The sequence below is a fragment of the Actinoplanes sp. NPDC051513 genome (assembly GCF_044454685.1).
GTDB lineage: Bacteria > Actinomycetota > Actinomycetes > Mycobacteriales > Micromonosporaceae > Actinoplanes.
In genome coordinates this window covers 879207-935270 of the sequence record NZ_JBITDW010000002.1, presented here as the reverse complement: position 1 = coordinate 935270, position 56064 = coordinate 879207, and the positions used below count along the sequence as shown (strand labels likewise).

General features: G+C 71.7%; 50 protein-coding genes (2 of these 50 running past the window's edge). 23 read left to right on the top strand and 27 right to left on the bottom strand.

Annotation, left to right across the window (positions count from 1 at the left end; all coding sequences use genetic code 11):
* A protein-coding gene (locus ACIA5D_RS09630) for a benzoate/H(+) symporter BenE family transporter (protein ID WP_396029423.1) crosses the window boundary here: on the top strand, window positions 1-356 show its 3' end. The gene continues 991 nt to the left of window position 1, outside the view; only the last 356 of its 1347 coding nucleotides appear in the window; its start codon lies off the left edge, out of view; it ends in the stop codon at window positions 354-356.
* 18 nt (window positions 357-374) lie between these two features.
* Here the strand turns inward: ACIA5D_RS09630 and ACIA5D_RS09625 are convergent, their stop codons facing one another.
* Genes ACIA5D_RS09625 through ACIA5D_RS09615 form a run of 3 tightly spaced genes read right to left on the bottom strand, consistent with a single transcriptional unit; the run spans window position 375 to window position 3059 of the window.
* Window positions 375-773 carry a MazG nucleotide pyrophosphohydrolase domain-containing protein gene (locus ACIA5D_RS09625; RefSeq protein ID WP_396029422.1) on the bottom strand — a complete coding sequence of 133 codons (399 nt, stop codon included), beginning with the start codon at window positions 771-773 and terminating at the stop codon, window positions 375-377.
* Window positions 774-830: 57 nt separating this feature from the next.
* The gene (locus tag ACIA5D_RS09620; protein WP_396029421.1) at window positions 831-2729 is read right to left on the bottom strand and encodes a DUF6596 domain-containing protein; all 1899 of its coding nucleotides are present in this window, start codon (window positions 2727-2729) and stop codon (window positions 831-833) included.
* Window positions 2730-2738: 9 nt separating this feature from the next.
* Entirely contained in the window at window positions 2739-3059 is a 321-nt protein-coding gene (locus ACIA5D_RS09615; protein ID WP_396029420.1) for a YciI family protein, read from the bottom strand.
* 143 nt (window positions 3060-3202) lie between these two features.
* On the opposite strand from ACIA5D_RS09615, the gene ACIA5D_RS09610 reads away from it, so the two are divergent.
* Window positions 3203-3844: a DUF998 domain-containing protein gene (locus ACIA5D_RS09610; protein ID WP_396029419.1), complete on the top strand. Its 642-nt coding sequence runs from the start codon at window positions 3203-3205 to the stop codon at window positions 3842-3844.
* Window positions 3845-4253: 409 nt separating this feature from the next.
* On the opposite strand, the gene ACIA5D_RS09605 is transcribed toward ACIA5D_RS09610, so the two are convergent.
* Window positions 4254-6791: a putative bifunctional diguanylate cyclase/phosphodiesterase gene (locus tag ACIA5D_RS09605; RefSeq protein WP_396029418.1), complete on the bottom strand. Its 2538-nt coding sequence runs from the start codon at window positions 6789-6791 to the stop codon at window positions 4254-4256.
* A 574-nt stretch (window positions 6792-7365) separates the two neighbouring features.
* Between ACIA5D_RS09605 and ACIA5D_RS09600 the strand changes: the two genes are divergently transcribed.
* The 5 genes from ACIA5D_RS09600 (at window position 7366) to ACIA5D_RS09580 (ending at window position 13028) form a co-directional block, all read left to right on the top strand.
* A complete protein-coding gene (locus ACIA5D_RS09600) occupies window positions 7366-8544 on the top strand; it encodes a dipeptidase (protein ID WP_396029417.1) in 1179 nt (392 codons plus the stop codon).
* Between the two features lie 96 nt (window positions 8545-8640).
* Window positions 8641-9540: an ABC transporter ATP-binding protein gene (locus ACIA5D_RS09595; protein WP_396029416.1), complete on the top strand. Its 900-nt coding sequence runs from the start codon at window positions 8641-8643 to the stop codon at window positions 9538-9540.
* On the top strand, window positions 9537-10271 hold the full coding sequence (locus ACIA5D_RS09590) for an ABC transporter permease (protein ID WP_396029415.1): 735 nt from the start codon (window positions 9537-9539) through the stop codon (window positions 10269-10271). The genes ACIA5D_RS09595 and ACIA5D_RS09590 overlap by 4 nt, the downstream gene beginning before the upstream one ends.
* A gap of 170 nt (window positions 10272-10441) precedes the next feature.
* Window positions 10442-10708 (top strand): hypothetical protein, encoded by a 267-nt coding sequence (locus ACIA5D_RS09585; protein WP_396029414.1) that lies wholly within the window; start codon window positions 10442-10444, stop codon window positions 10706-10708.
* 130 nt (window positions 10709-10838) lie between these two features.
* Window positions 10839-13028: a peptidase M6 immune inhibitor A gene (locus tag ACIA5D_RS09580; RefSeq protein ID WP_396029413.1), complete on the top strand. Its 2190-nt coding sequence runs from the start codon at window positions 10839-10841 to the stop codon at window positions 13026-13028.
* On the opposite strand, the gene ACIA5D_RS09575 is transcribed toward ACIA5D_RS09580, so the two are convergent.
* A complete protein-coding gene (locus ACIA5D_RS09575; RefSeq protein WP_396029412.1) occupies window positions 13012-13821 on the bottom strand; it encodes a cyclase family protein in 810 nt (269 codons plus the stop codon). The genes ACIA5D_RS09580 and ACIA5D_RS09575 overlap by 17 nt on opposite strands.
* Before the next feature lie 95 nt (window positions 13822-13916).
* Between ACIA5D_RS09575 and ACIA5D_RS09570 the strand changes: the two genes are divergently transcribed.
* Together ACIA5D_RS09570 and ACIA5D_RS09565 are read left to right on the top strand one after the other, a co-directional pair.
* Window positions 13917-14486 (top strand): MerR family transcriptional regulator, encoded by a 570-nt coding sequence (locus ACIA5D_RS09570; RefSeq protein WP_396029411.1) that lies wholly within the window; start codon window positions 13917-13919, stop codon window positions 14484-14486.
* Entirely contained in the window at window positions 14483-16879 is a 2397-nt protein-coding gene (locus tag ACIA5D_RS09565; RefSeq protein ID WP_396029410.1) for a VIT domain-containing protein, read from the top strand. Before ACIA5D_RS09570 ends, ACIA5D_RS09565 begins: the two co-directional genes overlap by 4 nt.
* Before the next feature lie 53 nt (window positions 16880-16932).
* On the opposite strand, the gene ACIA5D_RS09560 is transcribed toward ACIA5D_RS09565, so the two are convergent.
* Window positions 16933-18687, bottom strand: coding sequence for an alpha/beta hydrolase (locus ACIA5D_RS09560; RefSeq protein WP_396029409.1), 1755 nt, complete (start codon window positions 18685-18687; stop codon window positions 16933-16935).
* 288 nt (window positions 18688-18975) lie between these two features.
* Here ACIA5D_RS09560 and ACIA5D_RS09555 point away from each other — a divergent pair, with 288 nt between their 5' ends.
* Entirely contained in the window at window positions 18976-19905 is a 930-nt protein-coding gene (locus ACIA5D_RS09555; protein WP_396029408.1) for a ricin-type beta-trefoil lectin domain protein, read from the top strand.
* Here the strand turns inward: ACIA5D_RS09555 and ACIA5D_RS09550 are convergent.
* The gene (locus ACIA5D_RS09550) at window positions 19902-21572 is read right to left on the bottom strand and encodes an FAD-binding dehydrogenase (RefSeq protein ID WP_396029407.1); all 1671 of its coding nucleotides are present in this window, start codon (window positions 21570-21572) and stop codon (window positions 19902-19904) included. The two genes, ACIA5D_RS09555 and ACIA5D_RS09550, sit on opposite strands and share 4 nt — an antisense overlap.
* A 49-nt stretch (window positions 21573-21621) precedes the next feature.
* Between ACIA5D_RS09550 and ACIA5D_RS09545 the strand changes: the two genes are divergently transcribed.
* Complete coding sequence (locus tag ACIA5D_RS09545; protein WP_396029406.1) at window positions 21622-22218, top strand: TetR/AcrR family transcriptional regulator; 597 nt, start codon at window positions 21622-21624, stop codon at window positions 22216-22218.
* Here ACIA5D_RS09545 and ACIA5D_RS09540 read toward each other — a convergent pair.
* From ACIA5D_RS09540 to ACIA5D_RS09500, 9 genes are all read right to left on the bottom strand, one after another.
* Complete coding sequence (locus ACIA5D_RS09540; protein WP_396029405.1) at window positions 22215-22409, bottom strand: hypothetical protein; 195 nt, start codon at window positions 22407-22409, stop codon at window positions 22215-22217. The genes ACIA5D_RS09545 and ACIA5D_RS09540 overlap by 4 nt on opposite strands.
* A 39-nt stretch (window positions 22410-22448) precedes the next feature.
* A complete protein-coding gene (locus ACIA5D_RS09535; protein ID WP_396029404.1) occupies window positions 22449-23228 on the bottom strand; it encodes a nucleotidyltransferase domain-containing protein in 780 nt (259 codons plus the stop codon).
* The gene (locus ACIA5D_RS09530) at window positions 23225-23686 is read right to left on the bottom strand and encodes a MarR family winged helix-turn-helix transcriptional regulator (RefSeq protein ID WP_396029403.1); all 462 of its coding nucleotides are present in this window, start codon (window positions 23684-23686) and stop codon (window positions 23225-23227) included. The genes ACIA5D_RS09535 and ACIA5D_RS09530 overlap by 4 nt, the downstream gene beginning before the upstream one ends.
* 145 nt (window positions 23687-23831) lie before the next feature.
* Complete coding sequence (locus ACIA5D_RS09525; RefSeq protein ID WP_396029402.1) at window positions 23832-26012, bottom strand: ricin-type beta-trefoil lectin domain protein; 2181 nt, start codon at window positions 26010-26012, stop codon at window positions 23832-23834.
* Between the two features lie 15 nt (window positions 26013-26027).
* Window positions 26028-27203 carry an alginate lyase family protein gene (locus tag ACIA5D_RS09520; RefSeq protein WP_396029401.1) on the bottom strand — a complete coding sequence of 392 codons (1176 nt, stop codon included), beginning with the start codon at window positions 27201-27203 and terminating at the stop codon, window positions 26028-26030.
* A 246-nt stretch (window positions 27204-27449) separates the two neighbouring features.
* A complete protein-coding gene (locus ACIA5D_RS09515) occupies window positions 27450-30032 on the bottom strand; it encodes a molybdopterin-dependent oxidoreductase (RefSeq protein WP_396029400.1) in 2583 nt (860 codons plus the stop codon).
* Complete coding sequence (locus tag ACIA5D_RS09510) at window positions 30029-30811, bottom strand: FAD binding domain-containing protein (protein WP_396029399.1); 783 nt, start codon at window positions 30809-30811, stop codon at window positions 30029-30031. Before ACIA5D_RS09510 ends, ACIA5D_RS09515 begins: the two co-directional genes overlap by 4 nt.
* A 25-nt stretch (window positions 30812-30836) precedes the next feature.
* Window positions 30837-32276: a hypothetical protein gene (locus ACIA5D_RS09505; RefSeq protein ID WP_396029398.1), complete on the bottom strand. Its 1440-nt coding sequence runs from the start codon at window positions 32274-32276 to the stop codon at window positions 30837-30839.
* Window positions 32277-32335: 59 nt separating this feature from the next.
* Window positions 32336-33553, bottom strand: a complete 1218-nt coding sequence (locus tag ACIA5D_RS09500; RefSeq protein ID WP_396029397.1) for an SGNH/GDSL hydrolase family protein — start codon at window positions 33551-33553, stop codon at window positions 32336-32338.
* 134 nt (window positions 33554-33687) lie between these two features.
* Here ACIA5D_RS09500 and ACIA5D_RS09495 point away from each other — a divergent pair, with 134 nt between their 5' ends.
* A complete protein-coding gene (locus ACIA5D_RS09495; protein WP_396029396.1) occupies window positions 33688-34644 on the top strand; it encodes a DUF4037 domain-containing protein in 957 nt (318 codons plus the stop codon).
* 179 nt (window positions 34645-34823) lie between these two features.
* On the opposite strand, the gene ACIA5D_RS09490 is transcribed toward ACIA5D_RS09495, so the two are convergent.
* The 3 genes from ACIA5D_RS09490 to ACIA5D_RS09480 form a co-directional block, all read right to left on the bottom strand.
* Window positions 34824-35495 (bottom strand): lysophospholipid acyltransferase family protein, encoded by a 672-nt coding sequence (locus ACIA5D_RS09490; protein WP_396029395.1) that lies wholly within the window; start codon window positions 35493-35495, stop codon window positions 34824-34826.
* A 4-nt stretch (window positions 35496-35499) separates the two neighbouring features.
* The gene (locus tag ACIA5D_RS09485) at window positions 35500-36060 is read right to left on the bottom strand and encodes a TetR/AcrR family transcriptional regulator (RefSeq protein WP_396029394.1); all 561 of its coding nucleotides are present in this window, start codon (window positions 36058-36060) and stop codon (window positions 35500-35502) included.
* A 417-nt stretch (window positions 36061-36477) separates the two neighbouring features.
* Window positions 36478-36855, bottom strand: a complete 378-nt coding sequence (locus ACIA5D_RS09480; protein ID WP_396029393.1) for a VOC family protein — start codon at window positions 36853-36855, stop codon at window positions 36478-36480.
* Window positions 36856-36890: 35 nt separating this feature from the next.
* On the opposite strand from ACIA5D_RS09480, the gene ACIA5D_RS09475 reads away from it, so the two are divergent.
* Window positions 36891-37421 carry a hypothetical protein gene (locus tag ACIA5D_RS09475; RefSeq protein ID WP_396029392.1) on the top strand — a complete coding sequence of 177 codons (531 nt, stop codon included), beginning with the start codon at window positions 36891-36893 and terminating at the stop codon, window positions 37419-37421.
* A 163-nt stretch (window positions 37422-37584) separates the two neighbouring features.
* Here ACIA5D_RS09475 and ACIA5D_RS09470 read toward each other — a convergent pair whose 3' ends face one another.
* Together ACIA5D_RS09470 and ACIA5D_RS09465 are read right to left on the bottom strand one after the other, a co-directional pair.
* Entirely contained in the window at window positions 37585-39504 is a 1920-nt protein-coding gene (locus ACIA5D_RS09470; RefSeq protein WP_396029391.1) for an ATP-binding protein, read from the bottom strand.
* 86 nt (window positions 39505-39590) lie between these two features.
* A complete protein-coding gene (locus ACIA5D_RS09465) occupies window positions 39591-41678 on the bottom strand; it encodes a transglycosylase domain-containing protein (protein WP_396029390.1) in 2088 nt (695 codons plus the stop codon).
* Between the two features lie 394 nt (window positions 41679-42072).
* Between ACIA5D_RS09465 and ACIA5D_RS09460 the strand changes: the two genes are divergently transcribed.
* Entirely contained in the window at window positions 42073-42699 is a 627-nt protein-coding gene (locus ACIA5D_RS09460) for a DUF6230 family protein (RefSeq protein ID WP_396029389.1), read from the top strand.
* An 88-nt stretch (window positions 42700-42787) separates the two neighbouring features.
* Entirely contained in the window at window positions 42788-44383 is a 1596-nt protein-coding gene (locus tag ACIA5D_RS09455; RefSeq protein ID WP_396029388.1) for a DUF6114 domain-containing protein, read from the top strand.
* Between the two features lies 1 nt (window position 44384).
* On the opposite strand, the gene ACIA5D_RS09450 is transcribed toward ACIA5D_RS09455, so the two are convergent.
* The 3 genes from ACIA5D_RS09450 to ACIA5D_RS09440 form a co-directional block, all read right to left on the bottom strand.
* Window positions 44385-44771, bottom strand: coding sequence for a DUF1992 domain-containing protein (locus tag ACIA5D_RS09450; RefSeq protein ID WP_396029387.1), 387 nt, complete (start codon window positions 44769-44771; stop codon window positions 44385-44387).
* Window positions 44772-44777: 6 nt separating this feature from the next.
* Entirely contained in the window at window positions 44778-45344 is a 567-nt protein-coding gene (locus ACIA5D_RS09445; RefSeq protein WP_396029386.1) for a TetR/AcrR family transcriptional regulator, read from the bottom strand.
* Between the two features lie 152 nt (window positions 45345-45496).
* Entirely contained in the window at window positions 45497-46270 is a 774-nt protein-coding gene (locus tag ACIA5D_RS09440; protein ID WP_396029385.1) for an isocitrate lyase/phosphoenolpyruvate mutase family protein, read from the bottom strand.
* 97 nt (window positions 46271-46367) lie between these two features.
* Between ACIA5D_RS09440 and ACIA5D_RS09435 the strand changes: the two genes are divergently transcribed.
* From ACIA5D_RS09435 to ACIA5D_RS09410, 6 genes are all read left to right on the top strand, one after another.
* Complete coding sequence (locus ACIA5D_RS09435) at window positions 46368-46637, top strand: DUF2277 domain-containing protein (protein ID WP_396029384.1); 270 nt, start codon at window positions 46368-46370, stop codon at window positions 46635-46637.
* Between the two features lie 468 nt (window positions 46638-47105).
* A complete protein-coding gene (locus tag ACIA5D_RS09430; protein ID WP_396029383.1) occupies window positions 47106-47261 on the top strand; it encodes a hypothetical protein in 156 nt (51 codons plus the stop codon).
* Window positions 47262-47266: 5 nt separating this feature from the next.
* Window positions 47267-48247 (top strand): polysaccharide deacetylase family protein, encoded by a 981-nt coding sequence (locus ACIA5D_RS09425; protein WP_396029382.1) that lies wholly within the window; start codon window positions 47267-47269, stop codon window positions 48245-48247.
* Between the two features lie 187 nt (window positions 48248-48434).
* Window positions 48435-50000 (top strand): family 43 glycosylhydrolase, encoded by a 1566-nt coding sequence (locus ACIA5D_RS09420; protein ID WP_396029507.1) that lies wholly within the window; start codon window positions 48435-48437, stop codon window positions 49998-50000.
* Window positions 50001-50065: 65 nt separating this feature from the next.
* The gene (locus tag ACIA5D_RS09415) at window positions 50066-50626 is read left to right on the top strand and encodes a hypothetical protein (protein WP_396029381.1); all 561 of its coding nucleotides are present in this window, start codon (window positions 50066-50068) and stop codon (window positions 50624-50626) included.
* 122 nt (window positions 50627-50748) lie between these two features.
* Window positions 50749-51930 (top strand): hypothetical protein, encoded by a 1182-nt coding sequence (locus ACIA5D_RS09410; protein ID WP_396029380.1) that lies wholly within the window; start codon window positions 50749-50751, stop codon window positions 51928-51930.
* Window positions 51931-51949: 19 nt separating this feature from the next.
* On the opposite strand, the gene ACIA5D_RS09405 is transcribed toward ACIA5D_RS09410, so the two are convergent.
* The 3 genes from ACIA5D_RS09405 to ACIA5D_RS09395 are packed head-to-tail and all read right to left on the bottom strand — an operon-like array spanning window position 51950 to window position 54743.
* On the bottom strand, window positions 51950-52696 hold the full coding sequence (locus tag ACIA5D_RS09405) for a YcnI family protein (protein WP_396029379.1): 747 nt from the start codon (window positions 52694-52696) through the stop codon (window positions 51950-51952).
* Between the two features lie 45 nt (window positions 52697-52741).
* Window positions 52742-54082: an ATP-binding protein gene (locus tag ACIA5D_RS09400; protein ID WP_396029378.1), complete on the bottom strand. Its 1341-nt coding sequence runs from the start codon at window positions 54080-54082 to the stop codon at window positions 52742-52744.
* Window position 54083: 1 nt separating this feature from the next.
* Window positions 54084-54743 (bottom strand): response regulator transcription factor, encoded by a 660-nt coding sequence (locus tag ACIA5D_RS09395; protein ID WP_396029377.1) that lies wholly within the window; start codon window positions 54741-54743, stop codon window positions 54084-54086.
* Between the two features lie 103 nt (window positions 54744-54846).
* On the opposite strand from ACIA5D_RS09395, the gene ACIA5D_RS09390 reads away from it, so the two are divergent.
* Window positions 54847-55968, top strand: coding sequence for an outer membrane lipoprotein carrier protein LolA (locus tag ACIA5D_RS09390; protein WP_396029376.1), 1122 nt, complete (start codon window positions 54847-54849; stop codon window positions 55966-55968).
* Between the two features lie 91 nt (window positions 55969-56059).
* Window positions 56060-56064, top strand: partial view of a tryptophan synthase subunit beta gene (trpB, locus tag ACIA5D_RS09385; RefSeq protein WP_396029375.1) — the start only. 1150 nt of this gene lie beyond the right edge of the window; only the first 5 of its 1155 coding nucleotides appear in the window; the start codon lies at window positions 56060-56062; its stop codon lies beyond the right edge, outside the window.

Below are 56064 nucleotides of genomic sequence, written 5' to 3'. Positions count from 1 at the left end.
TCGGCCTGCTGGGCGCGATCGGCTCGTCGCTGACCTCGGCCCTGAGCGACACCCGCTGGCGCGAGGCGGCGGTGGTCACATTCCTGGCCACGGCCTCGGGCGTGAAGCTGCTGGGCGTGGGGTCGGCCTTCTGGGGGCTGATCGCGGGCCTGCTGACGGCCGTGGCAACGGGCGCGATCAGCCGTCGCGCACACGCCGCCGACGCTCCGACCGACGCCCCGCCCCCGGCCGAAGCCCCGACGTCGGCCGAAGCCCGGACGTCGGCCGAATCGCCCGCCCTCGCCGGAACCCCGGCGGCCGCGGAAACCCCAGCCGCTGCCGAGGCCGCAGCCGACGCCAGGCGCACCGGGCCGTGACGCCGCGGCCGCGGGACATCACTCGCTGAACAGGGCGGCCAGGTCGGGCGGGCGAAAGTTGGGGCCCTTCTGTACCTTGCCGTCACGAACCACCGGCCGGCCGTCGTCGCCGAGCTTGCTCATGTTGGCCCGGTGGACCTCGGCGATCACGGCGTCCAGGTCGATGCCATGGGTGACGGCAGTTCCGTAGGCGACGTAGACGACATCGGCCAGCTCACGCGCCAGCTCGGCCAGGCGCTGCGGCGACGGGTCCAGCTGGGCGGCGGCGGAAGCCTCGGCCACCTCGCCCACCTCCTCGTCGAGGAGACGCTGCCGCACCGCGGCCAGCTCGGGCGGGATCGGGGTGGGCCGGTCGGGGTGCTCGAGGCCGAACACCTCGTGGAACTCACGGACCATCCGCCACGGGGACTCGCTCACGCCCGGCACCCTACCGACGCTCCACAACGACGCCGCCGACGCGCGCCGTGAGCTCAGTCACCGCCCGCGCAGGGAACGCAACGTGTGACCCGTGGCCTGCTTGAACAGATACTCGGCGCGCTCGTACGACAAGCGGGCCCGCCCTGTGTGCGGGCACCGGTCCGCGGTCGCGGACGGCGACGGCCGCCGATCGGTGCGGAACAACGGGCCCGCGGCGCGGCCGGCCACCAGCTCGGGCAGCAGTTTCGCGGCCCCGGAGCGCCACGACACCCAACGGCCGCCGACCCGCGCGCGGCGATCCTCCAGGTCGAGGTCCTCGACGTTGAGCGCCAGCACCGAGGTCACCGCCGCCCCCGACTCGTGCAGCAGAAGCCAGAGGGTCCGCTCGCGTACCGAGTGACGCGGCTCGGAAAGCAGCGCCGCCAAAGTATCGGGCGAAATGAGCCGCCTGGGCGCGACAGTTTCGGGCCGGCGGGTCAGCGCGGCGGCCAGGGCCGGCCGGGACGACCAGGTCGCAAAGGACCGCAGCGTGGCGCGGTGCCGGTTCCAGGTCTTGCCGGCGGCGGCGCCCCACGCCGTCGTGCAGACCTCGGCCACCCGTTCGGGCGTCAGCTCGTCGAGAGGAAAGCTGTCGCCCAGCGCCCGGCTCAGCCGGCCGAATGTCTGCCGATAGGACCGCAGCGTCGCCGCGTCGAGGTCGTCCCTCGCAAGAAACCCCGACACGGCCTCGCCGAAAGTTTCCCGGAGCGGCGAAACCTGGCCCATCTCGGCCGCCCGGCGGCGGAGAAACTCCCGCTCGGGCTCGTTGCGGGTCAGGGTCAGTGCCCGCTCGAACTCCCGGCGCGCCTCGGCCCGGCGCGACAACCGGGCGAGCAGGTCGCCCCGCACCGACGGCAGCAGGTGATAGTCCCGCAGCGACGGATCGGTCAGCAGCGCGTCGGCCTCGGCCAGGCCCGCCGCCGGCCCCCGCGCCATGCCGATCGCGACGGCCCGGTTGAGGCGCACCACCGGGCTGGGCAGCAGGCGGGCCAGGGCGTCGTACAGCGTGGCGATGCGCGGCCAGTCCGTGTCGGCCGCCGACGGCGCCTGCGCGTGGCAGACGGCGATCGCGGCCTGCAGCACATAGGGGCCCGGCGGCGCCCCTAGCGCCCGGGCCCGCAGCATCGCAGCGAAACCACGCTTGATGAGCAGCTGGTCCCAGCGACCACGGTTCTGCTCGTGCAGCAGGATCAGCTCGCCGGAAGGACCGATGCGGGCCGCCGACCGGGACGCCTGCAGCTCCATCAGCGCCACCAGGCCGTGCGCCTCGGCCTCGGCGGGCGCCAGCTCGGCGAGCATCCGGCCCAGGCGCAACGCCTCGCGGCACAGATCCGCCCGGATCAGGTCCTGCCCGGCGGTCGCCGAGTAGCCCTCGTTGAAGACCAGGTAGAGGACCTCCAGCACCGAGTCGAGCCGCCCCGGGGACGCGTGCGACGCGAAATCCACGCCCTCGTCGGCCAGGGTCTGTTTCGCGGCCGCAATCCGCCGCACCACCTGCGGCTCGTCCAGCAGAAACGCGCGGGCGATCTCGGCGGCGGACAGGCCGGCAACCAGGCGCAGGGTCAGCGCGACGCGCGCTTCGCGCGTCAGGGCGGGGTGACAGCAGACGAAAATCAGGCGCAGGACGTCATCCTGCGGTTCCGGGCTTTCCGCGTACGGGACATCGCTCTCGATCGCCGAGTTTCGCTGCTCCCGGCGAATGTGGTCGATGGCCCGGCGCCTGGCGACCGTGGTCAGCCAGGCGCCGGGGTTGTCGGGAACGCCCGCCGACGGCCAATGCTCGAGGGCGGCGACGAGGGCGTCCTGGGCCAGTTCCTCGGCCAGCCCGACGTCGTGCACGAGCCGGGCCAACCCGCCGACGATCTTCGCGGACTCCAGCTTCCAGACCGCGTCGATCGTGCGGTGGACGTCGGGCATGGTCGGCGGCTAGCCGAAGACCTGCTGGATGGTGCCCTCCCCATCGCCGACGATCTTGCGGAAGCGGCGCGCGAGCTCGATCGCCTCCTCCTTCGAGCCGACCTCGATCAGCGCGAAGCCGGCCGCGGCCTCCTTGGCCTCGGCGAACGGGCCGTCGGTGACGGTGATCTCGCCACCCACCGAGCGCACGGTGATGCCGCCGGGCTCGAGGCCGCCGGTGGCCAGCAGCACGCCGGCCGCGGTGAGCTCCTCGATGAACGCCCCCATCTCGGTGAACAGTTTCTGGTCGGGCGGGGTGGACGACGGCTTCGAGATCATCAGGTAACGCATCGCTCTGCTCCTCAGGTGAGGTCGGTGTGTCGCGGACACCCCTTCGTCGGCTCAGCCTAGCGACAGGGAATGGTCGCCGTTCCCTGTCGTATCGGCGAGCCGACGTCAGGACAGACACGAAACCTTTCCAGGAGGAACCCACCATGACCGCAGTTGCTTCTTTCGCCGCCGTTCCCGCCTCCACCACCCGCACCCGTTCCCTGCTCCTCGCCGGGGCGGTCGCCGCGCCGCTGTGGGCGGCAGTCTCGCTCGTCCAGGCGTTCACGCGGAACGGCTTCGACATCACGCGGCATCCGCTGAGCATGCTGAGCACCGGCTCGCTCGGCTGGCTGCAGATCGCCAACTTCCTGATCGCGGGGGCCTTGATGGTCGCCGGGGCAGCCGGCCTGCGCGAGGTGGTCGACAGCCGCTGGGCGCCGCGGCTGCTGGCGGTCAGCGGGCTCGGGATGGTCGCCGCGGGCGTGTTCACGATGGACCCCGCGGACGGCTTCCCGGCCGGCACGCCCGCGGGGCCGGGGGTGCTGTCATGGCACAGTTTCGCGCATTTCGCGAGCGGGACGATCGCCTTCGGCACGCTGATCGCCGGCTGCTACGTGCTGGCCCGCTGCTTCGCCCGCTCCGGCGACCGCCGACGCGCCCTGGCCTCGGCCGCGGCGGGGACAGCGCTGCTGCTCGGCAACGGGTGGGCGATGTCGGGCGGCCGGGCCGGCTCACTGACCCTCGCCGTCGGCGCGATCAGCGCGATGCTGTGGGTCTCGGCGGTGTGCGCGCAACGACGGCGCTGACCGAAGCGGCCCTCGGCCTGACGGCCGCGACAAGGCCTGACGGCCGCAAAGGCCTGACGGCCGCAAAGGCCCGACGGCCGCAAAGGCCCGACGGCCGCAAAGGCCCGACGGCCGCAAAGGCCCGACGGCCGCAAAGGCCCGACGGCCATGAAGGCGCGACGACCATGAAGGCGCGACGACCACCGCGGGACCTGTTCACCGCCGAGCAACTCTCTACCCCGTGCCGGGAAACCGGTGCGGGGTGGCGCGCATCGGCCCGAACAGCCCGGCGGCCGCGCGAGGAGGGTGACCCCGCAGCCGGCGCGGCGCCGCGGCGGGGACTTTGCTGACCTCGTACGAAAAATGCCTGGTAAGAACCGAAAGTTTCCCGCCAGCGTCACGTCGTGTTGTGCATCCTAGGATGCTAGGTTCATGCCGGAACGGGGAACGGCAGGCCGCGATCCAGAAGTTTCGTGGCGTCGCCCGCCGGGAGCGGCCGCGAAAGCAGATACCCCTGCGCGAAATCGCAGCCCATCTCCTGCAGGATCGCGAGCTGAGTTTCGTTCTCGATGCCCTCGGCGACCGTGTGCATGCCGAACCGCTGTCCCAGCCGGACGATCGTCCGCACGAGAGCCTCGTCCTCGCTCTCGCCGCCGAGCCGGTCCACGAACGACCGATCGATCTTGAGGACGTCCATCGGGAAGCGGCGCAGGTAGGCGAGCGACGAATAGCCCGTGCCGAAGTCGTCCATCGCGAGCAGGACGCCCAGCGCCTTGAGGCTCACGATGCGTGCAAGGTTTTCGTCGGTGTCGGTGAGCAGAACACTCTCCGTCATCTCCAGGCACAACTGCCCCGGCGGCATCCCGGTCTCGGCGAGCACCGACGCGACCATCTCCGCGACGTCGCCGTCCTCGAACTGACGCACCGAGAGGTTGACCGCCATCTTCAGCGGGCGGCCCCAGGCGACGGCCTGCCGGCACGCCTCGGTGAGCACCCACCGGCCCAGCGGGACGATGAGCCCGGTGGCCTCGGCGACGCCGATGAAATCGAGCGGCGGCACCATCCCGCGGGTCGGGTGCTGCCAGCGGACCAGCGCCTCGAAGCCGAATATCTCGCCGGTGCGCAGGTCGACCTTGGGCTGGTAATGCAGCACGAGCTCGTCGCGCTCCAGTGCCAGACGCAGGTCGGCGGCCAGCTCCAGCCGGCGCGTCAACGCGTCGTGCATGCTCGGGTCGTACGCCCGGTAACCGGCCCCGCCCGCGTCCTTGGCCCGGTACATGGCCAGGTCCGCGTCACGCTGAAGCTGCTCGATGTCGCTGGCGTCGGAGGCCGACGCGATGCCGATCGAGGCGCTCACGTACAGCTCGCGGTCGTCGACCAGGATCGGCTCGGCGAGCGCGGCGAGGATCTCCATGGCGGTCAGCTCGGCGTCGTCGCGCGCGTTGTCCGCCTCGACGATCACCGCGAACTCGTCGCCGCCGAGCCGCGCCACCACGCGCGGGGCGGGCAGCAACTTTCGCAGCCGCTCGGCAACATGGACGAGCAAGTGGTCGCCGGCGTCGTGGCCGAGACTGTCGTTGATCTCCTTGAAGCCGTCGAGATCGAGGAAAAGTATCGCGATCCGGGAGCAAGCGTTCCGCTCGGCCGCCTCGGCCAGCCGCTCGCGGAAGCCGGCCCGGCTGGCCAGCCCGGTCAGCCCGTCGTAGTAGGCCTCGTGGCGCAGACGGTTCTGCAGCTCCTGGGCCTCGCTGATGTCGCGGGTGTTGAAGACCAGGCCCCGCACGTACGGGTCGTCCAGCAGGTTCGTGATGGTCATCTCGGCGAGCCGGGCCTGCCCGTCCGCGTGCCACAGCATGATCTCGAAAGTTGTCGTTGCGCCCGGGGTGCTCTTGACCTCGTCGATCGCGGCCGCGACCCGCGCGCCCACCTTCCGGCCGGCCAGTTCGCAGAAACGTTTCCCGATCAGGTACGACGCCGGGTAGCCGAAAACTCGCTCGACCGACTCGGACTGGTAGCGCACGGTCGAGTCGGCCTCGAGGATCGCCATCGAGTCGGTGCTCTGCTCGACGAGGGCCCGGAAGCGCAGCTCCCGCGCGTGCAGGTCGGCGGCGCGCTCGGTGACGCGTTCCTCCATGCGCCGCGCGAGCCGCCGGCTCTCCAGCATCAGCAGCGCCTGCCGCACGATGATCAGACCGATGCAGATCGACCGGGTCCAGTTGCCCACGATGCTCGGCGCCCCGCCCATGGCGAGCCGCACGGTCCCGACGATCAAACCCACGACCACGACGGCGTACGGCAGGAGCATCGTCATCGACCGCCGCTCGTCGCGCTCCGTCTCGTCGTCCGCTCCGGCATGCCCGAGGACGGCGGCCACCCCGAGCAGCGCGAAACCGGTGAGCAACCCGGCCGTGCTGAGCCACTCGTACCCGCCGTGGCCGAGGCTGTCGGCGACGGCCACGATGAGCAGGGCGCTGCTGGTCAGGGTGAGGGAACGCAGGTCGGGCACGCCGCGGCGGAGCCGCGAAAGCCCGGCGAGGGCGAAGGTGCCGAGGACGACATCGCCGATCGCGTACGCCTCGTGGGCCCGGCCGTGCAACAGGTGATAGCTGAGCGCGACCAGGGAGGACCCGATCATCAGCGTGTCGACGATGCCGCGGACCTTCTCGAGGGCCGTCCGGTCCGGGATCGGCGCGAGGAACATCGCCGACACCAGCGGGATCATGACGAGGTAGCCCGGACTCACGACGCCGGGCAGCCCGCCGGCGAGCACGCCGAGGCCGAGGCCGGCCCAGGCGATCCGCATCCGGCCGCGTCGCCGCCCGGCCCGAACCAGGCAGGCCGCGGCCGCGCAGACGGCGGTCACGGTGGTGGCGGCGGCGGTGATCGCCGGGGTGGCCGTGTACGCCAGCGCGCCGGCCAGCACGACCACGAGCAGGATTGCCGCGGGAAGCGGGCGCCTGACGGTCATCCGACTCCCTCCCCGCCGCCCGTGATTCCGGGCGCGTGCCCCCGACATGTGCCGTCGGGTCACAGAATCGGGTCGGGCGTGGGCCATCTGAGGAGTTCGGGAGCTCGGCGGCATCGGCGCCGGCTCAACCGGGCGTGGCTGCGGTGAAACAGTGCGGGGCGGCCCGGATTTCCGGTGCCGCCCCGCGTGAGTTCATTTCTTCTTCTTGTTCTTCTTGTTCTTCTTGTCCTTCTTCGACTTCTTAGCCATGGTGGGCCTCCCTTCGACGCCGTCGGCCTCGCGGCCGGCTTCGCGCGGCAACGGGATTCCGCATCGCGCGGGCCGCCGGATGTGGGCAGCGGCCGACCGTTAACATTACGGAAACAGCGGCCGTCGTGGGCGCGTCTGAAAATGAACAACCGGTCGCGTCACGCGCGTCAAACTTGTGGGAGTGCCCACGAAAGCGATGCCAACGATCTGGTGCAGAGAAGCGTGCGCACGGGAATCCGCATGCCTCGCACGCTATCGATCCCCGCCACCCCCTGATCGGCCGAACCAGTTGCGCGACAGCGGTCCGGCGGGGTAGCCAGTCCTCATGATGCCGATCATCGACGGGCACAACGACCTGCCCATGCAGCTGCGCGGCCGCTTCGGTTACCGGGTCGGTGGCCTCGACGAGCCCCGCCCCGAACTGCAGACCGACATCCCCCGGCTGCGCGCCGGCCGGGTGGGCGGCCAGTTCTGGTCGGTCTACGTCCCGTCCGCCCTCAGCGAGCCCGAGGCGGTCGTGGCGACGATGGAGCAGGTCGACGCCGTCTACCGGATGGCCGCGGCCTACCCCGACCACCTGGCCATCGCCTGCACCGCCGACGACGTCGAGCGCGTCATCGGCGAGGGCCGGATCGCCTCCCTGATCGGCATCGAGGGCGGCCACAGCATCGCCACCTCGCTCGGCGTGCTGCGCGCGTTCGCCCGCCTCGGCGTCCGCTACATGACCCTCACCCACAACCACAACACCTCCTGGGCCGACTCGGCCGCCGCCGAGCCCGCGGTCCAGGGGCTGAACGACGACGGCCGCGCCGTGGTCCGCGAGATGCAGCGCATCGGCGTGCTCGTCGACCTCTCCCACGTCGCGGTCGTCACCATGCACGCCGCGCTGGACACGGCTTTCGCGCCCGTCATCTTCAGCCACTCCGGTTCCCGTGCCGTCAACGACCATCCCCGCAACGTCCCGGACGACGTGCTGACCCGCCTGCGGGACAACGGCGGCGTCGTCCAGCTGACCTTCGTCGCCCCCTTCGTCTCGGCGGAGGCCCGCGCCTGGGGGCGGGCCGCCGACGCCGAATGGCAGCGGCTCGGCCTGCCCGGCCCGTCGGCCGACTGGCCGCGCGCCCCGCGTCCCGCGGAGGACCCCGCCACGATCCCGCCGAGCCTGGACGCGGATCCCTTGGCGGAGCCCGCTTTCCGCGCCTGGGTGGCGGCCAACCCGCGGCCGGTCGTGACGGTCGCCCAGGTCGCCGACCACGTCGGCCACGCCCGCGATGTGGCCGGCGTCGACCACGTCGGCCTCGGCGGCGACTTCGACGGCACGACCGAGCTGCCCGAGGGGCTGTCCGACGTCTCGGGATATCCCCGCTTGCTCACCGAGCTCTCCTCCCGCGGCTGGTCGGATGCCGACCTCGACAAACTGGCCGGCCGCAACATTCTGCGGGTGCTGCGGGAGGCCGAGCGCCTCGCGCAGGAACCACTCTGGCCCACCACCCCCGCGCGCTGACACCGACCAAAGTCGACGGTTCCATCGACCTTCGCCGGGCCGGCGTCGACCTCTGGCCGTCGCGGCGCGCCGGCCCGCCCCGGCACGCTGAGCGGCATGATCAGGGTTGAGCACCTCACGAAGAGGTACGGGAGTCACCCCGCCGTCGACGACGTGTCGTTCACCTGCGAACCCGGCACCGTGACCGGCTTCCTCGGGCCCAACGGGGCCGGCAAGTCCACCACCATGCGCATGATCTGCGGCCTCACCCCGCCCACCTCCGGCGCCGCGACCGTCTGCGACGTCCCCTACCGCCGGCTCGGCAACCCGGGCCGGCGCATCGGCGTCCTGCTCGACGCCTCGGCGCAGCACGGCGGCCGCACCGGCCGCGAGGTGCTCGCCCTCGCCGCGCTCACGATGGGCGTCGACCGGGGCCACGCCGACCGGGCGCTGCACAGCGTCGGCCTCAACCCGACCGCCGCCCGCCGCCGGGTGAAACGGTATTCGCTCGGCATGCGCCAGCGCCTCGGCCTGGCCCACGCCCTGCTCGGCGACCCCACGGTGCTGGTCCTCGACGAGCCGGCCAACGGCCTCGACCCCGAGGGCATCTTCTGGATGCGCGGGCTGCTGCGCGATTTCGCCGACCGCGGCGGCACCGTGCTGCTCTCCTCCCATCTGCTGCGCGAGGTCGAGGCGGTGGCCGACCACCTCGTCGTGATCGGCGGCGGCCGGGTCGTCGCGCAGGGCGGCCGCGACGAGCTGCTCGCCTCGGCCGGCACCCTCGTCCGGGCCGTCGATCCGATCGCGCTCACGGCCGCGCTCGAGAGCGCCGGGCTCACCGGCACGCCGACCACGGACGGCGGTGTCGTCGTCCGGGCCGGCGCCGAGGCGATCGGCCTGGCCGCGGCCGAGTCCGGCGTGGCGCTGGTCGAGCTGCGACCGGCCGGCTCCGGCGGGCTGGAACAGGTCTTCCTCGAACTGACCGCCGGCGAGTCGGTGCGGGAGGCGGTCCGATGAGCGTCCCGCTCCCCCGCCTCACGCTCGTCGAGCTGCGCAAGCTCGCCGACACCAGGGCCGGTCTCTGGCTGCTGGTCCTCATCGGACTCGGCGTGGTCGCCACCGCGGCGATCCTTCTGGGCTGGGCGCCCGACGAGGAACTCACCTTCGCCGGCTTCTTCGCGTTCGGCCTGGTGCCCTCCGCGGTCCTGCTGCCGGTGCTCGGCATCCTCTCGATGACCGGCGAGTGGTCGCAGCGCACCGCGCTGACCACCTTCGCGCTGGTCCCGTCGCGCCTGCGGGTGATCGCGGCGAAACTGGCGGCCGGCGTGCTGATCGCGCTCGCCACGACCGCGGTGACCCTGCTGTTCAGCGCCGCGGCCAACCTGCTCGGCACGGCGCTGGGCGGCGACGGCGCTTGGCGCGTCGACGGCTCGCTGATCTGGCAGGGCGCGCTGACCGAGGTGCTGTTCCTGCTGATGGGCATGGCCTTCGGAGCGCTGCTGCTCAACTCGCCGCTGGCGATCGTCGCGTTCTTCGCGCTGCCCACGATCTGGGGAATCCTGCGCGAGACGATCAAGGCGCTGCAACGGGTCTCGGGCTGGCTCGACCTCGGCGTGACGTCCGGCCCGCTGTCCGAGCCGTCGATGACCTCCGGCGAGTACGCGCGCCTCGCCGTCTCCTGCCTGGTGTGGGTGGCGCTGCCACTGGTCCTCGGCTCGTGGCGCATCCTGCGCCGCGAGGTCGCCTGACAACCGGCGCGGCCCGAGTGGCCCGGTTCCCCAGGTCACGCGGGCCGCGCATAGCCGGGCGCCGCCGACCACCCGGGCCACCCGGGCCGGGCGTAGCCTGGTTGCGCCGATCACCCGGGGCGGCAGGCCGGCCCGGTTTGCCGACTACTCGACAGGGGTACGCGCCGGACATGCCCATCGGAGCTCAGCCACCGGGCCGTCGCGGGACGGTCGGCGAGCCGTACAGCGCACTGAACCTGCGGCTGATCCTGGCCGCGTTCGGCTTCGTCGTCTGCACCCTGCTGGCGATCTGGCTGTTCCACGCCGGCTGGACCGTGCCCGGCTGGCTGCTGCTCGCCTGGGCCGCCGTCGCGGTCGTCGACATGATCGTGGTGCAGCTGCGGCGCCGGGCCCGCCGCCGAGCCGAGGGCGACGGCCACCACTCCCTGTTCGAATGAGCCGCAGGGCATCGCCGCGCTCGTCGAGATCTGCGCGGTCAGGGCCTGCGGTCGCGCCTCGTCGCACGACCCAGTTCGAATAGCGCGTGTTGGCTTTCCCCTGGTCGCGTGGCGGGTAGCGTCCATTTTCATGGATCGTGTCCGTTTAGCAGCTTTTGCGGTGGCCGCCGTGGTCACGTCGCTTTTGCCAGCCCCGGCCTCGGCCGCACCGAGCGTCCCGCCGGCGCAGCCGGGGCCCGGCTCGCGGCCGGCCCTCGACTCGCAGCGGGCGCCCGGCTCGCGGCCGGCCACCGGCTCGCGGCCGGCCCCCACTTCCGACGTCCGCGAGCTCGACCGGACGCGATTCACCCTGAACGGCAAGCCGCTGCCCGAGCATCCCCGCTACCGCAAGCGGCCCGAGTCGCGCGCCGCCGCGGCCGGAACGCCGGCTGTCGGCACCGAGCGGGAATGGATGGGGCTCGACGACGTCGCCGGGAAGTACTACCCGAAGAAGTACAAGCTGCGCGCCGTCGGCCGGCACATCGAGGTGTGGGTCGCCGATGACCTGGCGTTCCCCGCGGACGACTGCCGCAAGAACTCCATCGACGTGAGCGACGCGCGGATCGCCGACCTGATCCGCGAGTTCGATGGCACGATCTATCCGCGGGAGACCGCCACCTTCAGCACCCCGCCCGACCGCGACGGCTCGAACCCCGCCATCGAGGGCGACTTCACCGGCGACGGCAACAAGACCGTCACCCTGGTCGACAACATCCGCGACGACAACTACTCCACGTTCCCCAAGGCGGTCACGTACGTCGCCGGGTTCTTCTCGGCGCAGCTCAACGAGATGTTCGACCGCAACGTCATGACCATCGACGCGTACGACTGGAAGCACCGGCTGGGCGCGGATCCCGCCGACGACCCCACCGACGACCTGTGCACCAGCCGGCCGGCCCGGCCGCGGCTGTACGAGGCGACCTTCGCGCACGAGTGGCAGCACCTGCTGGAGTACTACGCCGATGCCGCCGAGGCGCCGTGGGTCAACGAGGGGCTGTCCGACTTCGCCCAGACCCTGGTCGGCTACGTCGACGGGAAGGCGACCGTCCACGACCGCGGCAACGACAGCCATCTGGTCTGCTATCAGGGGTTCGGCAACGTCAAGACGACGTTCAACGCGAACCCGCGCGAGTGCGGGGGCCCGCAGAACTCGCTGAACCTGTGGGACGAGGGCGCGCCGAGCGAGGTGCTCGCCGACTACGGCATCGCGTACTCGCTCATGCTCTACCTGCGGGACCGGTTCGGCCTGGGCGCGATCACGATGCTGCACCGCGACAGCGTGCGGCAGGGCCTGGCGGGAGTGCAGGCGGCGCTGCCCACCGGGACGACCCTCGACGACGTGCTGCACGACTTCCAGACGATGACGCTCGTCGACAAGATCGTCGGCGAGGGCGGCGGTGAGATGATCGGCCTTCCGCTGCAGCGGGTCACGGCGCGGAGCCTGCGGTCCACGATCAACCTGGCCAACAAGTCCGATTACGACATTCCCGGGGCCGCGCCGAACGGCGCCGACTACGTGCCGCTGCCCACCCCGGTCAGGTCGGTGTCGTTCGCGGGCGCGCCGACGCTGCCGCCGTTGCCGACCGGCTGGAGCGTCGCCGACAAGACGCTGTTCTCGGGCAACCGCAACGATCTCGACTCGCAGGCGGTCATCCCGGCCACCGTGCCGGCCGCCGCCGGCGCGACGCTGCGGCTCGAGACGTCCTACGACATCGAGGACTCGTACGACTTCGCGTACGTGATGATCTCGATCAACGGCGGCCGGACCTACACGACGGTGACCGGCGACCGGACGGTGCCGGGACCGCTGGGTCCCGGTCTGACCGCCGCGAGCGGCGGTGTGGTCACGGCGAGCTACAACCTCGCGCCGTACGCCGGGAAGCAGGTGCTCCTGGGTCTGCGGTACGTCAGCGACGCCGCGGTGAGCCGGGGCGGCTGGCGGATCGGGAAGATCACGCTGGGCACGACGGTGCTGAGCGACGGGACGAGCCTGGACGGCTGGCGGTCGCCGACGGCGATCGTGCCCACGCCGGTGCACGCGTGGCACGTGCGGTTGGTCGGCATCGACGGCAAGCGCGCGCGAATCGTTCCCGTGGACAAGTTCGCTGTGCTCAAGGCGTACCCGAAAGTGGTGGCGATTGTCGCCTTTGACGAACCGTCGGAAAAGGTGAAGCAATACGCGCCCTACCGCCTGGTGGTCAACGGCGCCGTCCAGCCCGGCGGCGGCATGCCGGCGCCCGCGAGACCGGGCGCCGGCAAACCGGTCAGCCGGGCGGGATGATGCCGTAGATCAGGGCCGTGGAGCCGGCGCCGGCCTTGTTGATGTGGCCGCCGCACAGCACGTACGCGCCGGTCGGTGGCAGCGCCCGGAGGTTGGCGAGGATCTCGAGGCTGATCCGGTGGCGCTGGTAGACCAGCAGCGAGACGGCGTAGGTGGTGTCGGTGCCGACGTCGGGGCTGAACGTGTCGGTGCCGGTGCCGCCGCGGCGCCCGATCCGCCCGGTGCCGACCAGCCACTGGATCGTCTCGAGGGCGAATCCGGGCTGGTGCATGGCGCCGTCCGCGTCGAAGTTGAAGTAGGCGTCGGTGCCCCAGCGGGCGTCCCAGCCCGTCCAGATGATCACCATGGACTCGTCGGGGATGCGGCCGTGGCGGCGCTCCCAGGCCTGGAGGTCGGCGATCGTGACCTCGTAGTCGGCGTTGCGGGCGCACTTCTCCCGCACGTCGATCTTGACGGCCGGCAGGAACAGGTCCTCGACGTCCAGGTCGTCGGCGAGCGGTTCGCCCGTGTTGAAGTGCCCAGGCGCGCCCCAGTGCGTGCCGGTGTGCTCCCCCTCGCGGACGAACTGGAGGTAGTAGCCGTCGTTCTCGATGGTGGCGATGGTCTCCAGCTCGAAGGGCGGGTCGCCGGGGTAGACGTTGGTGGTGGCCGGGTCGTTGACGTGGGAGAGGCTGATCAGCCGCAGCCGGTCGAGGCGCGGGACGTCGCGGCCGCCGGCCTCGGCCGCCTCACCGCTCATCATCGCCCCCGCCAGCCCGGCCGCAGCCGCGCCCATGATCTCGCGTCGTCGCATGCCATTCTCCTTAGCCCCCGTGGGGACTGACGTCAATGTGCCACTTTCCCGCCCGACGTTGACACTGTCACCGTGACAGTGTCAGACTCGTCGGCATGTGGACGATGGATGAGTTGGTCGAGCGGGTGCGAGAGGCCTTGGCGGCCGAGTACTCCGGCGCGCCCAACGGCCGCGTCCGCGACGTTCCCGACCGTCGCGCCATCCGGTGGTACACGACGATCGGCCTGGTCGACCGCCCGCTCGGCATGCGCGGGCGCACCGCGCTCTACGGGCCGCGCCACCTGCGGCAACTGGTGGCCATCAAACGCTGGCAGGCCGAGGGCCGCAGCCTCGCCCAGATCCAGGCCGACTTCGTCCGGCTCAGCCCGCAGGGCCTGGACGACGCGGCCCGCGTGCCCGAACACCTGCTGGCCGCCGGCGATTCGCCCGTGGCCGAGCCCGATGTGGCCGAGCGCCCACGTTTCTGGGCCGACCGACCGGCAAAGGGAACAGCGGAGGTCGTCCCGGCCGCCGCACCCGTGCACGGGGTGACGCTCGGCGGCGGCGCCATCCTGCTCCTGCCCCACCCCGCCACCGACACCGACCGCGCCGCGATCGCCGCGGCCGCCGCACCCCTGCTCGGCCTGCTCGAGTCCCGTGGACTGATCGATGGGAGAACGCCATGACCTTTTCCGTGACGCCGATGAGCCCGGGCGAGCTCAGCCGCATCAAGATCCTGCCCGACGCCGGCTTCGGCAACCTGAGCACCGATCGGGGCAACCTGCCGCTCGACCGGCTCGACGTGCAGACCCGCATCAGCGGTCTGGTCGCCCGCACCACCGTGGTCACCGAGTTCCTCAACGTCCACGAGAGCGCGCTCGAGGCGACGTACGTGTTCCCGCTGCCCGACCGGGCGGCCGTCACGGCGATGAAGATGACCGCCGACGAGCGCACGGTCGAGGCCGAGCTCCAGGAGCGCGGGGCCGCTCGCGAGGCGTACGACCAGGCGATCGCCGCCGGCAAGCGCGCCTCGATCGCCGAACAGGAGCGGCCCGACGTGTTCACCATGCGGGTCGGCAACATCCTGCCCGGCGAGCGGGTGACGATCGAGCTGAGCCTAGTCGGCCCGCTGCCCTTCGAGGACGGCGCGGCCACGTTCCGCTTCCCGCTGGTCGTCGCGCCGCGCTACGTGCCCGGCAACCCGCTGCCCGGGCCCTACGCCGGCGACGGCCAGACGCCCGACACCGACGCGGTCCCCGACGCGTCGCGCATCTCCCCGCCGGTGCTGCTGCCCGGCTTCCCCAACCCGCTGCGCCTGTCCGTCGGCGTCCACATCGACCCGGCCGGGCTCACCCTGGGCGACGTCCGGTCGAGCCTGCACACGGTCACCGACAACGAGGGCACGCTGAGCATCCGGCCCGGCGAGCGGGCCGACCGCGACTTCGTGCTCCGCATCGGGTACGCGGGCGGCGGCGAGACCGCGATCGCCGTGCCCGACGCGACCGCGGCCGAGCCCGAGGGCGTCTACCAACTCGTCGTGCTCCCGCCCGCCGACACCGCCGCCGCCCGCCCCAAGGACGTGGTGCTGCTGCTCGACCGCTCCGGCAGCATGGGCGGCTGGAAGATGGTGGCCGCCCGCCGGGCCGCGGCCCGCGTCGTCGACACGCTCACCGCGGCCGACCGGTTCGCCGTGCTCACCTTCGACCACCAGGTCGACCGGCCGGCCGACCTCGGCGAGGGGCTGGCCGAGGCGAGCGACCGCAACCGCTTCCGCGCCGTCGAGCACCTCGCCCGCGCCGATGCCCGCGGCGGCACCGAGCTGCTCGCCCCGCTGATGGCCGGGCTCGGGCTGCTTCAGGCGAGCGAGGGCCGCGACAAGGTGCTGGTGTTGGTCACCGACGGCCAGGTCGGCAACGAGGACCAGATCGTCCACGACGTCACCCCGCTGGTCGCGGGCGCCCGCATCCACACCATCGGCATCGACCGCGCCGTCAACGCCGGCTTCCTGGGCCGGCTCGCCGCGCTCGGCGCCGGCCGGGCCGAGCTGGTCGAGAGCGAGGACCGCCTCGACGCGGCGATGGAGCACATCCACCGCCGGATCGGCGCGCCTGTCGTCACCGGCCTCACGGTCACCGCGACCGGGCTGCGCCTGCTCGACGACGAGCGCACCCCGGCCCGGCTGCCCGGCATCTACCCGGGCGTCCCGCTGGTGGTCTCCGGGCGGTTCGCCGGCAAGCCCGAGGGCAGCCTCACCGTCACCGGGCGCACCCGCGACGACCGCGAGTTCCGCACCACGGTCGAGGTGCGCGAGCGCGAGGAGCCGGCGATCGCGGCCCAGTGGGCGCGGGCGCGGCTGCGTGATCTGGAGGACGCGTACGCGGCCGGCGACCGTGGCCTCGAAGACCGGATCGTCGCCACCTCCCTGCGGTACGGGGTGCTCTGCCGGTTCACCGCGTTCGTGGCAGTCGACAGCCGGGTGGTCAACGAGGGCGGCGAGTCCCGGCGGGTCACCCAGCCGGTCGAGCTGCCGTCGGGCTGGGAGGGCGCCGCCGGCGATGTCGCGCCCGCGATGCTGCGGATGAGCTCGATGGCGCCGATGCCGCCGGCCGCGCCGATGCCCCCGCCTGCGCCCGGCGGCGCCCGGTTCGCGCCGGCACGGGCCGAGTCCGCGGGCGCCGGCCCCGGGCGGGCCCGCGGGCCGATGACCTTCGCGGCCGTCACCGGGTCGATGCGGGCGGGCAAGGCGATGGCGCCCGGTGGCGCGGCGCCGACGCTCGACCAGGTGCGCGAGATCGCCAGGGTCGAGGCGGGCCGGCTGCGCGACGCGGCGGGGCTGCCCGCCTACGAGCGGCGCGACCTGCTCGACGACCTGGCGAGCCGCCTCGAGGTCCTGCTCGGGTCCCTGCCGGGCGACGAGTTCGCCCCGCTGCGCGACCTGGTCACGGTCCTGAACGGCGAGGGCGCCGTCGACGAGAAGTGGGCCGCGGCGCTGACGGCCCTGGCCGCCTTCGGCGGCGGCTCCGGCGGCTCCGGCGGGTCTGGCGACCACCCCGCCCGGCGGGCCTTCTGGAAGCGCTGACAACGACGGATGGCCCGCCCCCTCAAGGGCGGGCCATCCTCGTGGAGCCGGCGTCAGAGCGCCGGCGGCGGCACCTTCGGCGCGCCCGGGGCGGGCAGGCCATGGGCGGCGATCTCGGCGGCCGACGCCGTCGTCAGGTCGAAGGCGCCGGTCGCCTTGACGGTCTGTCCACTGTCGAGCGGCGTCCGGAACGGCTGCTGGTCGCCGGCGCAGGTCGTGCCGGGGGCGGGCAGCGACCGGTACAGCAGGTAGCGGTCGGTGATGCCGGTGGCGCAGGACGACGTGCCGTACGCGGTGTGGCCCCAGTTGTCGCTGGACAGCAGGCGGCTGTTCGGCAGCAGCTTCGACGACGTCACGGCGTCGGCGTAGTTGGTGGCCGGATCCCAGAAGCTTCCGACGATCAGGACGGGGTGCTGGGTGCGCTTGGTGAACGGCCCGGTGTAGGCGTCCTCGTCGTGCACCGTCCACTTGTCACGGGCGCACTGCACGCTCGCCCAGGCCCACGCGCGGCCGAAGTAGGTGGCCCGCTTGTCAGCGCGGGCGGCGGCCTTGGCCCACGACGCCCCGCTGGCCGGGTGGCGGCCGTCGGTGCACATCACCGCGGCGTACGCGTCGAAGCTGTTGTCGTAGGGGAAGGCGCGCCCCTCGGCCTGGCGGCGCATCCGGCCGATCCGGTCGGCCGCCTCGGCCAGCTTCGTCCTGCTGGGCACGAACCCCGGCGTGGTCAGCTGGTACAGCTCGGCGGCGAGCGCGGTGACCTCGGCGCCCGCGTCCGGCTCGTAGAGCGCGCCGAGCACCATGCTGATGAACAGGGCGTACGTGACCTTCTCGTCGCCCACGGTGAGCGGCCGGGCCTTGAGGCGCTCGGCGATCACCCGGAAACGGCGCATCGGGCTCGCACTGAACGCGCACTTCGCCGGGCCGGCCAGGCCGCAGCGGCGCAGCAGCTCCTCGAGGGCCTTCCACGCGCCGTCCGCCGACCGCAGCCGGTCGTCCTGGATCTGGCCGCCGGTCTTCGCGGTGCCGACCCACGCCTGCGGGTTGATCACGCCGTCGACGGCGATGGCCCGGAAGCGGTCCGGGAACATGTTGGCGTAGTACTGGCCGAGCGCGGTGCCGTAGCTGAAGCCGAGGTAGGTGAGCTTGCTGTCGCCGACGGCGCGGCGCATCACGTCCATGTCCCGGGCGACCTCGGCGGTCGACATGCTCCCGGCCATCTCCCGCCCGGTCGTCGAGCAGGCCCGGGCCGCCTGGCCGGCGGCCTTGACGAAGGCCTTCTCCTGCGCGGCGCCCCACGGGAAGCCGATGCTCAGCGTCGTCATCGGGGCCGTCTGCCGTCCCGGGTCGCCGAAGCAGTTGACCTGGTCGCTGAAGCCGATGCCGCGCGGGTCCATGCCGACCACGTCGAAGCGGTCGAGCAGCGCGTCGCTCATGAAGTACGGCGCCGCGAGGGCTATCGACACGCCGGAGCCGCCGGGGCCGCCCGGGTTGACGAAGAGGCTGCCGATCTTGTGTTTCTGGTCGCGGGCCTTGACCCGCAGCAGCGCGAGCGTGACCTGCTTGCCGTGGGGCCGGTCGTAGTCGAGGGGCACCTTCGCCGTCGCGCACTCGCCCCAGCCGTAGCAGGCGTACCAGTGGAGCTTCGGGGTGGCGACCGCGTCGACCCGGCGACGCTCGGCGGCGCTGGTGCGGGCGGCCGAGGCGGCCGGGGCTGTGGCGGCGGACGCCGGCGCTGGTGCGATGATCATCGCCCCGGCGAGCGCGAGGCTCGCGGCGCCGGCCGCGAGCAGACGGGTGGAGAGCGGCATGCGTGACCTTCCTGGTAGACCGGCGCCGACGTCGCCCCGGATGATCAGAAAGGTAGGTTCGCGGCGGTTCCGCCCGGTTCGCCGTCGCGGTGCAGCTCCGTTGCCGTTCACGCGCGGTGTCGGCCACCCGACGCCCGGTGCATCGCCGCAGGCCGGTGTGTTCCGTCTCGGCCCCGACGGCCGCAACGCGCGGAAAGTCGGATCTTCGGTGGGTCAGCGGCCCCCGGCGGCCGGGGGTAGGTTGGGCGGTCGATCGTGTCTTGACGGCTCGACGGCGGCGGGTGAAGCGTGACGGACGACGAGCACCACGACGAGGAGCGAGATCCCCTGCTCGTCCGCCCCTACCTGCTCGGCGACACCGGCGCCCCGGACGGCGACCAGTCCACGCAGACCTGGCCGTCCGCCACCACCCGTGAGGTCCGCTCGCATCGCTCGCTCGAGGGCGCCGACGATCCGACGGCCATCCTGACCCTGCCCGAGGCCGGGCGGGCGGCCCGCAACGGCCGTCGCCGGCTGCTGGTGGTGGCGGCGGCCTGCGTCGTGGTTCTGCTCGGCGCGACCGCGGCCGGCGTCGCGGCGCTGCGTTCCGGCGGTCGCCCGTCCGTCTCGGCCGCGCTGCCCGACGCTCCGGTCCCGGCGTTGTCCGGGCTGGTGCCGCCGTCACCCGCCGCGCCGCCCGTGGCGGCCTCGTCCTCGTCGTCGCCGTCGCTCCGCAAGCCCGCGAGCCGCCGCGCGACGACCACGGCCGCGGCCGGCACGGCAGCCTCCTCCTCTGCCGCCGCGCCGGGCACCACTCCCGCGACCGGGAAGACGACCACCCCGCCCGCGGCCCTCGCCCCCGCGACGCCGCAGGGCCGCACCGGCACGATCCGCGGCCAGAACGGCCTCTGCCTCGACCTCAACGGCGCCGTGACCGCCGACTTCAACCACGTCCAGGTCTTCGGCTGCAACAACACCGACGCCCAGCGCTGGACCCTGGCCACCGACGGCACGCTGCGCGTCCTCGGCATGTGCGCGCTCGTCGTCGGCGACGACTCGGTCCGCATCACCGGGTGCGACGGCCGCACGACCGCCCGCTGGCGCGTCTCCGGCCAACTCCTGATCAACGCGGCCGGCAACGAATGCCTGACCGATCCGTCCTCGGGCACCGCCGCCGGCACCCCCGTGAAGGTCGCCGACTGCAACGGCCGCGCCAACCAGCGCTGGTCGCTGCCCTAGAGCTTGTTGGCGAGCGCACGGCCGGCGGCGCGCCCGCTGAAGAGGCAGCCGCCGAGGAAGGTGCCCTCCAGCGCGTTGTATCCGTGCACGCCTCCCCCGCCGAAGCCGGCCACCTCGCCGGCCGCGTAGAGCCCGGGGAACACGTCGCCGCCGGGGGTCAGCGCCTGCGACTGAAGGTTGGTCTGGATGCCGCCCAGGGACTTTCGCGTCAGGATGTGCAGCTTCACCCCGATCAGCGGCCCCGCGGCCGGGTCGAGGAGGCGGTGCGGCGCCACCGTGCGGCCCAGCCGGTCGCCCCGGTAGCGGCGGGAGTTGTGGATGCCCTGGATCTGGGAGTCCTTGCTGTACGGGTTGTCGATCTGGCGGTCGCGCGCCTCGATCTGGGCGCGGATGCGGGCGGCGTCGAGCAGCGGCGCGTCGGTCAGCTTGTTCATCCCGGCGACGAGGCCGTCCAGCTCGCCGGCCACCACGAAGTCGGCGCCGTTGCGCTTGAACGCCTCGACCGGCCCCGGCGCCCCCTTGCCCAGGATGCGCTCGCGCACGAACGCGCGGCGGTCCTTCGCGGTGATGTCCGGGTTCTGCTCCGAACCGGACAGCGCGAACTCCTTACGGATGATCTTCTGGGTGAGGATGAACCAGGAATGGTCGTACTCGGCGATATCGGGTGTCGTGCGCAGGTGACGCAGCGTGCTGAGCGTGTCGTAACCGGGCAGGCACGGGTCGGGCAGGCGGCGGCCCAGCGCGTCGAACCACATCGACGACGGGGCGGGCAGGATGCGGATGCCGTGGCCGGGCCAGATCGGGTCCCAGTTGCGGATGCCCTCGGTGTAGTGCCACATACGGTCGCGGTTGACGAGGCGCGCGCCGGCCGATTCGGCGATGTCGAGCATGCGGCCGTCCACATAGGCGGGCACGCCGGTGACCATGCTGCGGGGCGGGCTTCCCAGGCGCGACGGCCAGTAACGGCGGACGAGGTCGTGGTCGCCGCCGATACCGCCCGTGGTCACGATGACGGCTTGCGCGGTCAGCTCGAAATCCGCGGTCTCCTCGCGGTTCGAGGAGACGCCGCGCGGCGAGGTGTCCGGAGCCAGAACCTTTCCGCGTACGCCGGTGGCGGCGCCCGCCGAGACGATCAGCTCGTCCACCCGGTGGCGGTGGTGGAACGTGACCAGGCCGGCCTCGGCCGCCCGCTGCACGGACGCGACGAACGGCGCGACCACGCCGGTGCCGGTCCCCCAGGTGACGTGGAAGCGGGGCACCGAGTTGCCGTGCCCGTCGGCGCGCAGCGAGCCCCGCTCGGCCCAGCCCACGGTCGGCAGCCAGCTCATCCCGAGCGACGCGAGCCACGAACGTTTCTCGGTGGCGGCGAACTCCACGTACGCCCGAGCCCATTTGGCCGCCCAGGTGTCCTCGTCCTGAAGCCGGTCGAACTGGGCGCTGCCCTGCCAGTCCTGCCAGGCGAGGTCGAACGAGTCGTGGACGCCGAGCCGCCGCTGCTCGGGGGTGTCGACGAGGAACAGCCCGCCGAACGACCAGAACGCCTGCCCGCCGAGGTTGGCGGCGCTCTCCTGGTCGACGAGCGCGACCCGCTTGCCGGCCGCGGTGAGCTCATGGGTGGCGGCGAGCCCGGCCAGGCCGGCGCCGACGACGATCACGTCCGCATTCACGATTCAGAAATGTATCGGATGCACGAACGTATTGGGTAGGGTTCGAGGGGTGCGGGTCACGAAGAGGCGGGCGCAGACGCGGGCCCGGCTGCTGGACGCGGCGTTTCGGGTCTTCGCCGCGAAAGGTTTCGGCCCGGCGCGCATCGAGGACGTCTGCGAGGCCGCCGGCTACACCCGCGGCGCGTTCTACTCGAATTTCGCGTCGCTGGACGAACTTTTCTTCGCCCTCTACGACGAGCGCGCCGCGGTCATAGCGGCCCAGGTCGGCGACGCTCTGACCGCCGACGGTCCGGCGCCGCTCGAGCCCTCGATCCACGCCGTGATCGCCCGCACCGCCGCGACGCTGCTGCTCGACCGCGACTGGCTCCTGGTCAAGACCGACTTCCTTCTGTACGCGGCACGGCGCCCCGAAGTAGCGACGAGGCTGGCCGCCCACCGCGACGAGTTGCGCGGCGCCATCGAGGCCCGCCTGGGCGCGGTGCAGGGTCGCCTGGCACTGCCCACGGGCGTGGCCGACGTGCCCGCCGCTGCGCACGCGGTGGTGGCGGCCTACGACGGCGTGACAGTCCAGCTCTTGCTCGACGGGAACGTGCCGGCCGCCCGCGAATGGCTCACCCAGCTGCTGACGGCCCTGCTCGTCCGTTAGCGCGCCGGGTCGCTCATGGAGCGCCGCGGCCGGGTCCTGGGTGGATGCGGTCGGTTGCCGTCTCCAGGTGGCCGGGCTCGGCTTGCCATGGCCGGCGACAGGCGATCGTCGGCGAGGATGACGCGGTACAGGCGGTCGACGGCTTCGGTCACGGCCGCCTCGCCGCCCACCAGCGCGTAGAAGCTGTCCATTGTGGCCTCCCGAGCCCCAAGCCAACCGACCCCGGCCGGCTACGTGGTCCCGTCCGGATGTCCGAATCGACGCCAGGCGTCCTCGGCCACGGCGTCCACCGCATCGAAGGCCATCAGCAGATCGGTGGTCCGGAACGCGACGTCCTCCCCGGCGCGGTGCCGCACGGCGCGGCCGGCCAGTTCGGCGTACTCGGGGAACAGGGAGGCCAGATACGGGCCCGCTTCGATCTTGGAGATGATGCCGCCGGTGGCGGCGGTGTGGTGCAGGCGGGCGGGCCCGAGAACGTACCAGGCGACGATCGTCGCGTCGCGCGCCTCGCCGGCCGGGAGGGCCTCGACGTAGGAGCGGAAGTTGTGGGCGTTCGCCTGCCAGTACTCGCGCAGGTTGTCGAGGTTGTAGCGGCGGACCTCGTCCGGGTCGACGCGCACCCCGAGATCCGCGACGGCGGGGCCGCGCAGCGCGATCCCGTACCTCTGAAGGATCAGCCAGACGACCGGGGTGAGCTCGCCGCAGGGCTGGCCGGCTCGCAGGTCGCCGTCGACGACGAACGGCGCCACGGGACGATCGGTGGGCCAGGTCCGGGCAAGCGCGGGCTCGAGGTAGACGCCGTCGACGGCAACCTTGGCGTGAAGGTCGCGCAGCACGGCAAGGTCGTCGGCGGAGGCGGGGCGGGATGTGAAGATCATGGCGTCGATGTCACTGCGGCCCTGCTGGTACGCGCCGACGGCTACCGACCCGACCAGGTAGAAACCTTCGACGAAACCGGGGAGCGCGGCGTCGGCCGCCGCGAGATAGTCGCGCGTGACTGTGTCGATCACTCGCGCGACGGTAGCAGGGTGTCGAAAAGGTCGACGCCGTTCGCCGTCGCGTGCGCCACGAGCAGCCGACTGACCAGTTTCGTCAAGTTTTCGCGGTCGGACGGCGAAAGTAGCCCGACGAAAGTCGTCACGTCGCTCTCGAACGCCGCCGCGGCCTCGGACGCCAGCGCGCGCCCCTGCTCGGTGAGGCTCACCAGCACCGAGCGGCGGTCGGCCGCCGACGGGATGCGCGCGACCAGGCCACGGCGCTCGGCCCGGTCGACCAGCCCGGAGACGCTCGACTTGTCGAGGCCGAGAAGTTTCGCCAGCTCGAGCATGGTGGGCCGGCGGTCGCGGAGCACGCCGAGCAGCCGGGTCTGGATGAGCGAAAGGTCGCGCTCGGCGGCACGGCGCTCGAGTGTGCCCAGCACCAGGAACGAGAGCTGGGCGAGGCCGTCGACGGTACTCAGGGAAGCCATGCGGACAGCCTACGCGAGGTAGTTCGTGACACCAACTAACTCATCGGGGGAAACGGCGAGGTAGGGCGGGGCGCGATCGCGCCCCGCCCGGTCCCCCTCGCGGATGTGGCACAGCTACGGGCCCGCCGGGCGGGCCCCGTTCTCGTTACGGGCCGCTGACGATGCTCGTCACCTGGTGCCCGCTGTTCACCGCCGCGCCGGTGTTGTTGATGACGTGGCTGATGGTGCCGGTGCCGCCGAGCGAGACCGTCACCATGTCGTGGAACTTGACCCCGGAGACCGCGGGCACCTCGAACGCGCGGGCGCTCACCACCGCCGGGTTGACGTTGAAGTAGCAGTAGCTGCCCAGGCCCCATGCCTCGTGCGTGGTCACCGAGGCGCCCACCTTGTACGCGGCCCAGCCCTGGGTCGAGCCGTTCATGTACGCCGCCTGGTTCGGCGGGTCGTACGGCATCTCGTTCTGGTAGAAGTACGTCCGCCCGCCGTTGCCGTTCCAGATCGTCTGGTACTGCTGGTAGTGCTCGACGAACAGGCCGTAGAAGGTCACGTTCTGGCCGTTGACGATCAGGCCGTTGCGGGCGGTGTTGACGTTCCAGCCCACGGTTCCGTTGTTGCCGTGGTCGGCGCGCCAGATCCAGGCGTGGTCGCCGATCACGTTGTTGCTGTTGATCTCGACGCTGACGGTGGCCTTGCCGGCGATCGAGCCGCCGATCCGCACGAAGACGTCGGAGAGCACGGTCGGGTTGGCCGCGTGCGACGCGGACGAGCCGGCCGGGCCGACCTGCAAGAGGATGTTGGAGTTGGTGGTGCCGGCGTCGAGCAGGATGCCGGCCAGCCGCACGCCGTCGACGTCGGCGACGTGCATGGCGTCGACGCCGCCGTCCGGGATGAACGTGGCGAGGCCGAGACCGAGAACGACCGTGCTCGCGCGGGTCACGTTGAGTGTCTGGTTGAGGTGGTAGACACCCGGCGTGACGAGCAGGTTCTTACCGGCCGCGAGGGCCGCGTTGATCGTCGCGGCGGTGTCGCCCGACTTGACGATGTAGAAGGTGCTGATCGGCAGCGAGGCGCCGGCCGGGTTGCCGCCGCTCCACGTGGTGCCGCTCGCGTTGGACCGCAGTGCGGGGACGAAGACCTGGTAGGCGCCGGCGCTGTCGACGTACAGGTAGGGCTTCTCGGCGATCGTCGGCGTACTCGCAATTGTCGTGAACGGCGGGGACGGGAAGCTCTGCGACGGCGCGCCGGGGCTGCCGACGAAGACCTGGTTCCAGTTCGAGCCGTTCCAGCTGCCCATCTGCGAGTTGCGGGTGAGGAACTGCTGCTGCGAGCCGGACTGGATCTGGTTGTCGATCTTGGAGTCGGCGATGAAGCCGCCGGACGACCAGCCCCCGTCGGAGAGCGCCAGGCTGCCGCGGACGTGCATGCGGCGGTACGGCGCGGCCTGGGAGACGGCCCAGCGGTCGAGCCCGTCACCCGGCGTCACCGAAAGGCCCTCGGCGGAGCGCCAGAAGTTCTGGGTGGCGTTCTGCGAGCCGTCCGGCCACCAGTCGGCTTCGACGTGGACGTGTCCGTTGATGTTCACCTGGTCGGGGGTGAGGCCGAGGCCGGCGACCTGGGTGAAGAAGCCGACGTTGGCATCGACGTTGTAGCTGCCCGGCTTGAACAGCAGCGCGTAGCGCGCGTTGCCGAACTGGTTGCTGACCTGCGAGTTGAAGACGCTGTTCAGCTTGCTCTGGATGGTGCTCGCCGACATCGACGGGTCGAAGACGCTGACGTTCGGCCCGAGGTCGGGGTTCGTGGGGTTGGTCGGCACGGTGCTCGGCGGCGTGGTGGGCGTCGTCGTTCCTCCCGAGAAGGTCCACTTCTGGTTGGCGGAGCCACCGCAGTCCCAGATCTGGAGTTTCGCGCCGTCGGCGGAATTGTTGTCCTTGATGTCGAGACACTTTCCGGCGGCGTTGTTGACCAGGTCCTTCGACGCGGTCAGCGTCCACTTCTGGGTGGCGACCGTGTCGAAGCAGTCCCACAGGTGCACGACCGCGCCGTTGGCGGTCGAGTTGTTCGCGAGGTCCAGACATTTCCCGCGGCCCTGCACCGAGCCGTTGTCGGCAAGCGTCCACACCTGGTTCTGGTTGGCCGCCGTGCACGACCACATCTGCGGCTGGTTGCCGTTGGCCGTCGACCCGTTGGTGACGTCGAGGCACTTTCCGTTCAGCGAGGAAACCAGCGTTCCCGAGGAGGCGGCGAACGCGCTGGTGATGCCGACGACGCCGAGCGCGCCGACCACCAGGGCCAGCACCGCGCCGGCCAGAAGCTTTCGTGATCTCATGGAAAATCGCTCCGATCAGGCCGGGTTGCTGGCGTGGGTGAGGGTCTCCCAGGCGACGAAGAGGTTGTTCGTACCCTGCGGCCGGCGCGACTCCGTGTACTGCTGCGAGTTGGTCATCGCGATCCCGAGCCGGTTGTGCAGCGCGTTGAAGGCCACCTCGGTGACCGGTCCGAGGCCCTTGGTCACCGTGCCGCCGCAGATGTTCGAGGGGACGGCGGTGCCGTTCTCGAATTTCGTGTGGAAACCGAGCGCCTGCCGCATCCGCTCCTGGAGCGACGGCCACAGGTCCTCACCCTGGATGCGGGTGGTCTCGGCGACGTGGCTGATCGCCGAGATTCCGTAGCCCGTGTGCGTGAAGTCGCGGCAAGTCTCCTGCGAAAGCCCGTCGACGAACGTGCTCTGCCCCTGCCAGTAGGAGATCAGCTCGCCCGGCGTGTCGACGCTGCCCACCGGCGGATACTTCGGCTGCGCGCCGTCCGCCGCGATGTAGATGTAGGCGGCCGCCCGCGCCTTGAACCGCGTGATCGCCCGGTCGTAGCTCGCCTTGTCGTCGAGGAACACCGAGATCCCGACCGCGGCCTCCATCATCGACAGCTCCCAGTTGCCGTTGCTGGAGCTCCCGACGATCACGACCGGCAGGTACACGTTGCGCAGCATGGTCGCGAACCGCGCCTGGTTCGGCCAGCTGGAGTAGGTGTACTTGATGATCTCCGCGGCGCGGGGCCAGACCGATCCGGCCCATCCGGTTTGCAGCGGCGCGTTGCTGTTGGTGTGCGAGGCGATCGTGGCCGACCACGCGTCCATGAGCGCGATCGACTTCTGCGCGTAGGCCGCGTTCCCGGTGATGTACCAGGCCAGCGCGTCGGTGTAGGCGGCGATCGCGTCCTCGCGCTCGTCGGTGCAACCGTTGTTCGGGTTGGAGTAGGAGCCGCACTCGACCGTCGCCCGCGGCTTGGGGGTGCGCGAGAGCGAGGCGTACTTGGTGGCCAGCATCTGGTTGTAGGCGGCGAGCCAGGGCGCGGCGCCCGCGTTCACCTTGCCCTTGACGAAGTCCAGTTGGGCGCGACTGACCAGCACGCCCGGGTGACTGAAAGTGATCGGCGCGGCATCGGCGGTCGCGAGCCGGGCGCCGAAGGCGCCGACTCCCGCGACCAAGGCCGTGAAAGCCGCTAATAGGGCGCGTCTGCGCATGGGGGATGCTCCCGGAGCTGGGGATGGGGAAACCGGAAAGTGGGTTAACAGTTCCCGCTCGGCAACCACCGGGTCAACCGGAAATCGACCGACTTAAGACTCCCTTAAAGGTTCCGGAACAAGAGAGCGCTCTCCGCGCGGCACCGCTCCCGGCACCGCTCCCGGCACCGCTCCCGGCACCGCTCCCGGCACCGCTCCCGGAACCGCTTCCACTCAGCGTCAAAAGCCTCATATCGTACGAGTCACCTAGCTTCGCGCCGAGCGCTGCAAGCCTTCCCAGATGCGGTCCCGTGTGAAGGGCAGATCGGTGAAGCGGACCCCGGTCGCGTCGCGCAGGGCGTTGGCCAGGGCGGGGGCCACCGGGTTGAACGGACTCTCGCTCATCGACTTGGCGCCGAGCGGGCCGATCGCGTCGGTGGTGTCGGCGAACAGGACCTCGGTGGGCGGGACGTCGGCGAACGTGGGCAGGTGGTACTGGCGGAAGCTGGTCGTCGTGACCTCGCCGGAGGGACCGATGTCGACGTGCTCGGCCAAGGTCGCACCCAGGGCCTGGGCCACGCCGCCCTCGATCTGCCCCCGGCACTGCAGAGGGTTCATCACGGTGCCGGCGTCGGCGCTGTGGACGCTGCGGAGGATGCGGAGCTCGCCGGTCCCGGGGTCGACGGCCACCCGGAACCACTGGGCGTTGAAGGCGACCGATCGCGGGGTGCCGGTGAAGTGGCCGGTCGCCGACAGGCCGGCCAGCGACTCGACGGGGGCGCCGGCGGCGGCGATCTTCTCGCGCAGGGCGGTCGCGGCGTCGAGGACGGCGCGGCCGGCCACGACGACGCCCGTGGAGGCGAACGCGCCGGTGTCGTGCCGCACCACGTCGGTGTCGGACTGGCGGACGCAGACGCGGTCGGGGGTGGTGTGCAGGGCGTCGGCGGCGATCTGGGCGTGGACCGTGGTGCTGCCGTTGCCGAACTCGGCGGTTCCGACGGCGATCTCGTACTGGCCGCCGGGCAGCAGGGTGGCGGTGGCGTCGGCGTAGTGGCCGCCGGGCGGGCCGGCCGCGATCATCGCGATCGCCATGCCCTCGCCGGCGAGCCAGCCCTCCGGGACGGCATCGGAAAGATCGCGAGCGGTGCGGACGTGGTCGAGGCACTGGTCGAGGCCGTAGCTGGCGATCGACAGGTCGTCGACGTGGTCGCCGGGAGCCAGGAGCGGCTCGCCCTCTCGTACGATATTTGTCTCGCGCAGCTTTATGGGATCGAGCGAAAGCGCGCGGGCCAGCTCGTCGAGCACCGACTCCACCGCGAAGGTGACCTGGCCGAGGCCGTAGCCGCGGAACGCGCCGGCCGGCACGGTGTTCGTGTAGACCGTGTACGCGTCGGTTCTCTTGTTCGGGCAGCGGTACACGGCCAGGGACTCGTGGCAGCCGTGGTACATCACCGACGGGCCGTGGTTTCCGTACGCGCCCGTGCCGGCCACCACCCGCAGCTGCATCGCGGTCAGGGTGCCGTCGCGCCGGGCGCCGGCCTTGAGCGTGACGGTGAACGGGTGCCGGGTGGTCGCGGACGTGAACTGCTCGGCGCGGGTGTACTCGAGCTTGACCGGCCGCCGCAGCCGCAGCACCGCGAGCGCCACCAGATCCTCGACGAGCATCTCCTGTTTGCCGCCGAAACCGCCGCCGACGCGTCCGGTGAGCACCCGCACCCGGTCGAGCGGCAGGTCGTAGAGGGACGCCACCGCGCGCCGGGTGAGGAACGGCGTCTGCGAGCTGGTGCGGATGACGAGGCGGCCGCCGTCGTCGAGCCAGCCGACCGCGCCGTGGGTCTCGAGGCTGGCGTGCTGCACCCGGGTGGTCCGGAAAGTTTCCTCGTAGACCGCGTCCGCCTCCGCGAAACCCGCCTCGACGTCGCCCATCGAGGCGTCGAGCCGGCCGATCACGTTGCCAGGCACGGTGGCGTGCACGAGCGGCGCGTCCGGCTTCGTCGCGGCCTCGGGCGTGAGCACGGCCGGGAGCACCTCGTACTCCACGGTCAGCGCCCGGCAGCCGGCCTCGGCCGCGGCCTCCGAGGTGGCGACCACGGCCGCGACGCGCTGGCCGACGAAACGGACCACGTCGTCGAGCACGCGCGTGTCGGCGGGATCCTCCGCGACGTTTTCGTGCTGGGCGGTGGAGAACAGCGCGTCGGGCGCGTCGGCGTGGGTGAGCACGGCCTCGACGCCCGGCACCGACAGCGCGGCCTCCACCGCGATCGCCACGATCCGGGCGTGCGCGTACGGCGAGCGCAACACCTTCATGTGCAGCACGCCGGGAACGTCGAGGTCGAAGGTGTACCGGGCGGCGCCGGTGACGACCTGCGGTCCGGCCGGGGCGCCGAGGCCGGCGCCGACGGCCGATCCGGCTGGTGGCACGGACGCGTTGACGACGCCCGCCACCGCGTCGGCGATCGCGCGGTACCCCGTACATCGGCAGAGGTTGCCCTTGAAACTGCGGGGTAGGTCGGCGCGCTGGCCGTCGGTGAGCGCGGCCGTGGTCATGATCAGGCCGGCCGTGCAGAAACCGCATTGGAAACCTTGCGCGTCGAGGAAAGCGCGCTGCGCCGGATGCAGGCCGTGCTCGCCGGCGAGGCCCTCGATCGTGGTCACGCTGCGGGTGGCGGCGCGAAAGGCGGGATAGACGCAGGAGTGCACGGGCACGCCGTCGACGTGCACGGTACACGCGCCGCAGTCGCCGGTGTCGCAACCTTTCTTGACCCCGAAGCAACCCTCCTCCCGCAGGTAGGTCCGCAGGCACTGGCCGGGCCGGGGCGCTCGGTCGTGGTCGTCGCCGTTGATCCTCACGGGCACAGCTCCCGCCGGATCTGCTCGGCGTAGAGCCGGGTCATGTGCCGCCGCCAGGCCGGGGAGCCGTGCACGTCGCGGACATAGGCGTCGTCGGGGATGCGCTCGGTGAGCGCGATCTGCACGACCTCGGCGCTCGGCATCACCGGAAAACTCAGGACGTACGGCCGCCTGGTCGCCGCCGTGACCGTGATGACCAGCCCGTCGCCGGCGGTGACCCGGCCGATCAGCAGCACCCCCGACCGGCCGTGCGTGTGCAGGGAGCCCTGGCGGAACGCCGTCCGCGCGGCGAGCGCCGCCGCCGGCAGGTGGATGGACCTGAGCAGTTCGCCCTCGGCCAGGACCGTGGTGCCCGCGCCGGTCACGAAATCGGTCACCGAGACTTTCCGCGACCCGGACGGGCCCAGCAGCAGGCACGAGCCGTCCAGGGCGGCCCCCAGCGCGATCATCGGCCCGGCCGGCAGCGCCGCGCACAGATTTCCGCCCACCGTCGCAACGTTCCAGATCTTGAACGAGGCCAGAAAGGCGTGGCAGCAACTTTCCACGACGTCGTACCCGGTCGCCGCGAGCTCCGCGATCGTGCAGGTGGCGGCGATCTCCAGCTCGTCCTCGCGCAGGGTCAGCGCCGGCCACCCCGCCGCGGTCAGGTCGAGCAAGCGGGTCAGATGTGGCCGGGGCTCGGCGAACAGGGCCGTCCCCCCACCCAGCCAGGCGTCGCCCGGCCGCCAGTGGCCGACCCCGGCCGGGCTGATCACGTCGGCGACGGTGTTCAGATCCACGTTCGTACGTTACGCGCCCGTTGTTTCAGATCTTTGAAGGAAGCAGTATCAGCAGCGTAAGACCGATGGAGACCAGCCACGCGGCGTAGAGTGCCAGGGGCCGGCGCGGTACCTCGATCTCGGGCGGCGGCGGCAGCGGGCTGATCGCGAACGACTGGCTGCGCGCGTTGCGCAGGGCGGCCACCAGCTCGTCGGCGCTGCGCTGGCTGTCGGGTGAGGGCCAGGGCGGCGGCGCCGGCACGGTCAGCACCGACTCGCCCGCGGTGAGCAGCACGGTCCCCGCGTCGTCGTGCACCACCGCGCTGTCGGTCGCCCACGGTTGCCGGTCGGGTCCGCGAAAGCCGATCGCGGCGACGCCGCCCGCGTGCCACCGCAGACGTGGGCGCAGCTGAGCGCGCCAGCCGAACTCGTACCCGGAAGCCCCCGCCACGGCTGCGATCGGCGCCAGCACCGCCGGGCCGACGCCCGCGATGCCCGCGAGCTCCCCGGCGGCGAGGGCCGCGCCGAAACCGATCGCGAAAGTTGCCGCCCACGCGCGCGGCGGCGCGATCCGGTGTTCCCGCGGCTCGAAGGCGCTCACCTCCCGATCCGCCGGGCGCAGGGCCGCGGGGTCGACCAGCTGTTCCTCGTCGTCCTCGATTTCGCGCGGCAGTCCCTGCACCACGTCGTAGGCGACCTCGATCACGTCGCCGACCGGGCCGACCGGCACGTGGATGCGCCCCTGAACCTCGACCGCGCACCACGCGCCCGGGCGCGGCTCGCCGTAGAGCGTCCCCGGCCGCGTGGCCGGCTCGTCCGCGCCGGTCCAGGCCGGTTCGGCGACGTCGAAGGCGAACTCTTTCGCGATCAACCCGCCGGGGTGCGGCATGAGCACGTGCACGTACCCCATCTGCTCGACGACCCGCACCGCGTGCATCGGTTGCGGGGCGCCGAACAACTGCCGCAGCCGGGCACGGTGCGTCACGGCGCGAGCGATCAGAGCGCCACCGAGCCCGAAGACGGTGATCACGCCGGTCAGCCACGGCGGCCCCGCGTATCGGAGCAGCACTGCCATGAAACCGGCCATGGCCAGCACCATCAGGGCGAAACCGGCGACTTCGGCGGGGACGCCCACCTGCGGGAGGCCGGCGGGGGCCGGTGGCTGCCGGCGTGGGACCAGGGCGGCCACCTGGGACCGGTCACGGCGGGTGAGGGCGATGACCACCAACGCGTACGCCCAGCAGACGAGCGCCGCCGACGCGGTCTGAGCGAGGGACGTCCACACCACCGCGGCGAGCACCCCGGCCCAGGCCGCGGCGCCGCGGTGCGCGTACACCATGATCGCGGGCGCCAGCAGGACGCCCAGACCGACCCACGGCGCGGCGGGCGACGGGTCGCCGGCGCCGCCGAGACGGCCGAAGAGCAGCACGAAGGCCACCGCCCCGGTGACCGGCACCAGCCCCTCGACGCGCAGCAGCCGACCCATGCCTCCATCGTCGGCGAGGACCCCGGCGCCGCGGGGCGGAATGACCTTCCTGCCTACCGCTAGCTTGCCGCTATCCACCGGGTCACGATGCGCACCCGGGTGACGACCTTGCCCTCGACCTTGACCCGGTAGCGCTGCTTGATCTGCACCGGCAGCCGCCAGCCCAGGCCCGGCTGCCGGTACCAGGTGTGGCAGCCCTGCGCGGCGCGGCCGAGCGTCGACCGCTGGATGCAGCGGTACCCGAAACGCGCCCGGTAGGGGTCGTCGCCGCCGGGCCACGCCGCCTCGCCGCCGCCGCCGCCGAGCACCGATTCCAGGGCCACGTACCAGTTCCACGCCATCTTCTGGTAGCCGTAGTCGTTGGGGTGCTCCCGGTTCCACATGTCGATGCCGCGCACGTCGCTCTGGTCGACGAGGTGGAAATCGGGGCCCTTGGTGGAGACGATCCGGGCGACCGCCTCGTTGTAGCCGGAAGTCCGGCGGTTCTGGTAAGAGACGTCGGAGTAGTCGCCGAGGCCGACGATTTTCGCGACGAAGACCTGCGCGCCCGGCCGGTCGGCGGCGATCCGGTCGAGCAGCTCGTCCAGGTGGCGGGGCGCGTCCCAGCCGCCGCGCATCATGTCGTTGGTGCCGATGTGCAGCAGGATCACGTCCGGCTCGTAGGTGGCGAGCCACTCGTCGACGTGGTCGGCGATCTGGGCGATCGTCCAGCCCTTGTGTCCCTCGTGGTCGCGGTCGCGCCCGGTGCCGGAGCGTTGCGAGCCGACGAAATCGACGTTCACGCCGGCCGCGCCGAGCCGCCAGAACAGGGCGCTGCGGTAGGAGTCGTTGCTGTTCGAGCCGACGCCCCAGGTGATCGAGTCGCCGAGCGGCATGATCCGGATCGGGTCGCTCTTCTCGAGGACCGGCCGCTCCCCCACGGCTGCCTGCTCCGCCACGGCCGTTTGCGCCGGCGCCGCAGCGTACGCCGCCGTCGCTGCGTACGCCGCCGTCGCTGCGTACGCCGCCGTCGCTGCATACGCCGCCGTCGCTGCATACGCCGCCGTCGCTTCTTGCGCTGGGCCGGCTGCTTGCGCCAGGCCCGCTGCTTGCGCCGGCGTCGCTGCTTGCGCCGGGCCGGCTGCTTGCGCCGGCGTCGCTGCTTGCGCCGGGCCGGCTGCTTGCGCCAGCGTCGCTGCTTGCGCCGGGCCGGCTGCTTGCGCCGGCGCCGGGCTCAGGCCGAGAACGATCAGCGGTACGGCCGTCGCCGCGGTGAGACGCCTCGCCAAGCTCTTCATGGGACCTCAGCTCGGAATCGATCGCGGAAGGGAGTCGGCCTGTCGTATCGGTCGCGGTGGTGAGGGCTCTGACGTTTCACCCGGCTTCGCAACCGAAGACGCACTTTCGGTGCGAACGTGCTACCTCTGGGGTCATGAACGGGGTGGAGATCTCCCGGCGGCATTACCTGTCCTCGGTGGCGCCGGGTTTGCGCGGGGTACGGCACGCGGCGGCGCTGATCGGGCCGGGCTCAGAGGTGCTGGGTTACGACGACGACGTGTCTCCCGACCACGACTTCGGCGAGCGGGTGCAGATTTTCCGGCCGGGCCACGAAACTGTCGGCGAGTTCTTCGCGGCGTGGCTGGGTTTCGATCCCGGCGACGGGGTCACGGTCGCCGACTGGCTGCTCACGCCCACGCAAATTTTCGCGAGCCTGACGCGCGGCGCGGTCTTCCACGACCCGGACGGCGAACTGGCGCGCTACCGGGCGGCGATCGCGTGGTATCCCGACGACGTGTGGCGCTACGCGCTGGCGGCCGGGTGGTTGAAAGTTTCGCAGGAGGAGGCTTTCGTCGCGCGTACCGGATCCACCGGGGACGACCTCGGGTCGCGGGTCCTCGCGGGGCGGCTCGTGCGGGAATTGATGCGGCTCGCGTTCCTCGTCGAGCGTCGCTGGGCGCCGTACGCGAAATGGCTCGGCCGGGCTTTCGGCGAGCTTTCGCTCGCCGCGCGACTGACGGCGCCGCTGAAGACGGCGATGGCGACCGAAAGCTGGCGGGAGCGACAAGAGATGATCTGTACGGCGGGGAGCACGCTCGCCGAGGCGACCAACGGGCTGGGGTTGTGCCCGGCGCTGGATCCATCGCCGCGCCAGTACTACACGCGCGACATCCGGGTGCTGGCCGCGGACCGCTTCACGGTGGCGCTGGCCGCGGAGATCACCGATCCGGTGCTGCTCGGCGTGATCGACCGTGTCGGCCGCCGGCACGAGATCCCCAAGCTGCCCGGCACGATCGACCAGGCCATCGACTCGACCGACGTCGTCGGCGCCGCGGCTCGCTTCCGGACGGCCGGGCCACTGCTCGGCCTCGGCCGGCCCGATACCGCGTGAACGACCGCGCTCAGCCGGTCCACCACTCGGCCTCGGCCGGCCCGATACCGCGTGAACGACCGCGCACGACCAGGCCACTACTCGGCCTCGGCCGGCCCGGCGCCGCAGGAACGAGCGAGAGGGCTCGACCCGTGCGCGAAGGGGCGTTGCCCCCAACTCCATCGACGTGAAGCCCGCGACTACGGGCCGGACCCGCCGGACAGCTCGTTGTATTCCGGCGCGACCCGCTGGCCCGACAGTTTCGCGATGGCGGCCATGATCTCGTCGGTGGCGGCGCGGCGGGCCGGGCCCTGCCTGCCGTCCAGCGGCTGCTCGAAGCGCATCGGCTCGCCGAACCGCACCGTCACCTTTCCCAGTTTCGGGAAACGTGCGCCCACGGGCTGAATCCGGTCGGTACCGAGCAGCGCGACCGGGACGACGGGCGCGCCCGAGGCGATCGCCAGCCAGGCGACGCCGGCGCGGCCGCGGTAGAGCCGGCCGTCGCGCGAGCGGCTGCCCTCCGGGTGGATGCCGAAGGCGCCGCCATCCTCGAGCACCCGCAGCGCGGCCTCGAGGGACTCCTGCGCCGCCCGGTAGCCGCCGCGCGGGACCGGGATCGCGTCGATGCCGGTGATGAACGTGCGGGTCACCCATTGTTTCGGGCCGCCGGCGCGGAAATATTCTTCCTTGGCCAGGAAAGACACGCGTCGCGGCGTCATCAGCGGGATGAGAAAACTGTCCACGAAAGACAGGTGGTTGGCCGCCAGGATGACCGGGCCGGTGCGCGGCACGTTCGCGGCGCCGTGCACCTCGGGGCGGAAGGCGATCCGGGAGAGCGGCAGCAGGATCGGCCGGAGCGCGGCGGCGAGCATGGCGTCAGCCCTTCAGGTGAGCGTCGACGGCGGCCACGAGCAGCGGTTCAGGCGTGTCGAAACCGGTCACCACCTGGAGCGTTCCCCAGTGCCAGAGCTGGGCGATCCCGTGCAGGGCGGCCCACAGGGCCGCGGCGCCGGCGGTGGGTTGCGGCAGGCGCGCCTGGGTCAGCAGCTTCACGAGTACGCCGAACAGCGGCGTGCTCTCCTCACGCAGCCCGATGTTGTTGCCGCGGAGCAGGTCGTGGCGAAACATGAGCGCGAACATTCCGGGCTCGCCTTTCGCGAAATCCACGTAACGCCGGCCGAGCGCGAGCAGCGCCGCCCGCGGCTCCGCGCCGGTTTCGCCGATGGTCTCGGCGACCACGGCGCCGAGCTTGCGGTATCCCTCGCGCGCGATCGCCGCGAGCAGCGCCTGATGGGTGGGGAAATAACGCCGTGGCGCGCCGTGCGAGACGCCGGCCCGGCGGGCGATCTCGCGCAGCGACAGCGCGTCGGTCCCGGCCTCGGCGAGGAGCTCCACTCCCGCCGCGACGAGCCGCCCTTCAAGATCCCCGTGCTGCATAGACAGTGTCTACCACTGCCGAGTAGACACTGTCTACGCCCTGCCCGGCGATCGCCCGCCGACGCGTGGTGAGGGCACGGCAGGAGCGGGCAGAAAGGACGCGGATGCGGGAAGGACGCGGATGCGGGAAGGACGCGGATGCGGGAAGGACGCGGATGCGGGAAGGACGCGGATGCGGGAAGGACGCGGATGGGGGAAGGACGCGGATAACGAGGCGCGAGTAGGCACCAGCAAATGGCGCCTGCGGGTGGACAGGCGCGAGTGAGGACGGGCCGATGGGCACGCGTGCGCGGTGATGCGTGCGCGGTGAGGCGTGCGCGGTGAGGCGTGCGCGGTGAGGCGTGCGCGGCGACGCGCGGCCGGTCACCCGCGCCGGTCACCCGCGGCCGGTCACCCGCGGGCGGCCGGCCGGCTCGGCTACCCGTTGACCGGTGGCGCCCAGTGCGGACGTGGGATGAGGCAGAACGGGTGGCCGGCGGGGTCGGCGTAGACGTGGTCGCCGCCCGGTAGCGGCGTGGCGCCGAGGGCCAGGACGCGCTCGTGGGCCACGGCCTGGTCATCGACCATGACGTCGAGGTGGATCTGCTGCGGGATCGCGGGGTCGGGCCAGGTCGGCGGCCGCTGGTCGCGGGAGCGCTGGAAGGCCAGCCCCGAGGTGCGGTTGTCGACCGAGACGACGGCGAAGTCGTCGTCGGTGTAGGTGATGGGCGCGCCGAGCAGCTGGCTGTAGAAGGTGGCCATGGCGAGGGGCTCGGGGCAGTCGAAGATGACGTGGTGAAGACGGCCGATGGACATGACTACCGATTGTCGTCGACAGTTATCTTGTCGGCATGCGAACAGTCGGCGTGACGGCTCCCTCGGGCGCCGCGTGGCGGGTACGCGTTGTGTGGGCGCCGCGCTGGCGGGCCCTCGCGCGGCGGTTCGGCGGCTGGCGCTCGAAGCGCAGCGGCAACTCGGGCGACGTGGTCGATGGCGCCCTCCAGGTCGGTGGCGACGTCTCCACGTCCGGCGGGGGCGGCGGAGGTGGGGGCGGCGGATTCAGCCTTGGCGACGAGATCGCGGCGATCGTCGTCATCTTCATCGCTTTCGTGCTGGCGGCGGCGCTCTTCTGGTGGGTTCTGCTTCCCCTTCTGCTGCTGGTGCTCGACGTCCTGATCGTTCTGCTTCTGCTAGCGGCCTCGGTGGTCGCCCGCGTGCTTCTCCGTCGCCCGTGGACGGTGGAGGCCACCGCTGCCGGCAATCCCCGCATCACTGAGCAGGTCGTCGGCTGGCGGGCCGCCCTCCGCCGGCGCGACGAGATCGCCGACGCGCTGAGCCGCGGCCTGAGCCCGGAGCCGATGCCCAGCCCGCTGCAGCGCTGACCGCCGCCCACGCGCGTTCGCCATCGCCACCGGAGCCGGCGCAGGAGCCGGAGCGGGAGCTGGCGCGGGAGCTGGCGCAGGAGCGGGAGCTGGCGCAGGAGCGGGAGCTGGCGCAGGAGCGGGAGCTGGCGCAGGAGCGGGAGCCGGAACAGGCTTTTGAAGGCTAGACCGACGACGCGTGGGCGGGGATCAGCGCCGGCAGTGTGACGGTGAACGTCGAGCCGTTGCCGAGCTCGGAACGTGCCGACACGGTGCCGCCGTGGTCGAGGACGATGTTGCGGACGATGGCCAGGCCGAGGCCGGGGCCCTGCACGGCCTGGTCCATCGCGTTGGCGGCCCGGTGGAACGGGGTGAACAGACCGGGCAGGTCGTCGGCGGGGATGCCCATGCCGGTGTCGGTGACCGTGATCACCGCGTTCGCTCCGTCGGACGAGAGGCGCAGCTCGAAGCGGCCGCCGGCGGGGGTGAACTTGATGGCGTTGTCGACCAGCTTGCGCAGGGCGCGCTCCAGCTGTACGGGGTCGCCGCGTACCCACACCGGGGCGGCCTCCAGCAGGCCGGCGACATTTTTCGCGCGGGCCGACGGCGCGGCGTCGTCGTGGACGCCGGTGAGCATCGTCGCCAGGTCGACCGGCTCGGGGTCCGTGCCGATGTGCTCGTTGCCGCGGTCGAGCAGCAGCAGGTCGGCGACGGTGGCCTGCAGGCGGTGGGCATTTCGCAGAATTGCCGAAAGTCCGCGTTGTTGCGCCGGCGACAGGTCGCCGGACTCGCCGTCGGTGAGCATCTCGGTGTAGCCGAGGATGCTGGTCAGCGGGGTGCGCAGCTCGTGCGTGACGGTGGAGACGAAGACGTCCTTCTGCTCGTCGAGCACGCGCAGCTCGCTGATCAGGCGGGACTGGCGCAGGCGCAGGCGGGCCTGGCGCACGGTGTGGTCGATCTCCCGGCCGAGGTTCTCGAGAAGGTCGCGCTCGGTTTCGCTCCACGGGCCGGCCCGGGTGATCAGCAGCAGGCCGGGTGCGCAGTCGTCGTCGCCGCTGAGGGCAACCGCCAGGCCCTCGGCCAGCTCGCGGACCACGTACGGCCCGCCGGCACGAACGTCGCGGACCAGGGCGGGATCGAGCGGGGGCGCGTCCGGGGGCCAGCTCACGGTGAGGCCGGCGCCGTGGCCGACGGTGATCTTGCCGTAGGCGGCGTCGCCGCCGAGCGACTCGGCGAGGATGCGGGCGACGCGGTGTCCGGTCTCGGCGGGGTCGCGCTCGCTGCGCAGCTCGGCCGCGACGCGCTGGCGTAGCTCACCGGTGGCGGCGCGTGCCTGCTCGGCGGTGATCAGCCGTTCGGTCTCGGCGGCCAGGTCGTTGAGGGTGCCGATCACGGCGCGCATCTCGGGCGGGCCGGCGGCGCGGGCACGGGCCGAGCGCTCGCCGTCGGCGAGCCGGCGTAGCGTGTGCCGGATGTGCTCGAGCGGGCGGACCAGGTGGCGCTCGTGCAGCCACGCCAGGCTCAGGCCGGTGCCGATAACGAGGACGGCGAGCAGGCCGAACAGCAGGTGGAGCCGGCGCAGGTCGCGGCGGTCGGCGGCCACCACGGCGGCGCGCCCGGCGTCCAGCTCGGCCGACACCGCGCGGTTGGCGGCGCGCAGCTGGTCGAAGATGACCTTGCCGCGGGCGGCCCGCTCGGCGTCGGCGTCCGCGACTCCGGCGTTGACGATCGGGATCGCGTACGCGTAAAGCCACCGATCGGCCGCCGCGCGCTCCGCCGACACCAGCCCGTCGAGTTTCCTGTCGACGTCGGTGTCGGCGGCGTCGAGCCGGTTGAGCGCGACGAACGCGCCGGCCCGCCCGGAGTCGTACGGCATGAGGTATGCCCGTTTGCCGGTGAGCTGGAACCCGCGCACCCCGGTCTCGGCGTCGGTCATGGACTGCAGGAACTGCCGGTTCTCGTCGATCAGGCGCTCGATCCGGCCGAGCCGCTCCTCGTGCCGCGCCTGGACCCGGTCGCCGACGACGAGCTGAAGCACCACGAGGGCGAGGAACAGGACGCACAGGACGCCGAAACCGGCGGCGACGCGGCGCTTGAGGTTCATCGGTACCCGTGCAGGGCGGCCGGGCGCGCCCGCTCGAAGGTGGTCACTCCGCTCATTTCGGCAGATGACCACCCCGAGCTGAGAGCTCAGTTACCCAGGGCGATCAATGCGGCGGGCGGGGTGAAATCGAGGTAGTCGCCATCGCCGGCGGCAGATCTCAGCGTACGGCCGACGGCCGTCACCACCTGCGCCTCGACCGCGCTGCCGACATGGTCGGACGGGTTCACCGGGTCGGCCGCGATGCCGGCCGCGACCGCCGTGCGGGTGAAGCCGACGAACGTCTCGGTGCGGTTGTCCTCGGTGCTGCCGGTCTTGCCGGCCACCGGCCGCCCGCCCATGATCGAGTCGACCTGGGTGGCGGTGCCGCCGTCACACTTGCCGTAGGTGCTCTGCTGGCCGACCGGGCAGCGGGCCGCGTCGGTGGCCGCGCGGGCGACCTCGGGGTCGAGGACCTGTTTGCAGCTCGACGAGACCGGGACCTTCTCCCCGTCCGAGCCGGTGATCGACTGGACCGGCAGCGGGGTGCAGTAGGTGCCCTCGCTCGCCACGGTCGCGTACGCCGAGGCCAGCTCGAGCGGCGTGGTGTCGATGACGCCGAGGGTGAACGAGCCCCAGCCGTCCGGGTTCGCGGCCAGTTTCGCGTCGGACGGGGAGCTGAAGCTGATGCCCAGCTTCTTGGCCTCGGCGACCGCGGCGGCCGGGCCGACCTGCTCCTCGAGGTGCACGAAGTACGTGTTCACCGAGCGGCCGAACGCGTTCCACATGGTGCGGTAGCCGTCCATCCAGCCGGGGTTGCTGTTGCCCGGGCAGTACATGCCGTTGCAGCTGTCGGGGCCGCTGTCGGGCCATTCGGTCGGCAGCTTGGCCGGCGAGTCGAAGCCGGTGTTCAGCGGCATGCCGGCCTCGAGCGCGGCGAGCATCGTGAACATCTTGAAGGTCGAGCCGGACGGGTAGCCATGCAGGTTGGGGCCCCCGCTGACCAGCGGGTTCACCGTGTTCGAGGTGCCTTTCGCGGTGCTGTAGTGCCGGTTGACCGCCAGCGCCAGGACCTTGCCGGTGCCGGGCTGCACGACGGCGATCGGCAGGACTTTCTTGCTGTTGAGGCCGTAGACGGCGCGGGACTGCTCGGCGGCGGCCTTCTGCACGTCCGGGTCGAGCGTGGTGACGATCGTGTAGCCGCCGCGGCGCAGGGCGGTGTCGCGCTCGGCGACGGTCTTGCCGAACTGCGCCTGCGCGTCGAACCAGGTGCGCACGTAGTCGCAGAAGAAGCCCCAGCCGTCGGACTTTCCGGAGGCGTCCACGCAACCGTTGGGCTGCGACTTGCCGGAGAACGTCAGCTTCTCGGCGGCGGCGGCCTTCTGCTGCGCGGCCGTGATCATCCCGGCTTTTTGCATCGCTCCCAACACGTACAGCTGCCGGGCCTTGGCCTTGGACTTGTCGCCGCTGGCCGGGTTGTCGGCGTCGGGTGACTGCACGATGCCGGCGATCATGGCGGCCTGCGCGAGGTCGAGGCGCGACGGCGTGACCCCGAAGATGCGCCGGGAGGCCGCCTCGACACCGTAGGCGCCGTCGCCGAAGTACACGATGTTCAGGTAGTTCTGCAGGATCTGCTGCTTCGAGAGGCGCTGCTCGAGCTCGATCGCGTACTGGATCTCCTTGAGCTTGCGCTCGGGGGTGTCCGCGGTCGCCTCGGCCCGCTCGGTGGCGGTCAGCGTCGGATCGTCCTTGAGGACGTTGCGCACCACCTGCATGGTCAGCGTGGAGGCGCCCTGCGCCGCCCCGCCGCTGCGCGCGTCGGTGACCAGCGCGCGCACGGCGCCCTTCAGGTCGACCCCGCCGTGCTGGTAGTAGCGCACGTCCTCGGCGGCCACGATCGCCTGCTGCATGACGGTGGCGATCTGGCCGAGCGCGACGTCGTGCCGGTCCTCGTCGTAGAACGTGGTGATCAGCGTCTTGCCGTCGTTCGCGTAGACGCGGGTGACCTGGGCCGTGGGCGGGTTGAGCAACTGTTCGGGAAGCTCGGCGCGCTGCTGGCCGGACCAGTGCGCGGCGGAGAGCAGGACCGCCCCGGCCGGTATTGCCGCCGCCGCCACGAGGGCGCCGATCAGTATCAGGACCCCGCTCAGCCGGGCCAGCGCGCCCCCGCGCCGTCGTCCGGTTGTCTCCGGTGTCATCCCCAAGATCCCTTCATTGGCCAGACCTCTAGTCGGTAGCACCGGAGTCTGAGTTCTTGCTGGGTTTCGTTACTGATCCGTAACCTTCCGGCCTCTACATACACGTGGTGACCATCACACCGGACATCGAGCGCGGTTCTGACCAGATTAGGCCGGGAAATCCCGCAGATCGAATGACGAATGTCACTGTGTGTGATCACGATCCGGTGAGCTGGGTTACTGACTGGTAGCCCTGGCACTTGTAACCGCTGAGCAGGGGCGGCAACATTTCCCGCACGTTAAACGACGGCATCGACGGACCTCTCTGCTGGCGGTTGATCGACAGGGTCGCCCGTCGATGCGAGCCCATGGCGGTGGAGCCTGCGAGAGCCGTCTGACTTCCATAGGAGGATCCGTGAAGGATTCGCAAGACGCGACGGAGGGGCGCACCGACTGGCGGCGCTTCGCCGTGGCGGTGGGTCTGCCCACCGTCGCCGCTGGCGTCCTGGTGGCCGGAGTCGCCTCGGGCGCCGTCGCCGCCAACTTCTCTGTTTCCGGCACTCAGTTCAAGCTGTCCGCCGACCGGCTGGAGGGCGAGGGCTTCACCCAGTACAGCGGGCAACTGCCGACCGAGACCGTCCAGAAGCAGACCGGGGCGAAGTACCTCGTCGCCGCGAAATCCGGCATCAAGAGCGCGGACATCTACAACCTCTGCCAGACCGTCGCGGTCGGGCCGGTGGTCCTCCGCATCGAGGCCGGCAAGGACCCGGACCGCCCGGTCCACGCCGACGACCTGCTGATCGGCATGTCCGAGCTCAGCGGCGACGCGACCTTCACCGACATCGCGATCGGCCAGGACGCCTCGACGCTGAACCGGGCCGACCCGGTGCCGCGCGGTGACGTCGGCGGCTTCGGCCAGCAGGCCAAGCACGTCACCATCGAGAACCTGCACCAGATCGCGTACTCCACCTCGGCGTCGACGTTCAAGCTGACCGGCATGAGCCTCAAGCTGCACGTCGGCGACGGCACGCAGTGCTTCTGATTTGACGCTTGGGGCTCGCGGGGCTTGTCCCGCGAGCCCCGTTCATGTTCCATCTTTCTCTCTGACAATGCTTCCTGCGGAGGACCACGTGGCGACCGACAACTTCTGGGGCAAGTTCCGCCGGTGGCGGCGGCACAGGCCGTTCTGGGGCGGCCTGCTCCTGATCCTGTCGGCGGTCGAACTTTTCCTCAGCGCGAACATGTCGCTCGGCGGCATGGAGGTCCACATCGGACCACAGGGCTTCCTCTCCTACCTGCTGCCAGTGATCATCGTTGTTTGTGGGCTGCTCAGCTGGTTCACCCCGGCACAGCGCCTCTTCTACGGGATCGTCGCGCTGCTGGCCGCGCTCTACTCGTTCATCGGGCTCAACCTCGGCGGCTTCTTCATCGGCATGCTGCTCGGCATTCTCGGCGGCGCGCTGGTCGTCGCCTGGGGGCCGCCCCGCAACCGCCCCGGCAAGGACATCGCCGGACCGCCCACCGACGAGCCGAGCGACCACCGCGAGGACGGGCCCACCGACGTCGGCGACGACATCTTCGGCCAGCGACCGGACCGCGACGTGGACGAGACGCAGCAGATCGAGATCGCCGGGCACGACGATCGGCCGGGTGAGCAGCAGCAGGTGCGCCCGGCCTCCTTCGCGGCGCCGCCCGCTCGCCGGGCCGGCCTTGGGCCGGCGCGCAACCGCAAGGTGATGGCCCTGGCGCTGGTGCCGGTCGCGGTCGTCGCGACCATCGTGGCCGGCGCCAACTTGCAGGCCAGCGCGGCGGAGTGCCCGGAGGGGCTGCCGTCGCGCCCGGCCGCGTCGTCGGAGGCGGCCAAGGCGCCGACCACCGACGCCACCACGACCGCAGCCGCGTCCGGGAAGACGACCAGCCCCGCCGCGGAGAAGACCACCGCGGAGGCGAAGCCGACCACAGCGGAGGCGACGACGGCCACCCCGACGACGGCCGCGACCGACGACGGCGGCAACGCGATCACCGACGGCATCGAGGGCTTCGTCGACGGCGTCAGCAACCTGCTCGGCATCGGCGACGATGAGTCGACGTCTCCGAGCGTGTCGCCGGCGTCGTCGGGACCCGCCACCACCGAGCCGGCCGCCGAGCCCACCAAGACCACCGAGCCGGCGGCCGGGCCGACGACCGGAGCCGGATCCGCCGAGCCCACCAAGACCACCGCCGGGTCGAAGGCGGCGGCCGCGGAGCCCAGCGCCACCGACGACGAGATCCCCTGCCTCGGCGCCCGGGTCTACGGCAAGGTCGCCGGCGCCGACGACATCCCCGTCGTGGCGAAGAAGCCCGGCCTCATGGAGGTCGACTCGCTCACCATGTACGACTCGACCTACGACGGCGTGGTCGACATGCCGACGGACGGCGGCGGCAGCTACAAGGCGCTCAAGTTCAGCATGGACAAGGCCGTGAACAAGCCGTTCAGCCTGACCATCGACGAGGTCAACGGCAGCCAGACGAAGATCACCAGCAAGGAGCTCACCACCACCGGGACCGTGAAGTTCTACACCTCCCGGTTCGAGGGAAAGCTGTTCGGCGTGATTCCCGTGGTGTTCACCCCCGAGTCGCCGCCGCCGCTGACCCTGCCGATCCTCTGGTTCACCAACGCGAAGATCCAGCTGTCGTTCGTCCGCTGCGACACACTCACCGGCAACCCGCTGAAGGTGCAGGGCTGATTCAGGCCTTTCGCTCCCGCCACGCCGCGACCACCTGGTCGGCGTCGCGCGGCGGGAGCACCACCGGCGGCCCGTCCATGAGGCCCACGTTCGCCTTGCGGATGCGCTCGTTGAGCTCGGCCACGTGGTCGCGCACCTCGCGCTCGGTGCGGAGCCGGTCGACCTTCGCCTCGAGATCGTCGACGTCGCGGCGCAGGGCGAGGGTCGGCGGGATCACGCCCGAGGTCGCGCCCTCACGCTGAAGCCAGTCCTTGACCCACCAGTCCTCCTCGTACTCCCGGCCGTGGCCGCGCAGCGGCTTGCCGGTTCCCTCGAGGTTGTCGAACTCGCCGCGCTCCCTGGCCTCGCGCAGCTGCCGGTCGATCGCCGACTCGTACCAGTGCACCATGCTTTCTCAGTGTAGTTTCGCTTCGGCCTCGACCCCATCGAGCATCCGCCGCAGCCCCCAGAGGTATCGATCCGGGCCGGCCCGGCCGATCATGGCGCGCGGTGCGTCGAAAGTTTCCAGCGCTATCGCGCCGAGGACAAACACCATGAGCGCGTACGAGGCCCGCGCCGCCGACCGCGGATCGAGGCCGCTCGCCCCGAGCAGTTCGAGCAGGCAGTCGGCGATGCGCTGCGCGTGCGGGCCGTCGAGAGGGCCGCTGAGCAGCAGCGGGACGACACCGGGGTGCGCGACGAGCCGTTGACGCAGGTCGAGCGCGATCGCCTCGACCGCCTCGCGCCAGCTGCCCCCTCCCCCGATCCGCACGGCGCCGAGCAGCCGCTCGATCAGGGCGCACTCGACAGCGGTCCGGTCCGGGAAGAAGGTGTAGACCGTGGTGGGCGCGACACCGACCGCGGCGGCGATGCGGCGGATCGAGGCCGCGGGGCGGCCGCCCGTGTCGAGCAGGCCCAGCGCGGCGTCGAGGATCTCCCGCTCGGTGGGCGCGCGGCGCGGCTTGTGCCCTGCCTCCACCATGGCGAGCTCAGCTCTCGCGGCGGTGATGAACGGACATGTCCCTCCCCTCCGCCGACTCTACGACTCATCCGGCGCCACGAGTCGTCCGGATTTGCGACACATCCGGCGCCGTCACCCATTCCGGCGCCGCCATTCACCCGGGGCGCCGCCGCTCAATCGGCGGAGAGGGCATTCGCCTCGGCGTAGGACGTCGCGGCCGCGCGGGCCGGCGCGCCCGCGGCGACCTCGCGGACGGTCGCGACCGCGGCGGAAAGAGCGGCGCGGAAGAGAAGGGATCCGGTGCTGATCCGGGCCACGCCCAGGCCGGCGAGGTGGCCGACGGTCATGCCGGGCAGGAGCAGGACGTTGAGCGGGGCTTTCGCTTTCGTGGCGACCAGCGCGCGGATGTCGTCGTCCTTCTCGATCGCGGGAACGAAGATGCCGTCGGCCCCGGCGTCGAGGTAGGTGGCGACGCGCGCGCGAGTTTCGTCGAGGTCTTTCGTGCCGCTCCAGAAGGTGTCAGTACGGGCGTTGACGAAGAGGTCGGGGCACCTTTCCTTGACGGCGGCGACGATGGCAGCCTGCTCGGCCGGGCCGGCGAGCGTGCCGCCGGGGCGGGCGTCCTCGAGGTTGATGCCGGCCGCGCCGGCGGCGTGGAGGGTGGCGGCCAGCTCGGCGACCTCGTCCGGGGTTCCGCCGAAACCGCCCTCGAGATCGACTGTCAGCGGGACGCGGAGGCGACCGTGCAGAGCCCGTACGAAAGAAAGGGTTTGCTCTTTGCCCTTGGCCTGCCCGTCGGGGAGCCCGTGCGCGGCCGCCACGCCCAGGCTGGTCGTGCCGATCGCCGCGAAACCGGCGTGCGCGAGGGCCAGCGCCGAGGCGACATCCCAGGCGTTGGGGAGCAGCAGCGGGTCCCCGGGGCGGTGCAGCGCGCGAAAGTCGGGCATGGCATCACCGTAGGCGCGCGGGGTTTCGCCGGCGGCCGAAATTTTGTCGCACCCCCGGCGTAGGTTGGGCCGAAGCCCAGCGAGGAGGACCGACGCGATGTGCCGCAACATCCACCAACTGCACAACTTCGAGCCGCCGACGACAGCGGACGAGATCCAGGCCGCCGCCCTGCAGTATGTGCGGAAGGTCGCCGGCGTCACCCGCCCGTCCCAGGCGAACCAGGAGGCCTTCGACCAGGCGGTGGCGGCTGTCGCCGCGGCGACCGCCGACCTGCTGGGCGCCCTCGTGACCACGGCCCCGCCGAAGAACCGCGAGGTCGAGGCGGCCAAGGCCCGGGCGAGGGCCGAACGGCGCTACGCCTCCTGACCTTTCCGGCCGCCCGGCCGCGGTCTGGTGTGGACATTTTCCGAGAGTTTCGGTCACCCATCGTTTATTGCCGGACGTCAGCCAGCGGAAACCCGCTCCCGAAAACAACTTGTGTTCCGATGCTATGGCATCTGACCTGGAGATATCCCCTCGGCGCGCGGCCCTGGCACTTCCGAGAAATTTCCGGAAGTTGTTGACACGGCAACGCGCGCGGGCCAATACTGACGCCATCGACGGAATTCGATAGTCGTCGATGCGGGTCGTCCCCCGGACCCGGAGCTCACGCGAGGTCGCCGTCCTTCGCGACGGCCTGAATCACCCTGCGCTCAAGCCGGCCTCCACCAGCCGGCTCGATGCAGGCTGCCCGTCCCCGGCCGGCGCGTTTTCGCGAGCCGGCCCGAAACGCGCGAAAGCACGACCGTCCCGCCGGCCCGTCCTCGGCCGGCCGTCACGAGAAAGAGGCGTGTTATGGACGCTCCCCCGAGATGCCGCGGACGCGGCGCGATCCGGCTGCTGGTCGGCGCCGTCCCGCAGGTCACGGCCACGCTCTTGCTGCCGGGTGTCCCCGGCGCGGCGATCACGTCCCACCGGACCGGCACCGACAACGGCTGCGACGCGAGTTGATGACCATGAAAAAGCGTTCCCTTCTCACCGGACTGGCCGTCGCCGCGCTCACCATGGCGGGCACGCTCGCCGCCCTCGCGACCCCCGCGCAGGCCGCCACCTGCAACGGGTACGTCGGGCTGACTTTCGACGACGGGCCGTCCAACGACCACACCCCCGCGATCCTCAACGCCCTGCGCGCCAACGGGCTGCGGGCCACGATGTTCAACGAGGGCCAGTACGCGGCGGCCTACCCGGCGCAGGTACGGGCCCAGGTCAGCGCGGGTATGTGGGTGGGCAACCACAGCTACACCCATCCCCACCTCGTGCAGCAGAGCCAGGCGCAGATCGATTCGGAGATCTCGCGTACGCAGACGGCCATCGCCAATGCCGGCGGCGGGACGCCCAAGCTGTTCCGGCCGCCCTACGGCGAGACCAACGGGACCCTGCAGTCGGTGGAGGCGAAGTACGGCCTCACCCAGATCATCTGGGACGTCGACTCGCAGGACTGGAACAACGCCGGCGTCGACGCGATCGTCGCGGCCAACGCCCGGCTGACCAACGGGCAGATCATCCTCATGCACGAGTGGCCGGCGAACACCCTCGCCGCAATCCCGCGCATCGCGCAGGGCCTGGCGAGCCGCGGCCTGTGCCCCGGGATGATCTCGCCGTCGACCGGCCGGGCCGTGGCCCCGGACGGCAGCGGCGGCGGAGGGGGCGGCGGAGGCGGGGGCGGCGGAGGTAGCTGCACCGCGTCGCTGTCGGCCGGCTCCGCGTGGAGCGACCGCTACAACCTGAACGTCGCGGTCACCGGCTCCAGCACGTGGACCGTGACGATGAACGTCCCCTCCCCCGAGAAGATCATCGCCACCTGGAACATCACGGCCAGCTACCCGAGCTCGCAGGTGATGGTGGCGAAACCGAACGGTAGCGGCAACAACTGGGGCGTCACGATCCAGACCAACGGCTCCTGGACGTGGCCGACGGTCTCCTGCAGCGCGACCTGATCCCCTTTGCAGGAGCGGGCGCGGCGGTCCACGGGGCCGCCGCGTTTCGCGTCGAGTTTCTGGTCGTCTGCGAAAGCTGCCCGCCGAATGTCTGGCTTTCCCGCGAAACATTGACGACGATCAGCGCATGCGGAGAGCTGTCTGCCGGGCGTACGCAATCTTGCTCTTGATCGTGGGATCCGTGGCGATGATGCCGGGGCAGGCTTTCGCGCACGGCACGAAACCGGCCGGGCGGGTGGCCGACGATCCGATCGCGCACGATCCGACGGTGATCCGGCAGGGCCGCTACTACTACAGCTTCATCACCGGAGACATCGGGACGCGGACCTATCTGCCGATGCGTCGGTCGACCGACCTGGTGCACTGGGAGTTTCTCGGGCCGGTGTTCAGCACGCCGCCCGGATGGGTCGTCGACGAGCTGGGAATCGCCCCCGGCGACTTCTGGGCTCCGGACATCTCCTATTTCCACGGCGAGTTTCGGCTGTACTACGCCGCCTCGTCGTTCGGGACGAACAACTCGGTGATCGGGCTGGCCACCAACAAGACGCTCGACCCGGCCAGCCCGGACTACCGCTGGGTGGATCGCGGGCTGGTGCTGCGGTCGGGGGCCGGCGACAACTTCAATGCGATCGACCCCGAGGTGATCGTCGACAACGGACAGCCGTGGATGGCGTTCGGCTCGTTCTGGGACGGCATCAAGATGCGGCGCCTCGACGCGCGGACGGGGCTGGCCGGGGATCCTTCGCTGTTCTCGCTCGCGTCGCGCGGCGGCGCCTCGATCGAGGGCGCGTCGATCGTGCGGCATGGAACGTTCTTCTACCTCTTCGCCAGCCTCGACTACTGCTGTCGTGGGGTGGAGAGCGACTACCGGGTCGTGGTCGGGCGCGCCACCAGCGTCACCGGGCCCTACGTGGACCGTGCCGGGACGCCGATGCTTTCCGGTGGCGGAAGCGAAATCCTGCGTGGCTACAACGAATTCCGCGGCCCCGGTGGCGGCGACATCTTCGGAAACTTCTACTTCCACCACTACTACGACCTGTACGACAACGGCGCGCCGAAGCTTTCCGTGCGGCCGCTGCGCTGGGTGGACGGCTGGCCGGCGCTGGGCGACCCGTTGACCGGCAGCCGGGCGGTCGGGCACGGGCCGGCCTACATGACGCTGGTCAACCGGGCCGACGGGCGGGTGATCTCGAATCCGTCCTGCGGCTACGAGGGCGCCGACATCACGCTCGCCCCGGCGCCGGGTGACGCGTGCGCGCAGTGGCGGCTCGACGAGCGGGACCCCGGGTACGTGAGCCTGAGCAACCGTTTCAGCAACAAGGTCGCCGAGGTCGCGGCGTGCGTCGACGCGGACGGGGCGCGGGTGGCGCAGTGGGGCTGGCTGCACAACGACTGCCAGCAGTTCGCCATCGACCCGGCCGGTGACGGCTGGTCGGGGATCCGCAGCAAGCTCAACGGCCGCGTCCTGCAGCCGGCCGGATGCACCGGCGACCCGATCCAAACGGTGACCGCGAACGGCTCGGCGTGCCAGCAGTTCCGCCTCCAGCCGGTCGGCGACGTGCTGATCGCCGACGCGAGCCGCACCCACGCGCTCGCCGGCCTGTGGCGCTTCCAGCACGTGGGCGACGGCTACTACCGGGTGGTCAGCGCCAGGACCGGCCGCCCCCTCGACGGCGGCCCCTGGCGCATCGAGACCGGCCGGCTCGTCAACCGGGACGGCCACGCGCTGCCGGCCCACCTGGCGACCCCGTGAGCCGGGCCGGCACGGCTAGGCCGCCCCGGCGACGCAGGGTAGCGGCCGGCTGACACCATGCGGTCATGACGGTGCCGATCTCGCTCAACATCGCCGCGGTGATGGCGTCGCTGCTGGCGCTGACCATGTCGTCGACTTTCGCGCTCCGGCAGCTCCGGCTGGCCAAGCAGGCGCATCAACTGCCGGCCGTCGACTTTCTCTGGATCATGCGCTCGCCCGATTTCCTGCGCACCGAGGAACACCTCTGGGCCGAGCTGCCGAAACAGGACCCCAGCCTGCGTTTCAACGAGCTCCCCCGGGCCCTGCGCGACGAGGCCGAATCGATTCTCACCTTCTACCAGAAGGTCGCCTACCTGGTCGGGCTCGACATCGTCGACAAGCGGCTCGCCATCCTGCCGGTGCATTACCGGGCGCCCCGGACGTGGGCGTCGGTCGAGCCTTTCGTGCGCAACGAGCGCATTTATCGCGGCGACGAGCTTGCCTTTTACAACGCATTCGAGCATCTCGTCGCGGAAATTCAAGGCGCCGACATCGTACGCATGTCGCACTCGATTTTCCCGCCCGCGCGCCTTTCCGCCGCTTCCCCGAACGGGAAAGTGCCCGCGCAGACCCCGCCGCCGGCCTGATCTTGTCACCCGCCGGGGTGATTCGGCGGCCGATCGTCGATGCGTGACTCCCGCCCCGGATGACGGTGAGCCTGCCGGGGGCCGCGCGCCTCCCGGGGTGCCGCGAGGAGGCAGCGAACGCCATGGTGCAAGCGCAACGGGACAGCCGGCCCGAGGCGGAGCAGGCGCAACGGGACGACCCGCCGGATCCGGAGGACGGGCAACGGGACACCGGGCCCGGCCCGGCGGAAGCACAACGCGACGCCCGGCCCGCAGGGAACACAGCGGACGTCCGGGCCGGGCCGGCGGGGACACAGCGGGACGCCGAGCCGGAGGCGGAGGAAGCGCCAGGCAGCGGCCGGTCCGGGCCGGCCGCCCATTCGAGAGCCGCCCTCGAGGTGATCACGGCGATCACCTTCGCGGTCGCCATCGTCGGCTCGATCGCCGACCTGTACTCGCTCGCCCAGGTCGACGGGCGGCTGCTGCTCTCGTTCGCCGGCGGCGGGACGATCGCCCTGTTCATCAGCCTAACGATCCGCCGGTACAGCGCCACCCGGAAAGGCGCGGCGATGGTCGGCGCGATCATCGTGCTCGCGCTCGCCGGCGCCGCGGTCCTCGAGGGGCTGCGCGGGGAGGACAGGCCGCCGAAGCCGGCGACGCTGCCCGGGAAACGCCCCACGCCGTCGCCCGCGGTTTCCCCGGCCAGGCCGCCGACACCGCGCGCGGTGAACACGGCCCCGGGAGGCGGCCTCCTCACGGTCGCGCCGTATCCCATGAACGGCACGCCGACAAAGGACCACCCGATCGCGGCGACGAACACCGGCGGGGCGGCGACGCCGGGCGACCCGGCTCTGCCGGGCCATTCGACCGCCGTGGCCACCCCGCCGCCCACGACGCCGGTCGTGACCACCGGGCCCACGGCGCCGCCTCCCCCGCCGCCCACGACGGCCGGCCCCTCCGGGCCGGCCGAGCCGCCGCCGAGTCTCAAGGTCACGTTCCCGCTGTCCGGCGATCGGATGGAGCACCTCGCCGCCGCCGAGGGGACCATCGTGAGCGCGGTCGGCGACCGCGAGATCTGGGCCCTGACCCAGGCGGGCAACGGCGCGGCGTTCTACCCGCAGGGCCCCTGCACATCGGACGGGCAGCGCTGGGGTTGCTCGTCCGTCCCCTACAAGGGCGGCGAGGTGGTTCAGGCCTGCCTGCTGCGGATGGTGGTCGTGGAGGCGGCCGCCGCGGGAAAGCTCGCCGCCGGCCGCGACAGGGGGTTCTCCGAAGAGGTGCTGCCCGACCTGGTCTCGTACACGGACGTCGACGTGAAATGCTGAGCCCACCACGAGCGTCAAATCACGCCTTGCCGGTGGAAACTTTCTCCTTCTCCGACGCCGCAGGCGAGGCGGCCCCGGGCTTGCGGCCGGCCCGCTGGAACGCGAGCAGGGCCAGCACCAGGGCGATCAGGCCGGCGACCAGACCCGCGATGCCGTACGCGTCGGTGCCGCTCGACGAATCGTCGGTGCTGTCGGCCGGGGTCGCAACGGCAGCGGCGGCCGGAGCGGTCGCGGCGGCGAGCTTGAGCACGGGAGCCGGGTGCTCGGGCTCGGTGCCGTCGGTCGTGGGCTCGTCGATCCAGCGGACGATCGCGCCGTCCGAGTACGTCTGCAGCGCCTTGAACACCATCTGGCCGGAATCGGGCAGCGGGCCGAGCGAGACGTCGAACTCCTGGAACTGGCCGGGCTTGATCGCGGAGTTCGCGTCGGCGGTCCAGGTGATCTTCGAGACGGCCTCGGTGATCTCCGTGTCGTGTGCCTTGATCGGGGTGGCGAGCTTGGATCTCACGGCGACCGCGGTCCAGCCCGGGACGGGCTTGACCGAGACCGAGGCGACCGGCTTGTCGGCGGGAAGATTCACCTCGATCTTGGTCGTGCTCGCGGTGTCGCTTTCGGTGGGGACACGGAAAGTCACCTTGGTGTAGCCGCCGGGGGTGGCGGTGTTCGGGTTGACGGTGACGTGCGCGGACGCGGGGGCGGCCAGCGCGAGGGTCAGGCCACCGGCGAAGGCGGCCACGAGGACGGATCGCTTGATGAGTGTTCGCACGCCCGGTTGGTCGGCGCGGGCACGGAGAAAGTTCCCACAGAACTTTCAGGTGACGGGCAGGCGCACATCGACGCGGAGACCGGGTGACGCGTCGCCGAGGGTGACCGTGCCGCCGTGCCGGCGCACCAGCTCGCGCACGATCGCCAGGCCCAGCCCGGTGCCGCCGCCGTCGCGGGCGCGGGCGTCGTCGAGGCGGGTGAACCGGTCGAAGACGCGCTCGCGGTCTTCCGGCGAGATGCCGGGGCCGTCGTCGCGGACGGTGATCCGCGCGTACCCGCCCTCGTCGGCCACCTCGACCGTGACCCGCGACCGGGCGTGCCGCTCGGCGTTGTCGAGCAGGTTGGCCACCACCCGGCCGATCGCGTCGGGCTCGACCGTGGCGCGCACCGGCTCGCTCGGGCGCTCGTAGCAGACGTCGTCGTAGCGGGACGCCACGTCGGCCACCACGCCGTCGAGGTCGGCGTCGGCGAGCTTGCCGGGCGGGGCCGCGTCGTCGGAGCGGGCGAGCAGCAGCAGGTCGTCGACCAGGCGGCTGAGCCGGCCCACGTCGGTGAGCAGGTCGGCGGAGAGCGCCGGCCAGTCGGTGTCGGGCAGGCGCTGGGCGACCTCGAGCTCGGTGCGCATGTTCGTCAGCGGGCTGCGCAGCTCGTGCGCGGCGTCGGCGACGAAGGCGCGCTGCCGGGCGCGGGCGGAGTCGAGCCGGTAGAGCATGCCGTTGAGCGTGACGGCGAGCCGGTAGATCTCGTCGCGCGACTCGGGCAGCGGCAGGCGGCCGTGCCGGGTGCCGCCGGTGATCTCCTCGGCGCCGGCCCGCAGGGCGTCGACCGGGCGCAGCGCGGCGCCGAGGATCCGCCACATGATCACCGCGAGCATGCCGACCAGCAGCGGGAACGCGACCAGCAGCGTCACCCGCAGGATGTGCACGCCCTGGCTGAGATCGTCGGTCGAGCGGGCCACCAGCACCCGCACCGGGTCGCTGGGCGGGCCGGCCACCTTCATCACGACGCGGGCGTTGCCGTCGAGGCCGATCCGGTTGCCGGGGATCTCGGTGACCTCGCCGTCCTTCAGGCCGCGCAGCTCGTCGTCGTGCAGCATCGGGATGAGCCGGTCGGCGCCGGCCGAGACGGACAGAACGCGCTGCTGGCTGTCGATCACCTGGACCTGCATGGCCGGGTTGACCGGGATGGGCTGGCTGAGCTGGTGCTGGTCGACGAGCTTGGCGATGCTGGTGGCGGTGTCGAGGGCCTCGGCGTTGACCGCGCGCAGCAGCGCGTAGTTGAGCACGCCGACGAGCAGGATGCCGCCGGCGGCCAGGCCCGCGGTGAGCACGATGACGGTGAGCAGCACGAGCCGGGACCGCAGGCTGAATTCCCGGGGCCGGCGCACGTCAGCCGCCCGAGAGGCGGTAGCCGGCCCCGCGCACGGTCTCGAGCCGCTCGCGGCCGATCTTGCGGCGGAGGTAGCCGACGTACACCTCGACCGCGTTGGGGGCGGTCTCGACGGCGGCGTCCCACACGTGGTCGAGCAGCTCGATCTTGCTGACCACCTCGCCGGGGCGGCGCATCAGGTATTCGAGAAGGGCGAATTCGCGGGTGGTGAGCACGACCTCGCCGCCCAAGACCAGCACGCGGCGCTCGGCCGGGTCGAGCTCGATGTCGCCGTGGCTGAGCACCGGCGGGCGTTCGTGGGCGCCGCGGCGCAGCAGCGCCCGCAGCCGGGCGAGCAGCACGATGTACGAGAAAGGTTTCGTCAGGTAGTCGTCGGCCCCGCAGTCGAGGCCGTCGGCCTGGTCGTACTCGCCGTCCTTGGCCGAGAGCATCAGCACCGGCACCCAGTTGCGCTCGGCGCGCAGCTGGCGCACCACGCGATAGCCGCTCAGGCGCGGCAGCATGACGTCCAGGATCATCGCGTCGTACCCGCCGTGGCGGGCCATCTCGAGACCGTCCTGGCCGTCGCCGACCACGTCCACCGCGAAACCTTCCGCTTGCAGCCCGCGCTGCAGCGCCGCCGCGAGGCGCGCCTCGTCCTCCACCACTAGCAACCGCACGGGACTACCTTTACACGTGGGGTGCCACCCCTAGGGGAAGCTCTCAGCGACGTCACAGCGCTCGCGGCGCAGTCTTGGTGGCAGAGAACGGGAGGTGGACATCGTGTCCGTGTTCAGGTCCAGGCCGGCGCTTCGCTGGCTCGTGCCATCCGCCGCCGCGGTCATTGTCATCGGGGGTGGCGCCGCGGCCGGCACGATCGTCGCGAGCGCGGACCCATCGCTGCCGGATCGCAGCGCGGCCCAACTGCTCGTCGACATCCAGACCGCCAAGGTCGACGGGCTGTCCGGCACCATCGTCGAGAGCGCCGACCTCGGCCTGCCGGCGATCGCGTCGCTGGCCGGCAGCGCCAAGTCCGGCGCGGGCGATCTGACCAGCGTCCTCGCGGGCAGCAACACGGCCCGCGTCTGGTACGCCGGCGAGGAGAAGATGCGCCTCGCGCTGGTCGGCACCCAGGGCGAGACCGACGTCATCCGCAACGGCGACGACGTCTGGCTGTGGAACAGCGCCGATCAGCAGGCCAACCACCTGAAGCTGCCGGCCGGGGCGATCGAGAAGAGCCCCGGGGCGCAGCTGCCCCAGACGCCTCAGGAGGCGGCCGACGCGGCTCTGGCCGCGATCGACCCGACCACCAGGGTGACGACCACCGGCGCGGCGAAGGTGGCCGGCCGTGACGCGTACGAGCTGGTGCTCAGCCCCAAGGACAAGGCGTCGCTGATCGGCCAGGTGCGCCTGGCGATCGACGCCGAGCACCACATCCCGCTGCGCGTCGACGTGTACGCGAAGAACGCGACCAGCCCGGCCGTGCGGGTGGCGTTCCAGCAGATCAGTTTCGCGGTGCCGGACGCGGAGCAGTTCAAGTTCAACCCGCCGCCGGGCACCAAGGTGACCGAGGGCAGCGCCGAGGGGCTGGCCGCGGAGCACAAGGCCGAGGCCGAGAAGGCGGCGAAGGCGCACGAGGGCGAGCAGCCCAAGGTCATCGGCGAGGGCTGGACGTCGGTCGTCGAGGCCAAGCTGCCGAAGCCGGACAGCGCGTCGGACAAGTCGTCGGGCGCCGAGTCCCAGCAGCTCAGCGGCATCGTCGACATGCTGCCGGCGGTGAGCGGGTCGTGGGGCAGCGGGCACCAGTTCGCCGGGCCGCTGTTCACGGTGCTGGTCACCGACGACGGGCGGGTGTTCGCCGGCGCGGTGACGCCCGAGACGCTGTACCAGGCCGCCGCCAAGTAACCGCCATAGCTTAACCGCCAAATAGTTCTAGAACTCTTCGCCACATCGTGCAACACTGTGGCGGAGAGTTCTATAACTGTTGGAGGTGGCGATGAC

What these genes read in the sequence shown, in the direction of transcription:
- ACIA5D_RS09620 (WP_396029421.1), bottom strand. Translation starts at nt 2,729, where the DNA reads ATGCCCGACGTCCACCGCACGATCGACGCGGTCTGGAAGCTGGAGTCC.
- ACIA5D_RS09615 (WP_396029420.1), bottom strand. Translation starts at nt 3,059, where the DNA reads ATGCGTTACCTGATGATCTCGAAGCCGTCGTCCACCCCGCCCGACCAG.
- ACIA5D_RS09610 (WP_396029419.1), top strand. Translation starts at nt 3,203, where the DNA reads ATGACCGCAGTTGCTTCTTTCGCCGCCGTTCCCGCCTCCACCACCCGC.
- ACIA5D_RS09605 (WP_396029418.1), bottom strand. Translation starts at nt 6,791, where the DNA reads ATGACCGTCAGGCGCCCGCTTCCCGCGGCAATCCTGCTCGTGGTCGTG.
- ACIA5D_RS09600 (WP_396029417.1), top strand. Translation starts at nt 7,366, where the DNA reads ATGATGCCGATCATCGACGGGCACAACGACCTGCCCATGCAGCTGCGC.
- ACIA5D_RS09595 (WP_396029416.1), top strand. Translation starts at nt 8,641, where the DNA reads ATGATCAGGGTTGAGCACCTCACGAAGAGGTACGGGAGTCACCCCGCC.
- ACIA5D_RS09590 (WP_396029415.1), top strand. Translation starts at nt 9,537, where the DNA reads ATGAGCGTCCCGCTCCCCCGCCTCACGCTCGTCGAGCTGCGCAAGCTC.
- ACIA5D_RS09585 (WP_396029414.1), top strand. Translation starts at nt 10,442, where the DNA reads ATGCCCATCGGAGCTCAGCCACCGGGCCGTCGCGGGACGGTCGGCGAG.
- ACIA5D_RS09580 (WP_396029413.1), top strand. Translation starts at nt 10,839, where the DNA reads ATGGATCGTGTCCGTTTAGCAGCTTTTGCGGTGGCCGCCGTGGTCACG.
- ACIA5D_RS09575 (WP_396029412.1), bottom strand. Translation starts at nt 13,821, where the DNA reads ATGCGACGACGCGAGATCATGGGCGCGGCTGCGGCCGGGCTGGCGGGG.
- ACIA5D_RS09570 (WP_396029411.1), top strand. Translation starts at nt 13,917, where the DNA reads ATGTGGACGATGGATGAGTTGGTCGAGCGGGTGCGAGAGGCCTTGGCG.
- ACIA5D_RS09565 (WP_396029410.1), top strand. Translation starts at nt 14,483, where the DNA reads ATGACCTTTTCCGTGACGCCGATGAGCCCGGGCGAGCTCAGCCGCATC.
- ACIA5D_RS09560 (WP_396029409.1), bottom strand. Translation starts at nt 18,687, where the DNA reads ATGCCGCTCTCCACCCGTCTGCTCGCGGCCGGCGCCGCGAGCCTCGCG.
- ACIA5D_RS09540 (WP_396029405.1), bottom strand. Translation starts at nt 22,409, where the DNA reads ATGGACAGCTTCTACGCGCTGGTGGGCGGCGAGGCGGCCGTGACCGAA.
- ACIA5D_RS09530 (WP_396029403.1), bottom strand. Translation starts at nt 23,686, where the DNA reads ATGGCTTCCCTGAGTACCGTCGACGGCCTCGCCCAGCTCTCGTTCCTG.
- ACIA5D_RS09525 (WP_396029402.1), bottom strand. Translation starts at nt 26,012, where the DNA reads ATGAGATCACGAAAGCTTCTGGCCGGCGCGGTGCTGGCCCTGGTGGTC.
- ACIA5D_RS09520 (WP_396029401.1), bottom strand. Translation starts at nt 27,203, where the DNA reads ATGCGCAGACGCGCCCTATTAGCGGCTTTCACGGCCTTGGTCGCGGGA.
- ACIA5D_RS09505 (WP_396029398.1), bottom strand. Translation starts at nt 32,276, where the DNA reads ATGGGTCGGCTGCTGCGCGTCGAGGGGCTGGTGCCGGTCACCGGGGCG.
- ACIA5D_RS09500 (WP_396029397.1), bottom strand. Translation starts at nt 33,553, where the DNA reads ATGAAGAGCTTGGCGAGGCGTCTCACCGCGGCGACGGCCGTACCGCTG.
- ACIA5D_RS09495 (WP_396029396.1), top strand. Translation starts at nt 33,688, where the DNA reads ATGAACGGGGTGGAGATCTCCCGGCGGCATTACCTGTCCTCGGTGGCG.
- ACIA5D_RS09490 (WP_396029395.1), bottom strand. Translation starts at nt 35,495, where the DNA reads ATGCTCGCCGCCGCGCTCCGGCCGATCCTGCTGCCGCTCTCCCGGATC.
- ACIA5D_RS09485 (WP_396029394.1), bottom strand. Translation starts at nt 36,060, where the DNA reads ATGCAGCACGGGGATCTTGAAGGGCGGCTCGTCGCGGCGGGAGTGGAG.
- ACIA5D_RS09480 (WP_396029393.1), bottom strand. Translation starts at nt 36,855, where the DNA reads ATGTCCATCGGCCGTCTTCACCACGTCATCTTCGACTGCCCCGAGCCC.
- ACIA5D_RS09475 (WP_396029392.1), top strand. Translation starts at nt 36,891, where the DNA reads ATGCGAACAGTCGGCGTGACGGCTCCCTCGGGCGCCGCGTGGCGGGTA.
- ACIA5D_RS09470 (WP_396029391.1), bottom strand. Translation starts at nt 39,504, where the DNA reads ATGAACCTCAAGCGCCGCGTCGCCGCCGGTTTCGGCGTCCTGTGCGTC.
- ACIA5D_RS09465 (WP_396029390.1), bottom strand. Translation starts at nt 41,678, where the DNA reads ATGACACCGGAGACAACCGGACGACGGCGCGGGGGCGCGCTGGCCCGG.
- ACIA5D_RS09450 (WP_396029387.1), bottom strand. Translation starts at nt 44,771, where the DNA reads ATGGTGCACTGGTACGAGTCGGCGATCGACCGGCAGCTGCGCGAGGCC.
- ACIA5D_RS09445 (WP_396029386.1), bottom strand. Translation starts at nt 45,344, where the DNA reads ATGGTGGAGGCAGGGCACAAGCCGCGCCGCGCGCCCACCGAGCGGGAG.
- ACIA5D_RS09440 (WP_396029385.1), bottom strand. Translation starts at nt 46,270, where the DNA reads ATGCCCGACTTTCGCGCGCTGCACCGCCCCGGGGACCCGCTGCTGCTC.
- ACIA5D_RS09435 (WP_396029384.1), top strand. Translation starts at nt 46,368, where the DNA reads ATGTGCCGCAACATCCACCAACTGCACAACTTCGAGCCGCCGACGACA.
- ACIA5D_RS09430 (WP_396029383.1), top strand. Translation starts at nt 47,106, where the DNA reads ATGGACGCTCCCCCGAGATGCCGCGGACGCGGCGCGATCCGGCTGCTG.
- ACIA5D_RS09425 (WP_396029382.1), top strand. Translation starts at nt 47,267, where the DNA reads ATGAAAAAGCGTTCCCTTCTCACCGGACTGGCCGTCGCCGCGCTCACC.
- ACIA5D_RS09420 (WP_396029507.1), top strand. Translation starts at nt 48,435, where the DNA reads ATGATGCCGGGGCAGGCTTTCGCGCACGGCACGAAACCGGCCGGGCGG.
- ACIA5D_RS09415 (WP_396029381.1), top strand. Translation starts at nt 50,066, where the DNA reads ATGACGGTGCCGATCTCGCTCAACATCGCCGCGGTGATGGCGTCGCTG.
- ACIA5D_RS09410 (WP_396029380.1), top strand. Translation starts at nt 50,749, where the DNA reads ATGGTGCAAGCGCAACGGGACAGCCGGCCCGAGGCGGAGCAGGCGCAA.